The sequence below is a fragment of the Streptomyces sp. NPDC048416 genome (assembly GCF_043200435.1).
Classification (GTDB): domain Bacteria; phylum Actinomycetota; class Actinomycetes; order Streptomycetales; family Streptomycetaceae; genus Streptomyces.
Map to the genome: position 1 here is coordinate 168,307 of NZ_JBICXU010000007.1, position 56,657 is coordinate 224,963.

Below are 56,657 nucleotides of genomic sequence, written 5' to 3' on the forward strand. Positions count from 1 at the left end.
CGTCCACGTCGGAGGCCTTGACGAAGGCGGTCCGGTGGCCGATCTGCACCGTCACGTAGCGGGTGCTGCCGGCGAAGTACGTGTGGTCGTAGGGGTAGGACGAGTCGATGGTCGGGGCGTAGTAGTAGCCCGTGGGCGCCTGGCCGCCGCCCGGGTAGGACTGGCCGGCCTTGATGGTGTAGGCGAGCGGCGCGCTCACCCGGGGCGCGGTGAAGTCCGCGGGATAGTCGCCGGCCGCCGGGTAGGCCGTTCCGTAGACCGGCACGTCGGCCAGGCCCGGCTTGGGGCGGACGACGTATCCGGCGGTCGGGGTGGTGACGCGGGTGTGCCGCGGGGTCGGGAACCACGCCTCCTGGCCGTACCACCAGATCGCGGTCCAGCCGGGCTTGCGCTCGGCGACCACGGCCTGCTGGGTGGCGCTGATCTTGCTGCCCCAGTCGCTCGCGCAGGTGGTGCCGCTCTGGCCGGGCGGGTGGAGAGCGGGGTCGGCGAACAGCGGTGCGTCGGTGGAGGGCTGGGTGTACAGCGGGACCGCGCTGCTGGGCTGTTCGGGCAGGTCGATGTTCTTCTCGCAGTCCCGGAAGGCCTGCACATTGTCCTTGAACACCGGGTTGATCGTGACCAGTTGGCCGTCGGGGCGGCCGGTGGGCTCGGTGGGCCTGCCGAGCAGGGACATGAAGTGGTTCCAGTCCCAGTACGGTCCCGGGTCCCAGTGCATGGCCGCCGTGCCGCCAGCCGTGGTGGGCGGGACGTTGTCGTGGCCGAGGATGTGCTGCCGGTCCAGCGGGATGTCGTACTTGGCGGCCAGATAGCGCACGAGCGCCGCCGTCGAGCGGTACATGGCGGGGGTGAACCAGGTGCCGCCCTCGGTGGCGTAGCCCTCCTGCTCGATGCCGATGGAGTCGGAGTTGATGTACCAGTTGCCGGCCTGCCAGGCGACGTCCTTGGTCTTCACCATCTGGGTGACGTGGCCGTCGCTGGACCGCACGACGTAGTGCGCGGAGGCGGCCCGCTTCGGGTCCTGGAAGATCTTCAGGGTGGTGGCGAAGGTTTCCTCGGTGTCGTGCAGGACGATGTACTTGATCTTGTTGGTGGCCGGCCGGTCGGAGAGGTCGTAGTTGCCGTACGTCTCCTTGTCGGCCGGGTCGCCGGTCTGCTGGTAGGCCGCCGGGACCCAGTCGCATCTCAGGACACGGGGGCATTCGGCGGCCGGTTGGGCGGCGCTCGCCGGTGACGCGGGCGCCAGGGCGAGGCCCAGGACTCCGGCCGTCGCCGCCGCGAGCGCGAGTGTGGTCCTCTGCTTGAACGTCATGGACAACCCTTCCAGCCGAAAGGTGCGGGGGCTCTTTCGCCGTGCGACGCGTGGGTACGCGCGGGACACAGTGTGACGCGCGATGACGCCTCGTCAAGTACCCCTCGCTCAGCCCGACTTGTACCAGTGGCCCAGACCTCTGACAGCGGCTTCGGCCTGCTGTTGGCGGCGGGCCCAACGGGGCGTCTCCCGGGGCCGGTTCACGGACCGGGACATGAAGCGGCCCGGCACCTCGGACGGAAGGTGCCGGGCCTGCGGGTGAACGCGCCGGGTGTGTCGCTCAGTCCTGCTGGAAGAGCTCGGCGGGCAGCGGCTTCAACAGGGCGTACAGGTCGTCGGTGATCGGCCGGTCCCAACTGGCGATCGTGACGAGGACGTTGTCGCTGCGGTCGAACTGCACGCAGGAGATGCGGCTTTCGGAGAGCTTGAGGCGGCGCACGATGAGCAGGTTGTCGCCCTGCATGACCGGCATGTCCTCGGTGCTCACGACCTCGATCGGCTCGTCGTTCTCCAGCGCCACGAGCAGCTGGGCGACCTCGAAGGGGACCTGTCCCTCCGCCATCTCGCGGGCCGGGGAGCCCTCCGGCAGATTGCCGATGATCATCGCGGGGCCGCGGCCGCCGAACAGGTCGTAGCGCAGGAAGACGCCCTGGCAGCTGCCGTCGGGAGCGGGCAACAGACCGGCGCCCAGGTTGCCGGGCCAGTCACCCGGGTCCATGGCCAGGACATCGAAGTCCGGGCCCGCGGGAGTGGCGGCGCTGCGGCGGCGGAGGAAGGACATGCCGTCAATGGTACGTGCCGCCGGGCGCCGGGCGGAGCCGGGCCCGGGGCTTCGGGCGGGTCGGCGCCCGCCGCGAGCGGGTACGGCCGCGGCTCGGCCCGGACCGGCGCGACCTGCCTTCGGTGGCGCCGTCGTCGCGGTCGACCACGGGCCGAACGGCTCCGGGGAGATTTTGGGCCGTGCTCTCCGGCGCGGGGCCGGCGGCGGCCGCGCAGGAGGGCCCGCCCCCGGCCGTGGGACGGCTCGGGGGCGGGCCCTTCGGCGGGGTTTCAGCGGCCGGGCACGCCTCGGGCGCCGGAGCCGCGGGTCTGGAGGGGGAGCAGTCCCGCCAGGCCGCCGCGATCGGTGCCGAGCTTGCGGAAGGCACCGGACAGCAGGAGCTCGACCGTGCGTTCCTTCGTGCCGAGCTCCTGCGCGATCCGCTGGTTCTCCCAGCCCTGGGCGGCCCGCTCGGCGACCGCCTTCTCCTGCGAGGTGAGCAGGTCGGAGTCGATGGCACGCAGTTGCAGCGGGCGAAGACCGGAGGCGGCGAGCTCCTCGCGGGCCCGCGCCGCCAGCGCGTCGGCCCCGCAGAGCGCGGCGCTCTCCAGGCCGCGCATCAGGAGGTCGGCCGCGTCCTGGGGCAGCCCGGCGCGGCTGAGCATCGCTCCGTGGTCGACCAGGGCCTGGGCCAGCTCGTAGGCGGCCGGTGAGCGTTCGAGCTGGCGGACGGCCTCGGCCATCAGGGCCAGGCTGTCGGCTCCTGAGGTGACCTTGGCGGCCGCGTGCAGGGCGCGGCCGACGGCGCCGGGGGTGCCGAAGCGCCGGGCGACCTCCACGGCTTCCTGCGCGACGGCGGCCGCTTCCGCCGGGTCGGTGTGGGCGATGGTCTGGGCGAGCAGCGGCCGCCACGGGCACCACATGAGGTTGCGCATGCCGCGGGGTTCGAGCCTGCGGCCCACCGCCCGCAGCCGTTCCTCCGCGTCGGTGCGCAGCCCCCGGGCGATCAGCAGTTCGCTGTATACGGTCTCGGAGTCGGGATAGACCACGGCGTTGGGCACGACCTGGCCGTAGTTGTAGGAGTCGGAGAGCTCCTGGGCCTCCTGGACGCGGCCCCGCGCGAGCAGGATCTCGATGAGGATGCCGAGCGCGAACCACTGGGCGGGGATCTGGTGTCCGACCCGGTCGGCGATCCGCAGCCCGCTGTGCACCAGGTTCTCGGCCTCGGCGAGCCGGCCGCGGTGGAACTTGATGTAGCCGAGCAGGGTCAGCCCGAAGGACAGATGGGCGCCGCGCCAGCCCTTGCGTTCGCAGTCGGCGATGCCCTCGTTGAACAGCTCGTCCGCGCGGCCGGGCTGGTCGCAGTACATGAAGGTGAGCGCGACCAGGACGGGGACCTCGAAGCCCCAGTTGTCGTCGGTCCAGGACAGCCCGCCCTCAAGGGCCTCCTCGGCGTAGCGCAGGGCCGTCTCCGCGGGCTCGCCGCGCACCATGGCGTCCCAGGCGCGCAGCCCGAGGATGTACCGCTCGGCCTTGCCGCGGCCGGTCAGGTGGTCGGCGAGCCGGGCCAGACTGCGCGAGCGGGCCGGGGAGTCCTCCTCGTCGGCGCGGAACGCGTTCCACTGGAACGTCTCGGCCTGCATCCGCAGCCGGGTGCGGGCGCTGGTGGAGTGCTTGGCTTCGGCGGCGACGACGTCCGCGGCCTCGGCCGCGCGGTCGGTGTGCGCGAGTGCCTGGGCGAGCCGGTAGGTGACGGCTTCGCGCAGTTCCGGGGCGAGGTCGGGCTCTTCGAGTGCCGCCTTGAGGTGGTTGACGGTGGTCGCGGGCTCGTTCAGGAGCGCCGAACAGCCCAGTTCGAACAGCACCTCGGCGCGTTCTTCCGAAGCGGGAGGCTCGCGCAGGGCGCGGGCCAGGCAGCGGCGGGCCGCGTCCGGGGCTCCGGCGCGCAGGTAGTCGCGGGCGGCGGCGCGCAGCTGGCGCACGGCCCACCGGTCGTTGTCGGGGTGCATCTCCAGGATGTGCCGGGCCGCGGATGTCGCACCGAGGCCGGCCTCGCTCACCGCGAAGGCGGCCTGTCCGTGCATCGCGACCCGCATGGCCGACGGGATGGACCGGTAGACGGCGGTGCCGACGAGCGGATGGAAGAAGTCGAGGCGGCCCGGGTGGTCGTGCGCCGCGGCGAGGATACGGGCGTCGCGCAGCCGCTCGATGGCGTCGGACATCTCTTCGGCGCCCAGTCCCGCCACGCCGGTCGCCATGTCCCGTCCCGCGTCCGTGCCGAGCACGGCGACGGCCCAGGTGAGCCGTACCGCGGAGGTTCCGAGCCGTTCGATGCGTTCGATGAGTCCGCCGCCGCTCACGGCGGAGGCCAGTTCGCGCAGTTCGCCCGCGTTGACGTGGCGCGGCTTGATGCCGCGGTCGCGGATCCGCGCGACGAGTTCGACGGCTTCGTAGGGGTTGCCCGCGGTCAGTTTCCAGCACTCGTGCGCGAACTGGTCGTCGGCGTCGTCGCCGAGCACGTCACGCACCAGGTCGCCGACGGCGGTCGAGGTGAACGGCGACAGGTCGAGCGGGCGTGAGCCGTGCCGCATGGCGAGCCGACGGAACTCGGCGGCGTGCCGCGGCAGTTCCTCGGGCCGGTAGGCGACGACGATCAGCAGCGGCAGGTCGCAGGCGCGCAGCGCGAACGACGTCAGCCAGGCCAGTGTCTCCTCGTCCGCCCAGTGCGCGTCGTCCACGACGAGCACCACGGGCGCGTACTGGACGGCGAAGCGGGTGATCAGCCAGTCGAGGCCGTCCCTGACGCCCTGCGGGTCGGGTGCGACACCGCTCTGGCCCGCGACCAGACCGACCGCGGGCGCGACGATGTCGTACCAACTCCCCAGTATCTTGCGGTGTTCGTCCTCGCTCGTCGCGGCCAGCATCGGCTGGACGAGTTGGCGCACGACATGGAAGGCCACGCCCTCCTCCAGCTCGCTGCCGCGGGCGGCCATCAGTGTGCAGCCACGTGCCGCGGCCTTGCGGCGGACCTCGGCCACCAGCGTGGTCTTGCCCAGACCTCCCGCGCCGGCGATGGCGAGCAGGCCGCCGTTGGGCGCGCTCCCTCCGCCCGCCCGGTCGCACAGGTCGTCCAACATGCTGTCGAACAACAGCAGTTCTTCGTCGCGCTCAAAGAGCGTCCGGCGCGGAACTCCGCCCCGGCCCCTCGTCTCCGCCACAGCGGTCCCCTTCTGGCAGTAGCACCGAGCCTACGCCCCGGACACGTACCGTGACATGAATATCCAACTCCCGTCCTCTCCTTGACCCATTAAGTTGGCTGAATCCATGGGTGATCGGGATCGGATGGCCGAGGAGGGGCGCCAGACCGTGTGGTGTACGCCCCCTTCGCGCTGTCGGGCTCCGGCGTCATGCGACTTCACCGAGGCACCCGTCCCGTTGATGATGGAAAAACGTATGGAGTTCTAAGGAGGCGGTGCCGCATGGCCAGCACTGGCAGAGTCCGGTCGGCCCGGACGCGGACCGGGCTCGTCGACATACCTTTCCCCGCCCGCCGGCATCCCCGGCACGAGCTCGCGGGGCGGCACACCCTTGACTGGCTCCATCAGTTCGGCATGCTGGCCGGCGAGCAGGCGACGGCCGAGTACGACGCGATGGGTCTTGAGCGGCTGATGGCGTACTTCTATCCGGACGCCTCGGACGCGCATCTGGCGCTGGCGACCGATCTCAACGCCTGGTTCTTCGTCTTCGACGACCAGTTCGACGGCCCGCTCGGCAAGCGGCCCGACGTCGTGCTGCGCCAGATCGACACGGTGCTGCGCACCATGAGCGACGAGCCCGCGGTGCTCGGGGAGGCGACCAACCGGCTGGCCGAAAGTTTCCGTGATCTGTGGCAGCGGGTGACCGCGGGCACTCCGCTGCTGTGGCAGGACCGCTTCCGTACGCACTGGCGCGATTACTTGACGGCGTATCACTGGGAGGCGCTGAACCGGACCCGCAACGGCACCCTGTCGCTGCCCGGGTTCCTGCGCGGCCGGCGCGACTCCATAGGCGTGCAGCCCTGCCTTGACCTGGTGGAGCGCTGCGGCGGCTACACCCTGCCCAAGGAGCTGCACGAGGGCGAGCCGCTTGCGGAGATGCGGGAGATCACCGCCGATGTGGTGATCTTCGTCAACGACATGGTGTCCGTGGACAAGGAGCTCGCAGCGGGCGATGTCAACAACAGCGTGATCATTCTGCTCCGCCAGGAGATGTGCACCGTCGAACAGGCGCTGCGCCGGGTGGCCGGCCTGGCCAACGCGCGCATCGCCCGCTTCCATGAGCTGACCGCCCAGCTCGAAGATCAGCTCGCCAAGACCGCGCTGCCCGAGCAGGTGCGCGCGCAGGTGAACGACTACGTGGACGGCATGCGCGCCCTGATGAGCGGCAATCTGGCCTGGTCCCTGGAGACCGCGCGATACGGCGAGGCGGGCATCGCGGCCGTCAGCGAGGGCCGCCAGCGGCCCTGGGCCCAGCTGTTCCCCGAGCAGGCGGCCGAGGGCTGAGCGGGCGGGGTCCGGGTCGGTCAAGGGGCCCGCGCGGCACGGGCGTTGTGGCCGAACGGACCCCTCGCGGCGTCTGCTCCTCAACGGCCGGGATGCCGTCCCCGGCGCCGCGCGCCCCGCCCGGAGTCGCCGCGCCCCGCCCGGCGCCATAGAGGCGACGGGCGGGGCGCGGCGGGGCGCCGCCGTGCCTCGGTCGGCGCGGGCTCAGGTGAGGTCGAACTCACCGTCCCGGGCGTTGATCACGAAGGCCCGCCACTCCGCCGGGCTGAAGATCAGCGGCGAACTGCCCGGGCTGCCGCTGTTGCGCAGGGCGATGAAGCCCTCGACGAAGGCGATCTGGACGTCCCCCGCCCCCCGACTGCTCGACTGCCATTCGGCCTCGCTGAGATCGAGCTCCGGCTTGTCCCAGCCGGAACGGGTGTGCCCCGCAAGGGTCTGCAAGGTGTGCTGGGTGGTGGTGTCGGCCACGTCCGTGCTCCTCCCCGGTTCTTCTCGTCCGGGCCACCCTAGCGATCGTCCGGCGCGGCCGACAGGCCGCCGAGGGAGCACCGGGCGGGCCGCCGGCCCTCAACACCCCTCAGCGGCTGGGCGGTTCGGATCCGACGAGCCACATCGAGAAGAACTGGGATCCGCCGCCGTAGGCGTGGCCCAATGCCCTGCGGGCGCCCTCCACCTGGTGCTCGCCCGCCTCGCCGCGCACCTGGAGTGCGGCCTCCGCGAAGCGGATCATGCCGGACGCGCCGATGGGGTTGGTGGACAGGACGCCGCCCGACGGGTTCACGGGCAGGTCGCCGTCGAGCTCCGTGACGCCCGCCTCGGTGAGTTTCCAGCCCTCGCCCTCGGCGGCGAAGCCCAGGTTCTCCAGCCACATCGGCTCGTACCAGGAGAACGGCACGTACATCTCGACGGCGTCGATCTCGCGGCGTGGGTCGGCGATGCCCGCCTGGCGGTACACATCGGCCGCGCAGTCCTTGCCGGCCTGGGGCGACACGAAGTCCTTGCCGGCGAACAGAGTGGGCTCGCTGCGCATGGCGCCGCCGTGCACCCAGGCCGCCGGCCGGGGCGCGCGGGCGGCGCCCGCCCGGTCGGTGAGCACCATCGCGCAGGCGCCGTCGGACGAGGGACAGGTCTCGGAGTAGCGGACCGGGTCCCACAGCATGGGCGAGGCCTGGACCTTTTCCAGGGTGATGTCGTGCTCGTGGAGGTGGGCGTACGGGTTCTTCAGGGCGTTGCGCCGGTCCTTGTACGCGACGAGGGAGCCCACCGTGTCAGGGGCCCCGGTACGCCGCATGTAGGCCCGTATGTGGGGGGCGAAGAAGCCGCCGGCTCCGGCGAGCAGCGGCTGGGTGAAGGGCACCGGCAGCGAGAGGCCCCACATGGCGTTGGACTCGGACTGCTTCTCGAAGGCGAGGGTCAGCACCGTGGTGTGGACACGGGCGGCGACCAGGTTGGCGGCGACGAGCGCGGTCGAGCCGCCGACCGAGCCCGCGGTGTGCACCCGCAGCATCGGCTTGCCCACCGCGCCGAGCGCGTCGGCGAGGTAGAGCTCGGGCATCATGACGCCCTCGAAGAAGTCGGGCGCCTTGCCGATGACCACGGCGTCGATGTCGGACCAGGTCAACGCGGCGTCTTCGAGGGCGCGTCGGGCCGCCTCGCGGACGAGTCCTGCGATGGACACGTCGTGCCGGGCGGCCACGTGCTTGGTCTGGCCGACACCGACGACGGCCACGGGTTCCTTGCTCATGACTCCCCCTCCAGGACGGCCACCAGGTTCTGCTGGAGGCAGGGGCCCGACGTGGCGTGCGCGAGGGCCCGGTCGGACTCTCCGCGGTGGATGCGGGCGGCGGCCTCACCGAGCCTGATCAGGCCGGCGGCCATCACGGGGTTGGCGGCGAGCGCTCCTCCCGACGGGTTGAGCGTGACCTCGTCGCCGAGTCTGAGCGCCGTGCGCAGGACGACCTCCTGCGAGCTGAACGGGGCGTGCAACTCGGCGGTGTCGACGGGCCGTTCGAAGGCGCCGGCCCGTTCGGCCGCGAGGCGTGCGGAGGGCGAGTCGGTGAGGTCGCGGACACCGAGGGCGTGCGCCTCGATGCGGTGGTCCATGCCGCGGATCCAGGCGGGCCGCGCACACAGGTCGCGGGCCCGCTCCCCCGCGGCGAGGATCACCGCGGCCGCGCCGTCACCGACCGGCGGGCAGTCGCCGGTGCGCAGCGGGCGCACCAGGTAGTCGCCCTGGGGCCGCGAACCGCGCACCTGGGCATGCGGGTTGGAGTCTGCGGAGTCCCTGCTGCGGGTGGCGATGGCGGCGAGCGCGGGCTCGTCCGTGACGCCCGCGTCGATGAGGGACTGCGCCTGGAGGGCGGCGAGCGCGACGGAGTCGGGCCAGAGCGGCGCCACGTAGTAGGGATCGAGCTGCCGGGTCAGTACGTCGCGCAGCCGGCCGGGCGAGGACTTGCCGTATCCGTAGACGAGCGCGGTGTCCGCCTCGCCGGTGAGGATCTTCACCCAGGCCTCGTAGAGCGCCCAGGCACCGTCCATCTCCACATGGGACTCGGAGATCGGCGGCCACGCGCCGACTCCGTCGAGCGCCATGGTGAACGAGAAGGCGCGCCCGGCGAGGTAGTCGCTCGATCCCGAGCAGGTGAAGCCGATGTCGCTGGTCTTCAGGCCGGTCGCGCCCAGGACCTGGTGCAGCACCGGCATCAGGAGTTCGACTTCGGACAGCTCATCCGTGCGGCGCCGGTGGTCGCTCTGCGCGAAGGCGACGATCGCCACGTCCCGTGCGGGAGGGGTGGGCGCCATCAGATCAGCTCCTTGTACGTCTCGTAGTCGGCGTCGGGTTGGCCGGTGGGCCGGTAGTGGTCGGGGTAGCGGCCGCCCTCGCTCCACACGGGTTCGACCCGCAGCCCCATCCGGACCTGGTCGTAGGGGATGCCCCCGATCCGGCCGTGCAGGGCCAGGCCCGCGCCGTCCAGGGCGATGTGCGCGTAGACGTACGGGACTTCGATGTCGAGGTTCTTGGCCTTGATGTTGACGATGCAGAACGTGGTGACGGTGCCGGCGGGCCCGACCTCCACCCGTTCCTGTGTGGCGACACCACAGGTGGGGCAGGCACCGCGCGGTGGCACGTACACCTTCCGGCAGGAGGGGCAGCGTTCGCCGACGGTCGTGCGGGCGGACAGGCCGCTGATGTACGCGGACTGGGCGCGGCCGGGACTGTAGGTGTAGTCAAGGCGGGCGGGCGCGACGATGCCGGTGACCGGGTCGGTGAACTCGCCGCTGTGCGGGGCCGGTTCGTGTGCGTCGGCCCCGCCCTCTGCTCCGTCCGGTTCGAAGCAGGCGATGTCGGTGATGGCGCCCGTACGGTCCTCGGCCCAGCGGATCCGGACGCGCATGCCGCTGTGCACCGCGTCGGGGCCGGGCGCGTCCAGGACGTGCAGGAGCGAGGTGGCGGCGCCGTCGAGGCGCACGAGCACCCAGGCGAAGGGGCGGTCGAGGGGCTGGTCGCGGCGGGGGGTTGGGTTCCAGGCCCAGGTGGTGACGGTGCCGGTGGGGGCGACCTCGACGAGTTCGCGGATCTCCTCGGCGGTGACGGGGTCGTACTCGACGGGCGGTACGAGCACCGTCCCGTCCCCGGTCCGCACGCCGAGCACGGTGCGTTCGCGCAGCCCGGTGAGGAAGGCGCTCTGGACCGGCCCGAGGGAGCGGGTGAACGGAAACTCGACGACAAGGGGCGCGCGCAGCACGTCGGGAGAGGGGGCGGCAGTCATGAACGGGCTCCTTCGGTAGACCTGACAAGCCGGACAGCGGGCCGGTCCCCCACGAGGCCGAGCGCCTCGCAGCCGAGCGGAATACAGCCCGTAGCGGGCCCCCTGCCCCTGAGACCTGGGGGAGCTTGAGAACAACGCCCTCACGGCGCGAACGGGGTGCGGGGCGGAGCCCCGTGCCCACCGGCCCGCGAACACCCCCGTTTCTCAGGGGGTTTCGGCAGGGGGTTTCGGCACGGGGCGGGGCCTCAGGCCCGTCGAAAAACGGCGTCCCGTTTCTCGGCGAAGGCCTCGGCGCCCTCCTTCGCATCCGCCGTGGCGAAGATCGGCCACCCCCGCTCAAGCTCCGCCGCGAGCCCATCGGCCTCGCTCATGGACGCCGTGTCGTACACGGACGCCTTGACCGCCTCGACGGCCAGGGGCCCGCAGGCGTTGATCCGCGAGGCGACCTCAAGGGCCGCGTCGAGCGCGCCGCCGTCCGGCACGACACGCCCGATCAGCCCGATGCGGGCCGCCTCGTCCGCGCTGTAGGCCCGACCCGTGAGCAGCATTTCCAGCGCGTGTGTGCGGGGAATCTGTCGTTGGAGGCGGACGGTGGATCCCCCGATGGGAAAGAGGCCGCGCCTCACCTCGAAGAGCCCGAAGGTGGCGCTCTGCCCCGCGACGCGGATGTCCGTGCCCTGAAGGATCTCGGTGCCGCCCGCCACGCAGTGGCCCTCGACCGCCGCGATCACGGGTTTACGGGGGCGGTGATGGCGGAGCATCGCCTTCCAGTGCAGGTCGGGGTCGGCCGTGAGCCGGTCCCGGTACGGGTCCCCCGCCATGCCCCGGCCCGCGAGGGCCTTGAGGTCCATGCCCGCGCAGAAGTCGCCGCCCGCGCCGGTGAGGACGACCGAGCGGATCGAGTCGTCCGCGTCGGCTTCCAGCCAGCCGTCGTACAGCCCCACCAGCAGGGGCAGCGAGAGCGCGTTCTTCGCCTCGGGTCTGTTCAAGGTGAGCACCAGGGTGGCGCCTTCGCGCCGCACCGTGAGGTGTTCCGTACCACCCATTGCCGTCCTCCCGTCTCACGACCTAGAACAGGTTGCAGGAATGGCGGTGGCAGTTCAATAGTTTTCTGACAGACAGTCAGATTTTGTCGTCGCCGCCCCTTCCCAGTTGTGCACGGCTTTGCTCTGATGACCCCCGAGTCCGTACGGGGCCGGTGTCAGGAGGAATGGTGGAGTACAACCTTGCCGACCTGTTCGAGTCCGTCGTCGACGTGGTGCCGGACCGCGAAGCGCTCGTGTACATCGATCACCCCGGGACGGGCGCCGAGCGCCGCTTGACGTACCGCGGTCTGGACCGCGCGGCGAACCGGATCGCCCACCATCTGATCGACGCGGGCCTCAAGCCCGGCGAACACCTGGGGCTGCACCTCTACAACGGCGTCGAATACCTCCAGACGGTGCTCGCCGCACTCAAGGCACGCCTGGTCCCGGTCAACGTCAACTACCGCTATGTCGAAGAGGAGTTGGCCTATCTCTACCGGGACGCCGATCTGGCGGCGCTGGTCTTCGAGGCGGAGTTCACCGAGCGGGTGGCGGGCGCGCTGCCCCGGGCCGGCACGCTGCGCCATCTGCTCCGTGTGGGGCAGGTCCCGGACGGCGCGCCGCCTCTCGCCGTCACGCCGTTCACCAAGGCCGAGGCCATGGGCTCTCCCGAGCGGGGGTTCGCACCGCGTTCACCCGACGACCTGTTCATCATCTACACCGGCGGCACCACCGGCATGCCCAAGGGTGTGATGTGGCGTCAGGAGGACCTGTTCTTCGCCGGGCTGTTCGGCGGCGAGCCCGCGGGGGAGCCGGTGAAACGGCCGCAGGAACTTGCGGAGCGGGTCGCCGAGGGCGGCGCGGGGCTGACCTTCTTCCCGGCTCCCCCACTGATGCACGGGACCTCGACGCTGACCTCGTTCATCGCCTTCAACTACGGCCAACGCGTGGTCATCCACCGCAAGTACGTGCCCGAGGAAGTGCTGCGCACCATCGAGAAGGAGAAGGTCTCCAGTGTGTCCCTGGTGGGCGACGCCATGCTGCGGCCGCTCATCGACGCCCTGCACGGGCCGCTCAAGGGCACCGACCTGTCCTCGCTGTTCAGCGTCTCCTCGTCCGGAGCGATCATGTCGGAGACGGTGCGCGCCCAGTTCCAGGCGCTCGTGCCGCATGTGCTGCTCCTGAACAACTTCGGTTCGTCCGAATCCGGTTCCAACGGTAAGGCGACGGACGATTCGGGCCCGGAGAAGGGCTTCCGCCTGGAGGTCAACGAGCGTACGCAGGTGGTCGATCCGGCCACGCACGAGCCGGTGGCGGTCGGCGAACCCGGGCGGCTCGCCCAGCGCGGACACGTTCCGCTCGGCTACTACAACGACCCCGTGAAGACCGCGGAGACGTTCTTCCAGAAGGGCGATGAGCGGTGGGTGCTCCTCGGTGACATGGCGACCGTGGACGAGAACGGCATCGTCACGGTCCTCGGGCGCGGCTCGCAGTGCATCAACACCGGCGGCGAGAAGGTCTACCCGGAGGAGGTCGAGCAGGCCCTCAAGTCGCATCCGGACGTGTACGACGCGCTGGTGGCCGGGGTCCCCGATGTGAGGTGGGGCAGCCATGTGGCGGCGGTGGTGCAGCTCCGCGCCGGCGCGGACGCGCCCACGCTCGACGACATCCAGACGCACTGCCGCACCCGGATCGCGGGCTACAAGGTGCCGCGCCAGCTGGTGATCGCGCCCAGCATCCAGCGCTCGCCCAGCGGCAAGGCGGACTACCGCTGGGCGCGGACGGTGGCGGCGGACGCCGACGCGGGCTGAGGAGGCCGGCCCGAGCTGATGAGGCCGGCCCGGCGGCCCGGGCGTCAGATGCCGAACCCCCTGAGCGCCGCGAGAAATCCGGCGGGGTCCGTGCTGTGCACGAGGTGACCCGTGTCGAAACGCGCCAGGCGGGCGTCCGGGATGAGGCCGGCGAGTGCGGTGAGCGCCGTCTGGTCGACATGGCTGCTCGGGCCGCCCGCGATGAGCAGGGCCGGCGTGCTGAGCGTGCCGAAGCGCCGGTGCCAGGCCGGGTCGGGGTCGTTGAGCTGGGCGTTGATCGCGGGGACGACCGGCCAGTCGAAGTCGAGCCGGCCTTCCGGGCGTTCGACAGGACCGCGCCGCGGATTCAGCGGGAGCAGCGGCGGTACTTCCTCAAGGACGAGCCGCCCGACGAGGTGGGGCGCCTCCTGGGCGAGCAGCGCGGCCGCCGCGCCACCCATCGAGTGCGCGACCACATCGGTCCCGGCCAGGCCCAGTTCGGTGATGAACCCGGACAGGTCGTCGCGGAACGCCTCGAAGGAGTAGCCGCCCGGCCAGTCGCTCAGGCCGTGGCCCCGCAGGTCGAGGGCGTACACGCGGCGGGTGGCCGCGAGTTGTCCGGCGATCTCGTCCCAGTCGCGGCTGTCGCCGCCGCGGCCGTGCACGAGGACGACGGGCGGCGCGGACCGCGGGCCCCTGACGCGGTAGGCGAGCCGGACACCGTGGCCGTCCTCGGTGTTGACGGTGTGCCGGACGGTGGCGACATCGGGATCGAGGAAGGCGACAACCGTACGCACGAAGGCTTGCGGATCGTCGAGCCAGGGGTGGCCTCCCCTACCGCGCAGGACGGCGAGCTCGGCGTTCGGGAGAAGGTCGGCCAGGGCCGCGGCGCGGGCCGGGGGCGGGCCGCCGTCGTATGCGCCGGCGAGGATCAGCACGGGGGCACTCACCTGGGCGAGCGCGTCCTTGGCCGCCGCAGGGCCGAAGGCGCCGTCCGCGTCGTCCCCGGCTGCGTCGTCCCCGGCCGCTTCTGTCACCTCGGGGTCCGTGTCGCGGACGCCGGGGGCGATCAGGGCGAGCGAGCCGACGCGGTCCGGGTGGCGGGCGGCGTGGAGCAGTGCCGGTTTTCCGGACGCGAAGTGGGCGAGCACGTCAAGACGGTCGAGGCCGAGGTGCACGCGCAGCGCCTCGATGTCGGCCACCTGGTGGTCGTGGCGGCAGGTGGCCGGGTCGGCAGGCGCCGCCGTATCCTCCGCCCCGCGTGGATCGAGCAGCACCAGGGTGCGGTGCGCCGCCAGGCCGCCGCCCTGGTCGCTCAGGTCGCCCAGGCAGGCGGAGGCACCCGTCGGGCCGCCCGGCAGGCAGACGAGAAGCGGGCCCTTTCCCGCACGGCGGTAGGCGCGTTCGGTTCCGTCGTGGCTGGTGAATGTCGGCATGCGGACGATCTTCACAGGGGCCCCGGGGCTCGGGCAATGGCTTTCGCCGTGGGCGCGAAGACCGGGCGACGCCGGTTGTCCACAGGCCTTGACGTGCCCCTCGGGTGGCTGAATTACTGATCCGACACAGATCGACCGAATGATCGGTCGTCCGATTTCGTCGCCCTCCGGGGCGGGGCGAGGACGGGAGCGCACCCATGGCACCCCTGCTGGACGAGGCGGAGCGGCTGAGCCGGCCGGAGCTCGAAGCCCTACAGCTGGAGCGGCTGCGCGCCTCACTGCGCCATGCGTACGACAACGTCGGGTTCTACCGTGAGGCCTTCGACAAGGCGGGGGTCCGGCCCGAGGACTGCGTCTCGCTCGCCGACCTGGCCCGCTTCCCCTTCACCGCCAAATCCGATCTTCGCGACCACTATCCGTTCGGCATGTTCGCGGTCCCGGAGTCCGACATCCGCAGGATCCACGCCTCCAGTGGTACGACGGGCCGCCCCACCGTCGTCGGCTACACCCAGCGGGACCTGGACACCTGGGCGGACGTGGTGGCCCGCTCGATCCGCGCGGCGGGCGGGCGGCCCGGCCACAAGGTCCATGTGGCGTACGGATACGGCCTGTTCACCGGCGGCCTCGGCGCGCACTACGGAGCCGAACGGCTCGGCTGCACGGTGATTCCCGCCTCCGGAGGGATGACGGCGCGCCAGGTCCAGCTGATCCAGGACTTCCGCCCCGCGATCATCATGGTGACGCCCTCGTACATGCTGACGCTGCTCGACGAGTTCGAGCGCCAGGGTGTGGACCCTCGTACGACCTCGCTGAAGGTTGGCATCTTCGGCGCGGAACCGTGGACCGAGGAGATGCGGCGCGAGATCGAGGAGCGGTTCGCGATCGACGCGGTCGACATCTACGGCCTGTCGGAGGTCATGGGTCCGGGCGTGGCACAGGAGTGCGTGGAGACCAAGGACGGGCTGCACATCTGGGAGGACCACTTCTATCCGGAGGTGGTGGACCCGGTCACCGGGGATGTGCTGCCGGACGGGGAGCGCGGTGAGCTCGTCTTCACCTCGCTCACCAAGGAGGCGATGCCGGTGATCCGCTACCGGTCACGGGACCTGACGCGGCTACTGCCCGGCACCGCCCGGGTCTTCAGGCGGATGGAGAAGGTGACCGGGCGCAGCGACGACCTGGTCATTGTGCGCGGCGTCAATCTCTTCCCCACCCAGGTCGAGGAGATCGTGCTGCGCACGCCCGGGCTCGCCCCGCACTTCCAGCTGCGGCTGACCCGCCGGGGCCGCCTTGACGCGCTGACCGTCCGGGTGGAGGCGCGGGCGGACACGGCGCCCGAGCAGCGCGACGCAGCCGCCCGCTCGATCGTCGCGGCCGTCAAGGACGGGATCGGTGTCTCCGTCGACGTGGAGGTGGTCGACCCCGAGACCATCGAGCGTTCGGTCGGCAAGTTCAAACGCATCGTCGACCTGCGCGAGAAGGGCAGGTGAATCCGGGCCTGCCCTCGGCGCAGGCCTCCGCAGGAGCTGGGCCCAACTGCCCTGACCGTGCCGGAACTTCAGGCGAACCGGTCGCGCAGTTCCCGCTTGAGGATCTTGCCGCTCGCGTTGCGCGGCAGCTCGTCCACGAACAGCACCCGCTTGGGGGCCTTGAACGCGGCGAGCGAGCCGCGGGCGTGCTCGATGAGCTGAGCCTCCGTCACCTCCGCGGCGCGGACGACGACGGCGGTGACCGCCTCGATCCAGCGCTCGTCGGGCAGGCCGACGACGGCGGCCTCGGCGACCGCCGGGTGGGTGTAGAGCGCGTCCTCCACCTGGCGCGAGGCGATCAGCACACCACCGGAGTTGATGACGTCCTTCACGCGGTCCACGACGGTGAAGCAGCCCTCGCGGTCGCGCACCGCGAGGTCGCCGGAGTGGAACCAGCCGTCGCGGAAAGCCTCTTCGGTCTCGGCCGGTTTGTCCCAGTAGCCCTCGCACAACTGCGGTGAGCGGTAGACCACTTCGCCCGCCGTGCCGTCGGGCACCTGCTCGCCCCTCTCGTCGACGACCTTCGCCTCGACGAACAGCACCGGACGCCCGCACGAGTCCATTCTGCCCTCGTGCTCCTCGGGCCGCAGCACGGTGGCGAGCGGTCCGATCTCGCTCTGTCCGAAGCAGTTGTAGAAGCCGAGTTCCGGCAGCCGCTCGCGCAGCCGCTCCAGGACCGGCACGGGCATGACCGAGGCCCCGTAGTACGCCTTGCGCAGAGCCCCGAGGTCGCGCTGGGTGAACTCGGGGTGGGCAGCGAGGGCGATCCACACGGTGGGCGGCGCGAAGAACGAGTCGGCGAGGCCCGCCTCCACCAGGTCGAGGATCCTGCCCGGGTCCGGCGCGTCCAGGAGCGTGTTGTCGGCGCCCACCGCGAGATAGGGCAGCAGAAAGACATGCGTCTGCGCCGAGTGGTAGAGCGGCAGCGCGTGCACGGGCCGGTCTCCGGCGCGCAGGTCGAGCGCGGTGATGGCGGAGACATACGCGTGGACGAGGGCGCGGTGCGTCATCATCGCGCCCTTGGGCAGGGCGGTGGTGCCGGAGGTGTAGAGCAGCTGAACGAGGTCACCGGCCTCGCCCCGGCCCTCGTACGCGACCGGCTCGGCCGTCGCCGCGAGGAGCGAGCCCGCGCCGTCGCGCAGCGCGACCACGGGCAGGCCGGCGGGCACCTGTTGCGCGAGCGCGGGGTCGGCGAGGACGAGAGCCGCGCCGGACTGCTCCAGGATGTACGACAGATCGCCGCCGGTGAGGTGCTGGTTGACGGGCACATGGATGAGCCCGGCCCGGGCGCAGCCGAGGAATGCGATGAGGTACGCGTCGGAGTTGTGCCCGTAGGCGGCGACCCGGTCGCCCTTGGTCAGGCCTTGGGCGGTGAGGAAGGCGGCGGCGGTGGAGACGGCCGCGTCCAGTTCGGCATAGCTCCAGATGCGGTCCGCGTACCGCAGGGCGGTGCGGTCGGGGGTGCGGCGGGCGCTGCGGCGCACGATGCCGTCGACGGTGCTGCTGCGTACCTCGTCCATGGCTGGATCCTGGGTGGCGCGGTCGCCGGGGTCAAGGCGCGGGCGCCACGACCCGCCGGACGGCGGGACGCGGCTCCCGACCCGGCCAGGTGTGCCGACGTCGGCCGGGGACGGCCGCCCTGGACAGCCGGGCCTCCTGGACAGCCGGGCCCCGTAGGCACCCAGACCGTCGCGGGCACCCAGCCTCTGCACCGCCGGACCCCATGGGCACCCAGACCGTCCCGGGCACCCAGCCTCCTGGACAGCCCGCGCCCGGCGGCGAGTTACGCCTCGATGTATGCCTCGATTTACGCCTCGGTGGGCAGATGAGTGAGCTTGTCCGGGTTGCGCACCGTGTAGATGGTCTCGATCCGCCCCTCGCGGAAGGCGAGGACGCCGATCTGGCGCTGCCCGCCGGCGGTGATGTCGAGAGCTGGGCCGCCGTTGATGTCGACGACGCCGAAGGCCTCCACCTCGTACCGGTTGAGCAGGCCGGTGAGGAAGGCGAGCACCTTCGTACGCCCGATGACCGGGCGCCGCGCGGCGCTGACCTTGCCCCCGCCGTCGCTCCACGCCACGACGTCCTCGGCGAGCAGTTCGGTGAGCGCGCCGAGGTCGCCGCCCTGCGCGGCTTCGAGGAAACGCGTGAGCAGCTTGGCGTGCTCGTCGTCGGACGGCGCGAAGCGGTCGCGGCCGGCGGCCAGGTGGCGTCCTGCCCTGCTGTACATCTGGCGGCAGTTGGCCACGCTCGCCTCGATGATGGACGCGATCTCCTCGTAGGGGAGCTGGAAGGCCTCGCGCAGGACGAACACGGCGCGTTCCGGCGGGGAGAGCCGTTCCATGAGGTGGACCGTGGCGTAGGAGACGGTGTCGCGCAGTTCGGCGGTGTCCAGCGGGCCGAGCGTGTCGGTGGCGACGGGTTCGGGCAGCCACGGTCCGACGTAGGCCTCGCGGGTCACCCGCGCCGAGCGCAGCTGGTCGATGGCGAGGCGGGAGGTGACGGTGATGAGGAAACCGCGGGGGTCCCTGATCGCGTCGCGCTCGACCCGGCTCCAGCGCAGGTAGGCGTCCTGGACGACGTCCTCGGCGTCCCACACGGAGCCGAGCAGCCGGTAGGCGAGCCCGAGCAGCACCTGGCGGTGGGTCTCGAATTCCTCGGTGTGCTGCGTCATGGCGTGTGCCACCTCCCCGTGCGGCCCCATCGCCTCGTGCCCCGGCGGCTGCCACATCATTCAATCTCGGCGCGGCCCCGCGACGCCAGTGGGGACGGGGACGTGTCCGCCGTGTCACATCGCGCGCTCGAAGCCCTCCCAGTACGGCGCGCGCAGCCGCCGCTTGTAGAGCTTGCCGTTCGGGTCGCGCGGCATCGTCTCGATGAAGTCGACCGACTTGGGGCGCTTGTACGCGGCCAGCCGGCCCCCGCAGTGGTCGAGTATGTCCGCGGCGAGGGCGTCGTCCGCCTCGAAGCCGTCGGCCACTTCGACGACGGCCTTGACCTCCTCGCCCCAGTCGGCGTGCGGAATGCCGAAGGCGGCGGCGTCGGCGACGGCGGGGTGGGCCAGGAGTGCGGCCTCGATCTCGGCCGGGTAAATGTTGACCCCGCCCGAAATGATCATGTCGATCTTGCGGTCGCGCAGGAAGAGATAGCCGTCCTCGTCGAGGTAACCGAGATCACCGACGGTGAAGAAGTCGCCGATGCGGTTCTTCTTCGTCTTGCTCTCGTCCTTGTGGTAGCTGAAGCCGCCGGTCGACATCTTCAGATAGACCGTGCCGAGCTCGCCCGCGGGCAGCCGGTTTCCCTCGTCGTCGAAGACCGCCAACTCGCTGATGGGCCAGGCCTTCCCGACGGTGCCGGGCTTCTTGAGCCAGTCCTCGGCGGTGGCGAACGCGCCGCCGCCCTCGCTGGCCGCGTAGTACTCCTCCACGCAGCTCCCCCACCAGTCGATCATGGCGCGTTTGACGTGGTCGGGGCAGGGGGCGGCGCCGTGGATGGCGTGCCGCAGGGAGGACACGTCGTACCGCGCCTTCACCTCGTCGGGCAGCGAGAGCAGCCGGTGGAACTGGGTCGGCACCATATGGGTGTGGGTACAGGCGTGCTCGTCGATGAGGCGCAGCATGTCCTGGGGCGTCCACTTGTCCATGAGGACGATGCGGTGCCCGATGTGCAGCGACGCTCCGGCGAACTGGAGGACGGCCGTGTGGTAGAGCGGTGAGCACACCAGGTGGACGTTGTCGTCGAACGGCTTGATGCCGAAGATGGCCAGGAAGCCGCCGAGGTAGGTCTCCTCCGGGGCCTTGCCGGGCAGTGGGCGCCGGATGCCGCGCGGGCGCCCCGTGGTGCCGGAGGTGTAGTTCATGACCCAGCCCAGGGTGCGGTCGGTGGGCGCCGACTCCGGTTGCCCGTCCAGGAGTTGGGCGTACGGAGTGAAGCCGGGCACCGCGCCGACGCAGTAGCGGTGCGAGGCGGGCAGCTTCGCCTCGTCGGCGGCCTTGGTGGCCGCGTCGGCGAACCGCTCGTGGGCGATGAGCACCTTGGCGCCGGAGTCCGCGACGATCCAGGCGATCTCCGGCCCGACCAGGTGATGGTTGACCGGCACGAGGTAGAACCCCGCCTGGGACGCGGCGAGGTAGGCCGTGAAGAATTCGACGCCGTTGGGCAGCACGACGGCGAAGGCGTCACCGCGTTCGAGACCGGCGGCCCGCAGCCCGTGGACGAGCTGATTGACGGCGGCGTGCAGCCGGCCCGCGCTCCACTCCTCGCCGTCCGGGGCGATCAGGACACGGCGGTCGGGTTCGGCGTCGGCCTGGGCCCAGAAACCATTGGGCGGCTGGTTCATCGGGCGTCCCTCCCTGCGATGCGGTTCATACGGTCCACGGCGCGCTCGAAGCCGCGCGTGAGGTCGTCGAAGGTGTCCTGGACGCTGCGTTCGGCGGTCATCCTCCCCACGATCTGGCCGACGGGTGTGCCGAGCAGCGGTTCGGTCTCGTACTTCTGGATGCGCGAGACGGCCTCGGCCACGAGGAGCCCCTGGAGCGGCATGGGCAGGGTGCCGGGCCCCGCCGGGTCGTCCCAGGCGTCGGTCCACTCGGTACGCAGCTGGCGCGCGGGTTTGCCGGTGAGCGCGCGGGAGCGCACGGTGTCGCCCGAGCCGGCGGCCAGGAGCTTGCGGGTCAGGGCGCGCGAATGGAGGTCGGCCTCGGTGGTGGTGAGCCAGAGTGAGCCGAGCCAGACGCCCTGGGCGCCGAGCGCGAGACCGGCGGCGATCTGCTCGCCGCTGCCGATGCCGCCGGCCGCGAGCACCGGCAACGGGCCGACGGCGTCGACGACTTCGGGGACGAGCACCATGGTGGCGATCTCCCCGGTGTGACCGCCGGCCTCATACCCCTGGGCCACGACGATGTCGAGTCCTGCCTCGGCGTGGTGGCGGGCGTGCCGTGCGCTGCCGGCGAGCGCGGCGACCAGCACGCTCCGGTCGTGTGCGCGCCGTACCACGTCGGCGGGTGGTGAACCCAGCGCGTTGGCAAGGAGTTTGATCGGGTAGTCGAAGGCGACATCGAGCTGGTCGCGTGCCACCTGCTCCATCCAGCCGGTGATGCGCCAGCCCGACGCCTCACCCTCGGCGAGTTCGGGCACGCCGTGTTGGGCGAGGGTGTCCCGCACGAACTGACGGTGCCCTTCGGGAATCATGGCTTCGACCTCGGCCTCGCCGACGCCTTCGACCTTCTTGGCGGGCATCACGACGTCGAGGCCGTAGGGCAGCCCGTCGGTGTGTTCCTGCATCCAGTCGAGGTCGCGCGCGAGGTCGTCGGGCGCGGTGTAGCGGACCGCGCCGAGCACACCGAAGCCGCCGGCCCGGGTGATGGCCGCGGCCACCGCCGGGAACGGGGTGAAGCCGAAGACGGCGTGCTCGACTCCCAGTTTGTTGCTCAGCTCCGTCTGCATGGGGCGCAGGATGCCGTAGCGGGGGCGACGAGGGAAGAGATTTTCTGATGCTGCGTCAGTTTCTTTGCCGCGTCGTGCTATGCGTGTCGCGTCGTGCGTGCTGCGTCGCATCATGCGTGCCGCGTCCGTCGTGCGGGTCACGTCACGTCGCCTTCAAGGTCATGTACGGGTGGGGCAGCCGGTGCACGGAGACGTCAGCCCCGCGCCCGGCCTCTGCCGCAGACTCGTTGTGACCCGGGCAGTTAGGGGGTGTCTGGTGGATCATGGCCGGGGGTGCGGCGCCTGGCACGGCACCTCGCGGCGTTGCCGAAACGCCCCGATAGCTCCGCTATCACGACGTTCCGGCGCCTTGCGATGCACCGCACCAGGCGCCGCACCCTGACCGACCCTGATCCACCAGACACCCCCTAGGCCGCTACGGGAGTCAGCTCCAAGTTGTTGTCCCCGGCATCCGCCTCATACGTCGGTGTGCAGGAACTGTTCCGGAGCCAGGTACCGGCTTTGATCGGTCCCCGTCGCTCGTAGACGTTTACGCAGTCCGGATTGTTCCACGAGGAGCGGCCGTTGGGACTCGTCGCCAACCAGGGGAGCGGCTCGCCGAGTCCGCCCTTACCGTCGGAATAGCGCGGCCCATAGACGAACATCTGGGACTCACCGCCATCGCAGCCCTTGGTGGACAGCCGCCAATCCCCGTTGCGGGGCCCGTGCGTCAGGCACTCGTTATTGGCGACGTTACGCAGCCTGAGATACCGCCCCCATTCCTCGCTTGCTCCCTTCTCGACGATCTCCCACTGGGCCAAAAGCTGACGACTCCCTCGCTCCGAGCCGCCGGCTGCTCCCCGGCTCCCCGGCTTCCCGGCAGGGTGGTCGATGGAGCCGGTCAGTCTGTCGCCCGCAGACTCAAGGCGCTCCGGCCGCGACCCACGCGAAACGCCTCTACAGAAGGCAAATGACCAGACAAACGCCCAGATGAAGAACGCCCAGATGAAGAACGCCTGGCCGCAGAGCGCAAGGGAACGTCGCCCGGCCGTGGATCAGGGTGCCCTTACGCATGTGAGGAACTGCTGTCGCTACGGGTGAACAGAGCCAGGCGCGGCATTCCTCACCTTGCAACATCCCGCTGTGCCAGCATTGTTCGAAGTGATCACAGAGGGCGGCTCGGCCGCGCCGCCGGGAAGGGCCGGGTGCCGATATGACCGAGGACGCACGGGGCTTCGCCAGACGACGGCTCGCCGGGGCGGCCATGGGGCTTGGAGGTGCGCTGGTGGTGAGCTCGTTGCCGGCCGGGGCGGGGGCCACGGAACATGGGCGGACCCTGCGGCGCGGCTCCGCCGAGCAGGCGGGACTGCTGCCCGAGCACATGGACCGCCTGGTCGACGAGGCGCGGACGTTCCTCGGCCCCTCCCCCGAACGCCCCGCCCCCGAACGCCCCGCCCACGAATATCCCGCCCCCGAGCACCCCTTCCGCGCACACCCCTGGTACGCGGGCGTCGTGCTGCTCGCGGGGCGCGGTTCCACGGTGGCGCTGCACCGTGCGCTCGGCAGCGCGGTGCGCTACGCGGCGTACGACGAGAAGAGCGACACCGGCGTCGCGTTGCCGCCCGAGCGTCGGATCGCGACATCCCGGGACACGGTGTTCGACCTCGCCTCGCTCTCCAAGCTGTTCACCTCGCTGCTGGCGGTCCAGCAGATCGAGCGCGGCGCCCTGGGCCTCGACCGCAGGGTCGCCGAGTACCTGCCGGCCTTCCGGGCGGCGGGCAAACAGGGCGTCACGGTGCGGCAGTTGCTCACCCACACCTCGGGGTTCCGGGCCTGGATCCCGCTGTACGGGGCGCCGACCCATGAGGAGAAGCTGAAGCTCATCTGGAACGAGGAACCGGCGAGCCCGCCCGGCAGCGTCTACCGCTATTCCGATCTGAACCTGATCTCCCTCCACCTGGTCCTTGAGCAGATCACCGGGCGACCATTGGACGCACTGCTCCACGACGAGATCACCGCTCCGCTCGGCATGGACCGCACCCGGTACAACCCGCCCGCCTCCTGGAAGCCGGTGATCGCCGCCACCGAGGACGCCCGCAGGCCGTGGTCCGGGCTCGACCGGGGCCTGGTGTGGGGCGAGGTCCACGACGAGAACGCGTACTGCCTGGGCGGAGTCGCCGGCCACGCGGGGGTCTTCTCCTGCGCCTGGGACCTCGCCGTCCTCGCCCGTACGCTCCTCAACGGCGGCGCCTACGGCCGGGCCCGGATCCTGAGTTCCGCGTCCGTTGACCTGCTCTTCACCAACTTCACCACGGCCTTCCCGGGGCATGAACACGGCCTGGGCTTCGAGCTCTACCAGCACTGGTACATGGGCGCGCTCGCCACGCCACGCAGCGCGGGGCACACCGGCTTCACGGGCACCAGCATCGTCCTCGATCCGAGCACCGACACGTTTCTCGTCATGCTGGCCAACTCCGTGCACCCGGCGCGCAGTTGGCGCTCCGGGTCCGCGCCACGGGTGGCCGCGGGCGACGCCCTGGCACGCGCCGTCCCGGTGCGCGCCGCGCACGGCGGAACATCCTGGTTCGGGGGCATGGCACGCGCGACGAGCGCGACGCTCACGCTGCCCGAGCTGGCCGCCGGGAGGCGCGGGGCGCGGCTGGACTGCGCCTTGTGGTGGGACACCGAACCGGGCGTGGGCGTCGTCGCCCTGGAGGCGTCGGCGGACGCGGGGGCCACCTGGCGACCCGTCCCGTTCACAACCACGGACCCGGGGCTGGGGCAGGGGCCCGTCGAGCATCCTGCCGGGTCGGTGACCGGCTGGTCCGGCCGGGTCTGGCACCGGGTGGCGGCGGACCTCGCGGCGTGGCACGGCCGACCGGTGCGGCTGCGCCTGCGGTACACGACGGGACCCCTGTACGTCGGCCGCGGGGTGTACGCCGACGGACTGCGGGTGGTCGACGAGCACCGGGTGGTGTTCGACGAAAACCGGCCGGTCGACGCCGCCGGGATCATCGCATCGGGCTGGACCCGATCACCCGACTGACCTGGTCCGGAGGGGAAGTTGAAGTGAAAGAGGGCTGCCCTCTCCGGCCCACCCGTGTCAGTGGCCCGGCTCAGTGGCCGAGTACCGCCATGGCCGCGTTGTGGCCGGGGATGCCGCTGACCCCTCCGCCCCGCACGGCGCCCGCCCCGCACAGCAGTACGTTGGCGCGGCTCGTCTCGACGCCCCAGCGGCCCGTCGATCCGTCGCCGTAGGGGAAGGACAGGGCGCGGTGGAAGATGTTGCCGCCGGGCAGTCCCAGGTCGCGCTCCAGGTCGAGCGGGGTCTTCGCCTCGATGCAGGGGCGGCCCTGTGCGTCCAGGGCCAGGCAGCCGGCCAGCGGCTCCTCCAGGTGGGCGTCCAGCTGGGCGAGGGTCGCGGCGAGCAGGTGGTCGCGCGCCTTGTCGTTGTCGTCGGCGAACAGGCGGGCCGGGGTGTGCAGACCGAACAGGGTGAGGGTCTGGTAGCCGCGTGCCGCGAGGTCGGGTCCCAGGATGGAGGGGTCGCTCAGCGAGTGGCAGTAGATCTCCGACGGCGGGGCTGCGGGCAGTTCTCCGCGCGCGGCCTGGGCGTACGCGGTCGCCAGTTCGCCGTACCCCTCGCCGATGTGGAAGGTTCCCGCGAAGGCCTCGCTGGGGTCGACCGCGCTGTCGCGCAGCCGCGGCAGGCGCTTGAGCAGCATGTTGACTTTCAGCTGGGCGCCTTCGGCGGGCTCGGGCGCCGGGTCGCCGAGCAGGTCCGCCAGGGCCTTCGGCGAGGCGTTCACCAGGACGTGGCGGGCGGCGACCGTGCCGGGCGTCTCCCGGGTGACGTAATGGACCTCGGCCTCCGTGCCGTCGGTGTGGATCGCGCTCACCTCGTGTTCGGTGACGATCTCCGCTCCGGCCGCCCTCGCGGCGGCGGCAAGCGCGTCGGTGAGGGCGCCCATGCCGCCCACCGGGACGTCCCAGTCGCCGCTGCCCCGGCCGATCACGTGGTAGAGGAAGCAGCGGTTCTGGGCCAGCGAGGGATCGTGGGCGTCGGCGAAGGTGCCGATCAGGGCGTCGGTCAGAACGATGCCCCGCACGAGGTCGTCGGCGAAGCGCTCCTCCACGGCGACGCCGATGGGCTCCTCGAAGAGCATCCGCCAGGCCGCCTCGTCCGCGATCCGCTCGCGCAGCGCGCTCGCGGTCGGCAGCGGCTCGGTCAGGGTGGGAAAGACCCGCTCGGCGACCCGGCGCGTCAGGTCGTAGAAGGCCTGCCACGCGGTGAACTCGGCGTCGGATCCTGTGAGTTGACGGAACGAGGCGGCGGTACGGTCCGGGCCGCCGCCGACCAGGAGGCCGCGGGGGCGGCCGCCGCGCCGGGTCGGCGTGTACGAGGACACCGTCCGCTTGCGGACCGCGAAGTCGAGTCCCAGGTCGTCGACGATCTTCTGCGGCAGCAGCGACACCAGATAGGAGTAGCGCGACAGCCGCGCGTCCACGCCCGCGAAGGGGCGGGTGGAGACGGCCGCGCCGCCGGTGTGGCCGAGCCGTTCCAGGACCAGGACGGACCGGCCGGCGCGGGCCAGGTACGCGGCGGCGACCAGACCGTTGTGGCCGCCTCCCACGATGACGACGTCGTACAGGTCACGGGTGAACGCGGTGCGTGCGGTCATGCTCCTTGGTAACACGGGACGATCCGCCAGGGAACCCGTCCCGGCGCACCTCCGGCGCCGCGAGCCGGCGGCCCGGCCGGCCGAGGCACCCGGCGGCGTTGTGACGCCCGGTCAGCGTCTCGTCGCCCCTTCACCGGTCGAGCCGGTGCGGGGGGTCGCGTGCGGCGTCGTCCCGTCCCCGGTCGAGTCGGTCCGCGGGCTCGCGTGCGGCGTCGCTCCCTCCCCCGTCGAGCCGGCCCGCGGGCCCGCGTGCGGCTTCGTCCATTCGCCGGTCAGGCCTGCGGTGGGGTCGGGCGGGGTGTCCGTGGCGTGGGTGCGCGTCGCCTTGAGGCCGGTGGTCATCCCTTCGGTCCAGGACGGAAGCCGGGGCGCGCGCCGCGCGAACACCGGCGCGGGCGCGGCGGGGCCGAAGGCCCGGCCCTCGGACAGCTGGCGCCCCAGCTCCGTCGCGTCGTCCGGGCGCTGACCCGGCTCCTTGGCCAGCAGGCCGAGCACGGCCCGTTCGAAGAACTCGGGGAGTTCGTCGCGGTGTTCGCGCAGCGGGCGGGGCGGGGTGTCCCGGTGGCCGACCAGCACCGACCACGCGTCGTCCTGGTCGAACGGCGGCGCCCCGGTGGAGATCTCGTACAGCACGCAGCCCAGCGAGTAGAGGTCGCTGCGGTGGTCGACCTCGACGCCGCCGATCTGCTCGGGCGACATGTAGCTCGGGGTGCCCATGGCGATTCCGGTGCCGGTGAGACGGCTGGTGAAACCGGCGTCGGCGCCGAGCCGGGCGATGCCGAAGTCGCAGATCTTCACGGTGCCGTCGTCGAGCCGCATGATGTTCGCCGGCTTCAGGTCGCGGTGCACGATTCCCTGGCGATGCGTGTAGGCGAGGGCCGCCGCGACCTGTTCGGCGATGTCCATGACGTCGGCCACCGGCAGCGGGCGCCGGTCGTTCTCCTCCAGGAGCTGGCTCAGATCGCGCCCTTCGAGCAGTTCCATGACCAGATGGAGCCCGCTCTCGTCCTCGCCGAAGTCGTGCACGACGGTGACGCCGCGGTGCTGGAGCGCGGCGGCGACCCGGGCCTCGCGCCGGAAGCGCTCCCGCAGGACGTGGGTCAACGACGCCTCGTGGCCGGGCGCCGGCGGTTTGAGCAGTTTGACCGCCACGTGCCGGCCCAGCGACTCGTCCCGCGCCCGCCACACCTCGCCCATGCCGCCGCGCCCGACCACGTCGAGCAGCCGGTAGCGGCCGTGGATCAGCCTGGTGTCCGCCATCTCGTGCCGCCGCCCCCGTCACTGACCATGCGCCCTCCTCGGCCCCTCCAGTATGGCTGCCTGTCTGCGCAGTGTGTACGGGGCGGGGCGCGTGGCGGGGCCGAGCCTGGCGACCGCGCGCAGGATGTGCCGTGGCGGGAGCTGCCATCGCACCGTCGCGGGGATGACGCGCAGTGCCGTTCCCGTGCGGGTCAGCCTGCGGTTCACGGTGCGCTCGGCGGGCGCGGGGCGGCCGTAGAGCTCGTGCGCGTACGGGGGCAGTGAGGCGTAGGCGAGGCCGGCCACGCGCCGCCACACCAGTGCGCGCGCGGGGACCAGGAGGGCGGGCGTGGGAGGCCGCCGCAGGAAGTCGTCCACGGCCCTCGCGTCGTCGGTGGCCGCGAGCTGCGGCCGTACGGAGTCGAAGTAGGCGGCGAGCTCCGCGACACTCCCCGGCACGCGGCTCTCGTCCAGGCCCACCAGGCGTGCGTCCACGCGGTGTTCGGCGACGTAACGGTCGGCCTGGGCATCGCTCAGCCACAACCCCGAGCGCCGGACCACCGTGAGGTAGCTGTCGATCTCGGCGCAGTGCACCCACGTCAGCAGCTCGGGGTCGTCGATCCCGAACCGTTCGCCCGTGCGCGGATCGTCCGCCTTGAGCTGGGCGTGGATGCGCCGGACCCGGGCGCCCGCCCGGTCGGCCGCCTCCTTGGTGCCGTAGGTGAGCGTGCCCACGAAGTCGGCGGTCCGCATGAGCCGGCCCCACGCGTCCTTGCGGAAGTCGGAGTTCTGCATGACGCCGCGCACGGCGCGCGGGTGGAGCGCCTGGAAGTACAGCGCCCTGATGCCCGCGATCCACATCATGGGGTCACTGTGCACCTGCCAGGTGACCGATTCGGGGCCGAAATGGCCCGGGTCGAGGTCGTGCGTCATCCGCCACCTCCGATGGGTGTGCCCTGGGTGCCAGGCTATCGGCGGACCCTCGGCATCCCCAGACCGATCCAGGCGATGATTTCGCGCTGGATCTCGTTGTTGCCGCCGCCGAAGGTGAAGATCACCGCGGACCGGTAGCCGCGTTCGAGTTCGCCGTGCAGCACCGCACCGGCCGAGGTCTCCTTCATGGGCCCCGCGGCCGCCACGACCTCCATCAGCGAGGCATAGGCGTCCCGGCGCGCCTCGGACCCGTACACCTTGACGGCGGAGGCGTCCTGGGGGGTGAGGGTGTCCTCCTGGACGGCGTTGACCATCTGCCAGTTGAGCAGCTTCATCGCCTCAAGGCGGGTGTGGGTGCGGGCGAGGTTCCTGCGGACCCAGCCGAGGTCGATGACACGACGGCCGTCGGCCAGTTTGGTGTCGGCCGCCCAGCGCTGGACGTCGTGCAGGGCCCGGATCGCCATGGTGCCGTGCGCGGCCAGGGTGACCCGTTCGTGGTTGAGCTGGTTGGTGATCAGCCGCCAGCCCTTGTTCTCCTCGCCGACCCGGCGCGTGGCCGGTACCCGGATGTTCTCGTAGTAGCTGGCGGTCGTGTCGTGCGAGGCGAGCGTGTTGATGACGGTGCAGCTGTAGCCGGGGTCGGAGGTCGGCACCAGGAGCATGGTGATGCCCTTGTGCGCGGGGGCCTCGGGGTCCGTGCGTACGGCGAGCCAGACCCAGTCGGCGGTGTCGCCGTTGGTGGTCCAGATCTTCTGCCCGTTCACGGTGTAGGTGCCGGTGGTCTCGTCGCCCTCGCGCACCGCGCGGGTCTTGAGCGCGGCGAGGTCGGTCCCGGCGTCGGGTTCGCTGTATCCGATGGCGAAGTCGATCTCGCCGGAGAGGATCTTCGGCAGGAAGTACGCCTTCTGCTCGTCCGTGCCGAACCGCATGATCGTGGGGCCCACGGTGTTCAGCGCCATCAGCGGCAGCGGGACCCCGGCCTGTGCCGCCTCGTCGAAGAAGATGAACTGCTCCATCGCGGACAGGCCGCGGCCGCCGTACTCCTCCGGCCACCCGACCCCCAGCCAACCGTCCGCGCCGAGTCTGCGTACGGTCTCGCGGTAGAACCGCTTCTGCGCCGCCGGGTCGGCGTACCGGGCGTGGACGTTGTCCGGGACGAGCCCGGCGAAGTAGGTCCGCAGCTCGGTGCGCAACTGCTGCTGCTCAGGCGTGTATTCGAGGTGCACGGCCCCTCCAGTACGGTCGCGGTACGGCGGCGCACACAGTAGAACGTGTTCCAAGAATGCGGAAGGGCGGCGGGCGGCAGGCCTTCCGTGTGCCGCCGGTACGGCCGCCCGTCGCAGGAGGCATCCCGGCGACGTCCCGGTCCCCCGAACGGCGCCGAGCGTTCGCCCGGGGTCCATGCGTGCGGCGAGCATGGCCGAGGTGTTGTGTTGCGCTCCGTATCCCTTCCCCCGACATCCGCTCCCTCGAACCCGGAGGCTCCCCGTGGCCACTGCCCGCGACCTGATGACCGCCGATGTGCGCTGTGTCCCGGCGTCCGAAACCCTCGACCGGGCCGCCCAGTTGATGCGCGACCACAAGATCGGTGCGTTGCCGGTCAAGGGCAGTGACGGCACTCTGACCGGCATCGTGACCGACCGCGACATCGTGGTGAAGGCGCTCGCCGCGGGCAAGGACGCCGCCGAAGTCACCGCGGGCGAACTCGCCGAGGGCGGTGTGCACACCGTCGACGCGGGCTCGGACGCCACGCTCGCGGTGAAGGCGATGAGCGAGGCGCGGATCCGGCGGATCGTGGTCGTCGAGGACGGCAACCCGGTCGGCATGATCACCGAGGCGGACCTGGCCCGCAAGCTCACCGCGGAGGCCTTCGCGACGTATGCGGGCCGGGTGTACGCGGCTTCCTGAGTCCGGGGGCGCGGGCCCCGGGATGGCGCAGATGCACGGCGCCGTCCGGCCACCGGGGCGCCGAGGCCCCTGGCCGATACCGGCCGATACCAGGCTGGCCCGTGCGGGGGGCCACCCGCAGCCACGCGATGCGAGGACCGCGACGGCCGTACGGGCGCTCCGGACGTGCGGGCGGCACGGAGGCCCTGGCCGGTACCGGCCGATACCGGCCCGGCCCGTGCGGGGGCCGCCCGCAGCCACACGATGCGGGGACCGCGACAGCCGTACGCGGCGCTCCGGACGTGCGGGCGGCGGCGCCGGTGGCGTGGCCGCGCCGGAGGGCCCCTCCATGGTGTCGACGGGGCGTGTGGGCCGGATGCGGACCGGGTAGGCGGGGGCCAGAATGGTGCATTACTGGACGAACGTAGGAGGCGGCATGAACGACCGGTCCGATTCCAGCTCGCAGCCCGACCCCGTGACCCCCGACGCGCTGCTGCACACGGGGGCCGGGGGCGAGGTCACCGCCGAGGACCTGGTGCTCGCATCCGGCCGGGACATCAATCCGCAGAACCTGGCCTGGGCCGAGCGCAAGCTGGCCGCGGAGGGTCCCGCCGCCCTGGACAAGCTGCTCCCCTGAGGGAGCGTGCCACCCGGACGTGCTCCCCGGTCGGCCCGGTCCGCCCGGGCCGCCCGGGCCCGCCGGGAGCACGTCGTGCCGACCGCGCCCTCCCCTCGCGGCGCCCGGCCCTTTTCTCTCAGCTCGCCGCGCGCTCCGCGAAGACCTCGCGGGCGGCGGTGATGCCGTTGAGCGCCGCGGGGAAACCGGCGTAGCCCGCCATCTGTGTGATGACCTCGACGACCTCCTCGCGGGTGCCGCCCACGTTGAGCAGCCCGTGGATGTGGACGCGCAGCTGCGGGGCCGCCGTGCCGAGCGCGGTGCACATGGCGACGGCGGCCAACTCGCGTGATTTCAGGTCGAGCCCGGGACGCGAGTAGACGTCTCCGAAGGCGAACTCGATGATGTAGCGCGCCAGATCGGGCGCGATGTTCCGCAGCGAGGCGACGACCTCGTCACCGGCGTGCCCGTCGACCTCGGCCAGCTTGGTGAGCCCGCGCTCGTACCGATCGCCCGGCAGCGGCGCGGTCTCGACCGGGGTGGCCGCGACGTCGGGGCGGGACTCGAAGACCTCGCGGGCGGCCGCGATGCCGTTCAGGGCGGCGGGGAAACCCGCGTACACGGCGGTGTGGACGAGGAGTTCCACCACCTCCGCCGGGCTGACCCCCACATTGAGGGCGCCGTCGATGTGGAAGCGCAGCTGCGGCGCCGCGTTGCCCATCGCGGCCAGCGCGCCCACGGTGGCGATCTGCCGCTGCCGCAGGGTGAGTCCGGGGCGGGACAGGACATCGCCGTAGCCGAAGGCGACGGTCATCCGGCCGAGGTCGGGCGCGATGTCGGCCAGGCTGTCCAGGACGGCCGGCCGCTGCTGCCCGCCGACGGTGCGCAGCAGCGCGAGCCCGCGCTCGAACCTTTCGTCGGTCGTCTCGGCGCCGTCCCCCGCGATCGCGTGGCCTGCCGTGTTCTTCGTGTTCTCCGCGCTGTTCATGGCTCAGACGCTACGAGTTGGAGTGTGCTCCAACGCAAACGGTCGGCATGTCGGGCGGTCGGCGCCTGTGCCACGGCGGCCCCGAGTGAGCGGCGAACGTACCCCGCTCGCTGCCGGTGGCGCCGGTCAGGATGTGCGGCCTGCCCGCACTCCATGCGGGGTGGCCGGGCCTCGGCGGACGGCGGCCTCAGGGCGTCGGCTTCGCACGGGCCGCGGTGGCACCCGCGGCGATGGCGGCCGTCGCGGTGCGGGCCCGCTGGGCGAGCTCGTCCTGGGCCTCGGCGGGGCTGTAGACGGTGAGCGCCCGGTCCTGCTTGTCGAGGACCAGACCGTCAGGCGCGGCCACCGTCTCCCCGTCGTACGCAAGGGAGTTGACGCTTTCCAGGCCGGTGATGCGGACCGACCGTACGCGTTCGGCCCGGTAGACGTGCGAGCGCCGCAGCGCGCCGGCCAGCGCGGAGACGGCCAGGCGCACCCGCGCCAGTGGCGCATCGGCGTCGACGGTACGCAGGTCGAGCAGGCCCTCGTCGAGACGGGGCCGGTGCGAGGGGGCGAGCCCTTCGGGCTGATAGTGGCCGTTGCCCGCGAACAGCAGCCACAGTGCGCGCGGCCGGCCGTCGATCCGCAGACGCAGGGGGGTGGCGGTGCGCAGCACCCGGACGAGCGCGATCGTGGCGGCAGGCCACTTGCCGAGCCGGCCCTCCAGACCCTCGCGCACGCGGACCAGGTCCGGGTAGAGGCCGATGCTGAACGTGTTGAGGAACGCGGCGACGTCCCGTCCCCCGCCGTCGCGTACCCGAGCCAGGTCGACCCGGATCGCCTCGCCGTGTTCGAGGGCGTACACGGTGTCCTCGAAGGCGGCGACGCCCACGTCGAGGGCGAAGTGGTTGAAGGTGCCGCCGGGGAAGACGGCGAGCGGGAGGCCGGCCCGGGCGGCGCGTTCACCGGCCGCGTTCACGGTGCCGTCGCCGCCGCACACGCCGAGCACCCCGGCGAGCCGGCCCGCCCGGGCGACTGCCGCGTCGAGGAGTTCACCCAGGTCGTCGTCGGGCCCGAGTTCCATGATCTCGGCCTCGGGCAGCAGCAGCCTCAGATGGTCCCGCGCGGGCAGGCGGCCCGGAACCCCTTTGCCTGAGCCGCCGTTGACGACCACCACGAGGCCCTGTCCGCGCCGCAGGACGGGCGCCGCGGCGCGCGTGTGCAGCGGGTGTACGGGCAGGGGCCTGGGCGGCCACCAGTAGCACGTGACGGCGGCCGCGGCCGCGCCGAGCACACAGCCTGCCAGCACGTCGCCCGGGTAGTGGACGCCGACGTAGACCCGGGAGAACGCCACGGCCGCGGCGGCGGGCGCGACCAGGGCGCCGTACCGGGTGGACTCAAGGGCCACGCCGGTGGCGAAGGCGGCGGCCGACGCGGAGTGTCCCGAGGGGAACGAGGAGGTGTGTGGCGCCCGCGCCAGGCGACGCACCAGCGGCACGGCGTCGGCCACCGGACGTCCGCGCCGGGCGGCGTACTTGGCGACGGTGTTGGTGGTGAGCGAGGCCAGCGCCAGGGCGCCCACTCCGCGCCGGGCGGCCCGGCGGGCCGTGGGGCCGCCGGCCGCGACGAGTACGGCCGCGGTCGCCAGCCACAGGCCGCCGTGGTTGGCTGCGCGGCTCAGGCGGGGCAGTACCTGGTCCGCGCCGGCCAGGCGTGCGGTGGCCACGCGCTCGAACCAGCGGCGGTCGATCGTGCCCATCCGTGACATCGCTCCCATGCCCCCTGCCTAACCGGGGCAGCGGCGGCCCGCCCGCCGGGTTCGCCCGTACGGATGCCTCGTCAGCAGGACCGGCCGCCCTGGAGCGCCGACAGGAGGGTCGGTAGGTGGCTGTGGTCGACGTCCTTCGCGGCGGTGACCAGGGTGAGGGTGTGCTCTTTCACCAGGTCCCGCAGCCGGTCGAGGGCGCGGCTCGGCTCGGGTCCGGCCAGTTCGGCCTCGTAGCGTTCCTGGAACTCCTCGAAGCGCGTGCGGTCCTCGTGGTACCAGCGGCGCAGTTCCGTCGAGGGGGTGAGGTCCTTGAGCCATTCGTCTACGGCGGCGTGTTCCTTGGACAGCCCCCTGGGCCAGAGGCGATCGACCAGGACCCGTACGCCGTCGGCCTTTTCGGGCGGGTCGTAGACCCGGCGGACCCGTGGTGTGCGGTGTGTCGTCATCGGTGCCTCCCAGGTGTCGCTTCCCGCGCCGCCGTCACCAGGCCCACAGTGTCAACAGCCACCGAATTCCGCGACCGGCACGGGCGGGGTGGCGAGGCGGCGAGGCGGCGGGGCGGCGGGGCGGCGGGGCGCGGCGCCCATCGGACACCGCCGCGCGAACACCGCCTCCTCAGACACCGTCTCCTCCGACACCGCCCCGTCAGACACCGGCCCCTCAGGTACCGCCCGTCAGACACCGCACCCTCAGGTACCGTCCGTCAGACACCGCACCCTCAGGTACCGTCCGTCAGACGTCGCCCCCCTCAGACGCCGACGGTCTCCTCGATCTCCTCTTCTTCCTGCGCGACTTCAGCGGCTTCGGCGGCATGGGCGGCATGGGCGGCTTCGGCCGCTTCGGCCGCTTCGGCCGCTTCGGCCGCTTCACCGGATTCCACGGCTTCAGCCGCGCCTCCCGACCGCCGCGCGACGGACGGCGTCACCGCGGTGGTGGTCGCCCCGGCGGGGGTTGCGGCCGTGGTCCTGCGGCGTTCGACGGTGCCCGCGACGGCCATCACGGCGAGGCCGAGGACCAGCCAGGCTGCGAGGACCCACACGTTGCGGGCCAGGTCGTGGCCGCCGAAGTAGACCAGGTCGCGGATGCCCTCGACGAGGCCGGCGCCGTTCCAGAAGGCGTGCAGGCCGCCGAAGAAGCCGTCCTGGAGTTCGGGGCGGAACAAACCGCCCGAACTCGTGAAGTTGAGCATCACGAAGAGCACCATCACGGCGAGCGTGGTCCAGCGCTTGAAGAAGGTGTGGAGTCCGGCGCCGAGGAAAAGGATGCCCGCCGAATACAGCCAGGACATCGCCCACACGCCCCACAGGCCGTGGTCCACCAGGTGGAACAGCGGTCCGGCGAAGGCGGCGCCGATCAGGGAGACCACGAAGGACACCCCGGCCACGAGGGCCGCACGCGTCCTGAGCGAAAGGCCCGCTCCTGCGGCGCCAAGGACGGCGACGGATGCGTAGGAGCCGATGCTCACCGCGATGAGCAGGAAGAAGATGCCCGAGCCCGTCGGGTCGCCGGAGACCGGCGGCACCACATCGGTGATCTTCAGGGGGACGCCCTGGGCAGTGGCCGCCGGCGTGAAGACCTTCTCGACGGCGGTGGCGCTCATGTCCGAACCGGCCGAGGCGACGATGACTTCGGGCGCCTTCGCGTCGAGGACGTAAGCACCGGAGATGTCACGGGACTTGAGCAGGTCGACGGCGGCGGCACGGTCGGCGACGGTACGGACGTCGAGCGCGTCGCCCGCCTTGCCCTTCACCGTCTGCGCGAACACCTTCGCCTCGGGCCCCGCTCCGACGACCGCGACCGGCAGGTGGTGCGGCTCGGGGGTGGCGAACGCGCCGAGGTAGGCGAGTCCCATGCCCAGGCACATCAGGAGCGGGGTGATCAGATGCGTGAGGACGTGCCGCAGCGCGGGGTTCGACGGCGTCCTGCGCACGTCGCCCGGTGCGCCGGGCCGTCCTGCCTTGTGACCTCCGGACATGAGCGGACCCTTCTGATCGGGTTCATGGATGCGGGACCGGCCGCTAACCCAATGGTTGGCTTTTACAACTTCTATGAGTTGTACTATACAAGCATCTTCACGGGCACGCCACCTCGGTGGCGACGGGGGCCCTGCCGCGTTGAGATGGGCCCATGAACCGCCAGGACGCGCCATGGTGGGCGGAGCTGCCTCCGGCCGCCGGTGGCGCCGTCATGGCCACCGCGATCATCTCCATCGGCCTGCACCTGACCGGCCACGCAACGCTCTCCGGGATGTGGCTCGCCCTCGCGGTGCTGCTGTGGCTGCTGCTCGCCGGTGACTTCGCCTGGCGGCTGGTCGCGAACCGGGCGCGCTGGTCCGGCGAGGCGGACACGCCGGCCGCGCTCACCGCCGTCGCCGCCACCACGGTGCTCGGCACCCGGCTCTGCGCGCTGGGCCGGCCGGAGGTGGCCGCGGCGCTGCTCGCGCTCGCCGCGGTGATCTGGCCCGGGCTGCTCATGGCGGTGGTACGCCACTGGCACCGCCGCATGCCGGGCGCGGCCTTCCTCGTCTGCGTCGCCACGCAGGGCCTCGCGGTACTCGCCGCGACGCTGTCCCTGGCCGGCGCGGGCGACTGGCTCGGCAGGGCCGCCCTCGCGGCGCTCGTGCTCGGCCTCTTCCTCTACGGGGAGGCACTGGTCCGGTTCGACTTCCGGGAGGTGAGCACCGGGGCGGGCGACCAGTGGATCGGCGGCGGCGCGCCGGCCATCTCGGCGCTCGCCGCGGCGAAACTCACCGGGTCCCCGCTGTGGACCGGCGCCGCACACACCGCCCTGCGCACGACCATGCTGGTCCTGCTCGCGGTCAATCTCGGCGCGTGCGCGGTACTCCTGGCCGCCGAGGTGCGAAGCCCGCGCCCCCGCTACGACATCCGGCGCTGGTCCACGGTCTTCCCGCTCGGCATGACCGCGGTCGCCGCGCTCTCCGCCTCCGCGGTCACCGGAAACGCCTGGCTGCACACGCTGGGCGTGGTCGTCCTGTGGGCCGCGCTCGCGGCCTGGCTGCTCGTGCTCGCCGGATTCGCCCGCGGACGCGCCCACCTGGCGGGCAGGTCGGGCTAGGGGGTGTCTGGTGGATCATGGCCGGGGGTGCGGCGCCTGGCACGGCACCCTGACCGACCCTGATCCACCAGACACCCCCTAGACGGCACTCCGACGCCGGGTGCGCACCCGCCGGACGAGGTCGGCGGCGGCCTTTGGCCACTCGGGGTGCTCGAAGGCGAAGCCCGCGTCCAGGAGACGGCCGGGCACCACCCGGCGGCTCTTGAGCAGCAGCTCGGTGTCCGAGCGCAGCGCGAACGCGCCGAGCTCCGCCATCCACCTGGTGGCGGGCAGGCCGAGCGGAACGCCCCAGGCTGCGCGCAGGGCCCGCATGAACGCGCGCTGCGGCAGCGGGGCGGGGGCGGCCAGGTTGACCGGGCCGGTGATGTCGTCGCGCCCGACAAGGAACTCGACGGCCCGGACGAAGTCGCGGTCATGGATCCAGGACACGTACTGCGCCCCGCCCGCGACGGGCCCGCCGAGCCCGAGCCGTGCCAGCTTCAGGAGCACGTCGAAGACACCTTCGCGGTCGGGGCTCATCACCATCGCGGAGCGCAGGGCGACCTTGCGGGTGTCCGGTGTCCTGGCCTCTTCCTGGGCCGCCTCCCACGCCTTGGCGATCTCCACGCTGAAGGCCCAGTGGCCGGGAACGTCCGGTTCGGCGCCGCCCACGAGCCCGCTCGCCTCGTCGTTGGCGGCGTCGAAGCGGTGGGCGTAGACGGTCGCGGTGCTCATCTGGAGCCAGAGCTTCGGTGGCCGTGCCGCGGCGCCGATCGCCTCGCCCACGACATGGGCGGACTGCACGCGCGAGTCCATCATGTCCCGCAGGTTCGCCTCGGTGTAGCGGCAGCTCACACTGCGGCCCGCCAGGTTGATGACGACATCGCTGCCGTCGACGGCGTCCGCCCACGCACCGAGTGTCCTGCCGTCCCAGCCCACCTCGCGCGGGCCCCGCGGCCGTCGCGTGAGGATCACGACGTCGTGGCCCGCGGCGGTCAGCGCCCGGTCAAGGACCGAACCGACCTGCCCGGTTCCGCCGGGAATCACTATCTTCATGGCCCACCCCCTCGATGTGCGACCGACCCTAGCGCACGAAGTTGAACGCGTTCAAAGTGGTCCAGGGCGCCCGGTGCGGTGCGCGTGCGGCCGGGAGCGGCCGTCCGGTGACCGCACGCGGTGGGCGCGTCACCCGGCCGGCTCGCGTGCGGTGGTCGGCGGGGCCGGGCGGGCCGAGACTGGAGACGCCTGCCGGGCCGGACCCCGCGGCGCGCGGACCGCTGGTCGCAGACCGAGGAGGTAGCCGTGGTCGACAGTGAGGCGTGGGGGGACGATGTCTACCAGCCCGACGGCTCCGAGGTGCAGGACGACGAGGGGATCCTGGGCACCGAGGACACCTTGGACGACGGGCCCGCCGACCCTCTCGACGAGGGCTACTCGCCGCCCGAACGCCCCCGCGCCGTGGAGCGCTCCGGGGTGACGGCCGCCGGCCGGCTGCGCGGCGAGAGCCTTGAGCGGCGCCTCGCGGACGAGATTCCCGAGGTGGCCACGGCCGAGGGCGACGGCCTGGGCGACACCTGGGACACCGACGGTGAGCCGCGCGACAACGAGGTCGGCGGCGCCCGCGCCGGACGGCTCGTCGCCCCCGACGAGGGCGCGCACCCCGACGAGGAGACCCGGCTGCTCGCCACGGACGTGGGCCTGGACGGCGCGGCCTCCTCCGCCGAGGAGGCGGCCATGCATGTCGTCGACGAGGACGACATCGAGCGCGCCGACGGCTTCGAGGCCCCCGGAACCGCCGAGCACCCCGAGACGCCAGCAGGTCCCCAGTGACCGTCCGTCCGGATCGGGCCCCCCGCGAGCCCGGCCGGTCCGGACCGGAGCCCCAGCCCCGCGGCGACACGCGCCGACCGAACACCCGGAGCCCCCATGCAGCGCGACAAGCAGCCCCCGTACCAGCCGGTCGTCTTCCGTGACCGCGCCGCCGGATTCGCCTTCCTGACCCGGTCGACGGCGTCGAGCGAGGAGACGATCGACTGGGACGACGGCAACACCTACCCGGTCATCGACGTGGAGATCTCCGCCGAGAGCCACCCCTTCTACACGGGCAGGGCGCGCACGGTCGACACGGAGGGCCGCATCGCCCGCTTCGAGCGCCGTTACGAGGGCAAGGAGTGACCCTGCCCGGCGACGAAGGACCGGCTGGGGCGAGGGGGCCGTTCAGGTACGCGCCCTTGGGCCTTCTGACCGAACCGAAGCCACCCTCACCGGGGAACGCGGCCGCGTTCTTGACCGCCGCCCCCCGGCGCGAGCGCTGACACGGGTGGTGGACTGGCACCCTCACGGACGTCGGTCCGAGCCGTTGTGAGGAATGCCCATGCGCCACCGCATCGCCGTACTGTCCACCGTCCTCGGCGCGCTCTGCGGGGTCCTCGCCCTCGCTCCGCCCGCCGATCGCACGCGACACGCCCCGGCGGGGCACGTCACCGTCTTCGGGCACCGCGGGGCCCCGGCCTACGCGCCGGAGAACACACTCCGTTCGGTGCGCCGGGCCGCCGGCCTCGGCATCGACTGGGTGGAGAACGACGTCCAGCGCACCCGCGACGGGGCGCTCGTCGTCATCCACGACACGACCCTGGCCCGCACCACCGATGTCGAGCAGCGCTACCCGGGGCGGTCCCCCTGGGCGGTGGGCTCGTTCTCCCTCGCCGAGATCAAGACGCTCGACGCGGGCGGCTGGTTCGCCCCCGGCTTCCGCGGCGAACGCGTCCCCACGCTCCAGGAGTATCTGGCCCTGCTCGACCGTACCGGGCAGAGTCTTCTGCTCGAACTGAAGCAGCCCGAGCTGTACCCGGGCATCGAAACCCAGACCCTGGACGCGCTCGGCCGGGCCGGCTGGCTGGACGGGCCGCACGTCGCCCGGCGTCTGATCGTCCAGAGTTTCAGCGCCCCCGCGCTGCGCACCACGCACCGTCTCCGTCCCGCGGTGCGCACCGGCTTCCTGGGCAGCCCTCCGGTCTCCCAACTCAAGCAGTACGCGGTCTTCGCCGACGAGATCAACTCCGAGCAGCGGGCGGTGACATCCACGTACGTCGAGGCGGTGCACCACCTCAAGGGACCGCACTGGCCCAGGATGCGCGTCAACGCCTGGACCGTGGACAGTCCGGCCGCCGCCACCGGCCTGGTGAAGCTGGGCGTCGACGGCATCATCACCAATCGCCCCGACGTCATCGAGAAGGCGACCCGCCGTCGCATGCTCCGGCCCCTGTGACCCAGGGTCTTTCGTCCGGATCGTGCCGGGCTCACCTGCCGGGAAGCTCGGCCGCGCGGAATACTGGGCCCCGCACACTCCGCACGCCTCGCCTGGAGGTCATGGTGAACATGCTCATCAACGTGCCCGAGAGCGTCGTCTCCGACGCACTGCGCGGGATCGCGGCCGCGCATCCCTCCCTAACCGTCGACGTCGAGAACCGGGTGGTGCTGCGGCGGGACGCACCCGTCGCGGGGCAGGTGGCCCTGGTCTCGGGCGGCGGGTCGGGCCACGAACCGTTGCACGCGGGCTTCGTGGGGCCGGGGATGCTGTCCGCCGCCTGCCCCGGTGAGGTGTTCACCTCGCCCGTGCCGGACCAGATGGTGCGGGCCGCGGCGGCCGTGGACGGCGGCGCCGGCGTTCTGTTCGTCGTCAAGAACTACACCGGCGATGTCCTCAACTTCGACATGGCGGCCGAGTTGGCCGAGGACGAGGGCGTGAGCGTCGCCAAGGTGCTGGTCGACGACGACGTCGCGGTCACCGACAGCCTCTACACCGCGGGCCGGCGCGGCACCGGCGCCACCCTGTTCGTCGAGAAGATCGCCGGGGCCGCCGCCGCGGCGGGCGCCCCCCTGGAGCGGGTCGAGGCGATCGCCCGTCAGGTCAACGCGAGCGCCCGTAGCTTCGGGGTGGCTTTGAGCGCCTGCGCGACCCCAGCCAAGGGCAGCCCGACCTTCGAACTTCCGCCGGGCGAGCTGGAGTTGGGGGTGGGCATCCATGGCGAGCCGGGGCGCGAGCGGCGGGCGATGATGACGTCGCGCGAGATCGCGGACTACGCCGTGCACGTCGTCCTGGAGGAGCTGCGGCCCACCAGCCCCGTCCTGCTCCTCGTCAACGGCATGGGGGCCACTCCCCTGCTGGAACTGTACGGATTCAACGCCGAGGTCCACCGGGTGCTCGCCGAGCGCGGTGTGCCGGTGGCCCGTACGCTCGTCGGGAACTACGTCACCTCGTTGGACATGGCCGGCTGCTCGGTGACGCTCTGTCAGATGGATGAGGAATTGCTGCGGTTGTGGGATGCGCCGGTCAACACGCCCGCACTGCGCTGGGGTTGCTGAACCGATGCCTGAGGGAGAGCCTGTGCTCGACGCCGCGTTCATGTGCCGCTGGATGTCCGCCACCGCCGCCGCGGTGGACCGCGAGGCGGCCCGGCTGACCGATCTCGACGCGGCGATCGGCGACGCCGACCACGGCGCCAATCTACGACGCGGCTTCACCGCCGTGACGGGCGTCCTCGACAAGGAGACCCCGGACACCCCGGGGGCCGTACTCGCCCTGGCAGGGCGGCAGTTGATCTCCACGGTCGGCGGCGCTTCAGGTCCTTTGTACGGGACGCTGCTGCGCCGTACGGGCAAGGCGCTCGGGGACGCGCGCGAGGTCACCCGGCAGGAGCTGGCCCAGGCGCTCGGCGCGGGGGTCGCCGCGGTCGCGCAGCTGGGCGGGGCCGCGGCCGGGGACAAGACGATGCTGGACGCGCTGCTGCCCGCCGCCGAAGCGCTCGGTGAGTCCTTCGGAGCGGCGGCCGACGCCGCCGACGCGGGGGCGCTCGCGACCGTACCGCTGCGCGCCCGCAAGGGCCGGGCCAGCTATCTCGGGGAGCGGTCGGTGGGGCATCAGGATCCGGGGGCGACATCGTCGGCGCTGCTCATCGGGGCGCTCGCGGAGGCCGCCGCGTGAGCGGGGCACGGCGGCCGGTCGGGGTGGTGCTCGTCTCGCACAGCGCGGCGGTCGCCGAAGCCGTCGCCGAGCTGGCCGCGGGCCTCGCGGGCGGCGGCGCCACCGCGCCCGTCGCAGCGGCGGGCGGGCTGCCCGACGGCGGCCTCGGCACCAGCGCCGAACTGATCGTCCGGGCGGCCGAGTCCGTGGACGCGGGCGCGGGTGTGGCCGTGCTGGTGGATCTCGGTAGCGCCGTCCTCACGGTCAAGGCGCTCCTCGCCGAGGGCGACGAACTCCCTTTGGGGACACGGCTGGTGGACGCCCCGTTCGTGGAGGGCGCGGTGGCAGCCGTCGTCAGCGCCTCGGCGGGCGCGGACCTGGACGCGGTGGAGTCGGCCGCGGCAGAGGCGTACGGCTACCGCAAGGTGTGAGCGGGGCTACCGCACGGTGTGGGCAGGGCTACCGCACGGTGTGGGCAGAGGGCCGGGGTGTGCGACCCCGGCCCCCTCGCGCCCGCCCCCGGCGTACAACCACCACAGGCGTACGGCTACCGCATTGGCGTGAGCAGAGAGACAGGGCGTGCGACCTCCGCCCCTCGCGGCCGCCCGCGGCGTACAACCACCTCAGACGTACGGCTACCGCATTGGCGTAAGCAGAGGGCCAGGGCGGGCGACCGCCCCTCGCGCCCGCCCGCGGCGTACAACCACCACAGGCGTACGGCTACCGCATTCGCGTGAGCAGAGGGCCAGGGCGTGCGACCGACCTCGCGGCCGCCCCGGCGCGCAGCCCCCTCCCGTGCAGCCCCTCCGGCGCCGCTGCTCCGGCTCGCTGGGCCAGGACTCGGGAGCCGTCCTCTCCCGGTCGCTGGGGCCCAGGCCCCGTCCGCTCCCGAGCGCGGCCCCGGTGGGGGGAGCCGGGCGCCGACGACAGCGGGGCGGGGCCCGGCTCCCCGCTGTCGTCGGGCGCGGCGCGGAGCCATCATGAAGGCATGAGTGCCTTCACCGAGCAGGGTGGCACCGGCGGGCCGCCGCTTTCCCCGCTGCCGGAGGACTGGTCCCGCGCGCTGGCCGTCGTGGCGCACCCGGACGACATCGAGTACGGCACGGCGTCCGCGGTCGCCCGCTGGACGACGCAGGGCAAACAGGTCGGCTACCTCCTGGCGACGCGCGGTGAGGCAGGCATCGACGGCATGGCGCCGGACCGGGCCGCGCCGCTGCGCGAGGCGGAGGAACTGGCCGGGGCGCGCGAGGTCGGCGTCAACGACGTGGAGTTCCTCGGATACCGGGACGGCGTCGTGGCGTACGGGCCGCGGCTGCGCCGCGACATCGTGCGGGCCATCCGCCGGTGCCGGCCGGAGGTGGTCCTCTCCGGCGCGTACACGGTGCGGATGATCGGCGGGCTCGTCAACCAGGCCGACCACCGGGCCGTCGGGCTCGCGGCGCTGGACGCGGCGCGGGACGCCGGGAACCGCTGGATCTTCCCCGAGCTCGGCGACGAGGGCCTTGAGCCGTGGTCCGGGGTGCGTTTCCTCGCGTTCGCCGGCGCCGAGCGGCCCACCCACGGCGTGGACGTGACCGGGGAGCCCCTGGAGCGGGGCATCGCCTCGCTCGCGGCGCACGCCGCGTACACCCAGGGACTGGGTGCGGACGCCGCCGCGCACGCCCCGCGCCCCTTCCTGACCTGGATCGCACGGGCGGCGGGTCCGGCCATCGGCGTGGAGTCCGCGGTGCTCTTCGACGTGCACCAGCTCATCCCCGAGGGCCCACCGCCCTGGGTGTGAGTGCCACCTCAGTGTTATGCAACTTGTTGCATAAGCGGGTCCGGCTGGTCTACAACGGGAGGCGACGACACCGCACCCGGAGGCGCCCCCATGACCGCGTACCCCCACCTGCTGAGCCCCTTGGACCTCGGGTTCACCACGCTGCCCAACCGGGTGCTGATGGGCTCGATGCACATCGGGCTCGAAGAGGCCGAGAACGGGTTCGAGCGGATGGCCGCGTTCTACGCCGAGCGGGCCCGCGGCGGGGTCGGCCTCATCGTCACCGGCGGCATCGCCCCGAACGACGCGGGCCGCCCCTATCCGGGCGGTGCCCGGCTGACCACCGAGGCGGAGGCAGCCCAGCACCGCACCGTCACCGACGCGGTGCACCGCGAGGGCGGCAGGATCGCGATGCAGATCCTGCACTTCGGCCGGTACGCCTACCACGAGGACCTGGTCGCACCGAGCGCGCTCCAGGCGCCGATCAGCCCGTACGTGCCGAACGAGCTGAGCGACGACGCGGTGGAGCGGACCGTCGAGGACTTCGTGCGGGCGGCCGAGCTGGCGAAGTCCGCGGGGTACGACGGCGTCGAGATCATGGGCTCCGAGGGCTACCTGATCAACGAGTTCGTCGCCGGCGCCACCAACCGGCGCACCGACCGCTGGGGCGGCTCCTACGAGAACCGGATGCGCTTCCCGGTCGAGATCGTGCGCCGCACACGCGAGCGCGTCGGCGCCGACTTCATCCTCATCTACCGGCTCTCCATGCTGGACCTGGTGCCCGGCGGCTCCACGCTGGAGGAGGTCGTCACCCTCGCCCGCGCCATCGAGGCGGCCGGTGCCACGATCATCAACACCGGCGTCGGCTGGCACGAGGCGCGCATCCCGACGATCGCGACCTCGGTGCCCCGGGGCGCGTACACCTGGGTCACCAAGAAGCTCATGGGGTCGGTGTCCATCCCGCTGATCATGAGCAACCGCATCAACACCCCCGAGGTGGCAGAGCAGTTGCTCGCCGATGGCCGCGCGGACATGGTGTCGATGGCGCGCCCCTTCCTCGCCGACCCGGAGTTCGTCGCCAAGGCGAGCGCCGGCCGCGCCGAGACCATCAACACCTGCATCGGCTGCAACCAGGCCTGCCTCGACCACACGTTCAGCGGGAAGATCACCTCCTGTCTGGTCAACCCGCGCGCCTGCCACGAGACGGAGCTCGTGCTCTCCCCCACCAAGCTGCGCAAGCGTCTTGCCGTGGTCGGCGCGGGCCCGGCCGGGCTCGCCTTCGCGGTCTCGGCGGCCGGGCGCGGCCACACGGTCACGCTGTTCGACGCGGCCGACCGCATCGGCGGCCAGCTGAACATCGCCAAGCGGGTGCCCGGCAAGGAGGAGTTCGACGAAACGCTGCGCTACTACCGTACGCAGCTCGAACTCCTCGGCGTGGACGTCAAGTTGAACACGAAGGCGACTGCCGCCGACCTCGCCGACGGCTCGTACGACGAGATCGTCGTCGCGACCGGCGTCACCCCGCGCACCCCCGAGATCCCCGGCTCCGACCACCCGAGCGTGGTCAGCTATCTCGACGTCCTGCGTGATGCGGCGCCGGTCGGCGAGCGGGTCGCGGTCGTCGGCGCGGGCGGCATCGGGTTCGACGTCGCCGAGTTCCTCACCGACGGGGGCGACGCGGCGAGCCTGGACGCGGAGACCTATTTCCGTCAGTGGGGCGTCGACACCACGTACGCCGAGCGCGGCGGACTGCGCCGGGCCGAGCGGCCCAAGCCGCCGCGCCAGGTGCACCTGCTCCAGCGCAAGACGACGAAGGTCGGCGCGGGGCTCGGCAAGACGACGGGCTGGATCCACCGCACCGAGCTCAAGCACCGCGGCGTGACCATGGTCCCGGGCGTGCGCTACGACCGGATCGACGACGAGGGCCTGCACATCACCGTGGACGGCGAGTCCTCCGTACTGGCCGTCGACACGGTCGTGCTGTGCGCGGGCCAGGAGTCGCGGCGCGGCCTGTACGAGGAGCTGAGCGAGGCGGGCGCGACGGTGCATCTGATCGGCGGCGCCGACGTGGCCGCCGAGCTGGACGCCAAGCGCGCCATCGACCAGGGCACCCGGCTGGCCGCGACGCTCTGACGGGCCGAGGCACGGTGAGGGGCATGGCCGAACCTAGGATGCGGTCATGTCCCTGCCGCACGCGATCCTGACCGCGCTGCTCGAAAAGCCCTCGTCGGGGCTTGAGCTGACGCGCCGCTTCGACAGGTCGATCGGCTACTTCTGGTCGGCCACGCACCAGCAGATCTACCGCGAGCTGGGCAAACTGGAGCAGTCGGGCTTCATCGCCGTACTGCCGTCCGCGGCCCCGGCCCGGGGGCAGAAGAAGGAGTACGAGGTGCTGGGGGCGGGCCGCTCGGAGCTCGCCCGGTGGGCGGCGGCCGGGCAGGACCCCAAACCCGTGCGGGACCCGCTGCTGCTGCGCGTGCGCGCGGCGGCAGTGCTCGGCACCGGCGGCCTGCGGGCCGAGCTGGAGCGCCATCTCGCCCTGCACCGCGCGCAGTTGGCGACGTACCGCGGGATCGAGGAGCGGGACTTTCCGCCGGAGCGGGACAGCGAGCAGGACCGGCTTCGGCATCTGGTGCTGCGCGGCGGCATCGAGCTTGAGACGTTCTGGACGGGCTGGCTCGCCGAAGCGCTCGACACCCTCGGCGAAGTCCCGCCGCCGGAGTGAGGCGGCCACGGCCCCACGGGAGGAGCGCGACCGCCGTCGGCCTCACGGGAGGAGCGCGGGGACCGTCGGCCCACGGGAGGAGCGCGACCGTCGTCGGCCCGCGGCGGGCCGCCCGGCGCGGCGCCGTCCTCACCCCCTCAATGACGTTGTATTATACAACTGATCCATGGAGAGGAAGGTGATCAGTCGTGCTCAGCCGAGACCAGTCGGTCGTCACCATTCAGCGTGAGCTGACCGCGTTCGCCCGCCGCGCCCGGGCCGCCGCCGCCCGCATGCACCCGGAGCTCTCGCTCGTCTCGTTCACCCTGCTCTCCCACATGGAGGACCAGCAGGGCTGCCGGGCGACCGACCTGGCCGCCTACTACATGCTCGACAAGTCGACGATCAGCCGGCAGCTCGCGGGCCTGGAGAAACTTGGATTCATCGAGCGCGTCAGCGACCCGGACGACCACCGCATCCAGCTGCTGCGGCTGACGCCCGCGGGCACCGCCAAGCTCGCGGAGGCCGCGGTCCTGCGCCGCCAGGCCTTCCACGACCGGCTGGCCGACTGGGCCCCGGAAGACCTGGACCGGTTCGCGGAGTATCTGCTGCGGTACAACGACCATGCCGAGAGCGGCAATTGAACACTCGCTGAACGCCGCTCCCCGCGGGTCGGCCCGTCGACGCCGGGACCCTGGATGGGGCAAGGTCTGACCTGTGCCTTCACTTCCTCCTCAGCCCCTCGTGCCCCAGCAATGGCCGGGGCCGCCCGCCGGCCACATGATCGTCAGCGGGGACGACGCCCTCGCCCACCGGCTCGCCGGCGAACTGCGGGAGGTGTACGGGGAGCGCGTGGTCCTCGTCGTACCGCCGGAGACCGGGGCGGCGGCCCAGTTGCCTGCCGGGCGCGCCAGGGCCTCGGGGCTGTTCGGGCGGGTGTCGTCGGTGATGCTGCGCGCCGCGGTGCCCGGGCCCGAAGCGCCGGACGACACCCGGCTCGTGGAGGCGCAGGAGCCCGCCGAGGCCGCGCTCCTGGAGGCCGGCGTCGAGCGGGCGGCGGCGCTCGCCCTGGTCCACCGTGACGACGAGACCAACATCCGGGCGGCCCTCGTGGCCCGCCGGCTCAACCCGCGTGTCCGCCTCGTCATCCGCCTCTACAACCGCAAACTCGGCCAGTATCTCCAGGAGTTGCTGGACCAGGCCGCGGCTCTCACGGCGCCCGATCCGGGCCAGGCGGGCGCCGAGACCTCCACCACCGTCCTGTCCGACGCCGACACCGCCGCGCCCGCGCTGGCGGCCACCGCGCTCGCCGGCACCAGCAAGGTCGTACGCGCCGACGGCGTGCTGTTGCGGGCGGGGCAGCGCCCGCCGGCTCGCGACGGCGAGAGCGTCGACCCCGGTCTGTGCACCCTCGCCCTGCTGTCGTCGACCACCAACGACCCGGCGGGCGCCGAGGGTTCGGACCGCAGCGGCGCGGAGGGGCCGCGGCTGCTTCCGGACGAGCGGACGCTGCACGAGGCGTCCCATCGGGGCCGGGTCGTGCTGGAGACCGTCACCTACACCGGGCCCGTCCAGTCGTCGGGTCGCCTCACCGACCTGGGCGCGCCGCTCGGCAGGCTGTTCTCACGGAGGCTTCGCTGGTCGCTCGCCGGGATCGTCGCGTCGGTGTTCGCCCTCGCCGTCGCGACCTGGCTCACCACCGGTGACGACCCGCTGCACGCCGCCTATCTGACCCTGCTCGACATCTTCGCCATCGACGATCCCGCCATCGACCAGCCGGTGAGCCGCCAGATCCTCCAACTCCTGTCCGGGCTCACGGGGTTGCTGCTCCTTCCCGTCCTGATCGCCGCGGTACTCGAAGGTCTCGGCACCTTCCGCAACGCCTCCGCGCTGCCCCGTCCCCCGCGCGGGCTCTCCGCCCACGTGGTGCTGCTCGGGATGGGAAAGATCGGCGCCCGCGTCCTGGTGCGGCTGCGCGAGCTGAACATCCCCGTCGTGTGCGTGGAGTCCGACCCGCAGGCCCGCGGCATCGCGCTCGCCCGGCGGTTGCGGGTGCCCACCGTCATCGGCGACGTCACCCAGGAGGGCATCCTGGAATCCGCCCGGGTGCACCGGGCCCACGCCCTGCTCGCGGTGACCAGTTCCGACACCACGAACCTGGAGGCGGCGCTGTACGCCCGCTCGGTCAAACCCGACCTGCGGGTCGTGATGCGGCTCTACGACGACGACTTCGCGAGCGCCGTCCACCGCACCTTGCGCGCCGCCCACCCGCAGGCTCTCACACGCAGCCGCAGCGTCTCGCACCTGGCGGCGCCCGCCTTCGCCGGAGCCATGATGGGCCGTCAGATCCTGGGCGCCATACCGGTGGAGCGCAAGGTGCTGCTCTTCGCCGCCGTCGATGTGGCGGGCCACCCCCAACTGGTGGGCCGCACCGTGGAGGAGGCGTTCCGTGAGGGCGCGTGGCGGATCCTGGCACTCGACACCTCCTCCCCCGCGGACCGCGTGCCCGATCTCGGCGCCACCCGACGCCCCGGCGACCTGGTGTGGCGGCTGCCGCCCGGGTACGTCCTGCGAGCCGAGGACCGAGTCGTACTGGCCGCGACGCGGCGGGGGCTGGCCGAACTGCTGGGCCGCCGCCCCTCCTCGCGCGTGGGCCGGTGACGGCTCCTGGCCGCGCCGCCGGGGCGCGTTAGGCGGGGCCCCCGAGCGGGCACTCGCCCGGTATGAGTGTTTCCAAGACCAGCATCCTCGTCCTGGACTGTGCCGAGCCCGTCGAACTCGCCCAGTTCTACGCCAAGTTGCTAGGCGCCGAGATCGAGACCGCCTGCGACCCGGACTTCGTCGAGATCGTCGGCGGGCACGGCGTCCATCTGGCGATCCGCCGCGACCACGGGTACGCGCCGCCGAGCTGGCCACGCCCCGACGACTCCCAGCAGGCGCATCTGCGGATCGTCGTCGCGTACGGCGACATGGACGCCGCGGAGCGCGAGGCGATCACGCTGGGCGCGACGCCCGTAGACACCAAGGACAACAACGGGCCCCGCGACGAACGTGTCTACGCCGACCCGGCCGGGCACTCCTTCACGCTCGCCGTCTCCGCCAAGCAGTCGGAGCAGTCCGGCATGTAACTCCCGGGCCGTCGGCGCGTGGCGGTGCCCACGGGCCGGGCGGGGCTGCCGCGGCGGGCCCGATCACGAAGGGGCTGCTGGTGGCGAGCAGTCGGCTGTCCCGGGAGACCTGGATCCAGTAGGTGCCCCGGGGTACGTGGGGCACGCTGACGGTCATGCCACCCCAGCACGGATCGACGTCGGAGGCCAACTGGATGACGGCGCCCCGCCATTGCCGGGCGGTGACCAGCTTCAGGCTGACGGGACGCGCGTCCCGCCGGGGAAGGTGGAGGCGCCACCGCACCTGTCGCTCGGTGCCACAGGCCCATGCCGCCGAGCGGTGCGGCGCGTACACGTGCAGGAGCTCCGGCTCGGGTCCCCATTCAGGCACCTCACTCGCACACGTGGCCAACTCCCAGGCCCGGTCCAGCTCATGACGTGCGGGTGCCATGCTGCTTCTCTCCTTCCGACTGCTGAGTCCGACTGCTGAGTCCGACCGTTGAGTGGCGGCCACCCACCGGATGGCGACTCGGCGCGGGTGGATCACCTGGCGGCTCAGTACCGCCGCATGAGCGGTTCGGCGCGCGCCGACGCGTCGGTCGGACGCGGTCAGGGCGCGCCTCAGGCGGCCACCGCGTCCCAGGCCTGCTGCCGGCTGGCGCGGTGCGGTCGCCGGGGGGCCCGCTCGGCCAGCACCGTCATCCAGGCGCCGATCTCCCGCAGCTCCTTGCGCGGCACGGCCGTCCGCACATGCGGGAACCACCTGGTGTCCTCGGTGTCCATGTGCCGTTCCACAATGCCCATCAACAGGCGCGCCTTGGCGTCGAAGGAGATCTCCTCGGGACGCATGTCGTGCAACTCGGCGGCCAGCACCTCGGCGATGTGGTGTTCCTCCCGGAGATCCAGGATGGTCAGTTCGGTCTCGGGGGCCAGGACGGACACCCGTGGGTACATTCCCTCGCACTCGATGTACGTGTACACGGCCAGCGCGCTCAGGAACCGCTCCACCGCACCGGGATCCCCGGTGGCACGGTACGAACGGATCAGGCGCCTGATTTCCTTGTGGCCTTCCCGCAGCATCACGATCGCGTCGCTGGTGGGCATGCACGGCTCCCCGGGGGCTCAGGACTCACTTACGTAACAGCCCGATACCCGGCAAACCGGACAACCACACACGCCCCGCACCGGCACTACCCTCCGCCGCCACCCCGGTACGGAGCGTCGCGCTGCCTGGGCCCGGTGGGAATTCGTGCTCGACGGGGAGGACGTGTGATCCCGGGTTCATGGCGGGGGTGGCGCCACCCGCGCGGGGGACCATCGGGCGGCCACTAGAATCCTCTGTCATGTCGAAGCCTGACGAACTGCTCGTTGACATCGCCGCCCAGGTGGAGTCCGGGCACAGCAATCAGATGTCTCTGACCGTGGTCGCCGGTGGCGCCGTCCTCACGGGACGGCTCGCCCCCGAATCGGTCTGGAGGCAGCGAGTGTCGGAAGTCCTCGCGGACTCGGAGCGCCTGCGCGGTTTCTCGGCCGTCTTCACCGCCGTACCGCGCGAAGAGGGACCGCCCAGGTATCTGCACTTCCATGTGGCCCGGATTCTGCAAGGCACCGTGGGGATCCCGGAGACGGGCGGGATGTACCGCGTGGCGATCGAGGACGTCAGCGCCTGGAGCATGGGCGACTTCAGCTACTCCGAGCCCTAGGGGGTGTCTGGTGGATCATGGCCGGGGGTGCGGCGCCTGGCACGGCACCTCGCGGCGTTACCGAAACGCCCCGATAGCTCCGCTATCACGACGTTCCGGCGCCTTGCGATGCACCGCACCAGACGCCGCACCCTGACCGACCCTGATCCACCAGACACCCCCTAGGACCCCTCGTCCGAGCTCTGGGACCCCTCGTCCGAGCCGTCGCGGTCGCGGTAGCGCCTGCGCGCGAGGGCCGGCAGCACGAACCAGCAGCAGACGAACCAGCAGACCACCGCGGCCACCAGCCAGGGGGCGAGGGCGCTGTGCAGCGCGACGCGCAGGATGAGGAGCAGCGAACTCGCCACCGTGCACAGGAGGAGCACCAGGCCGACCACGGTGAGGCGGGACGCCCAGGTGACCGTCTGCGGCTTGAGCCGCTGCCCGGCCAGCATGCGGTGGAAGGAGACCGGCCCGATCAGCGCCCCGGTGGTGGCCGCGCCGAGGACCACCGTCACTACGTAGATGGTGCGGTCGGTGGTGCTCAGCGAGGTGAACCGCTGCTGGAACACGACCGCGAGCAGGAAGCCGAAGAGGATCTGCACGCCGGTCTGGGCGACCCTCAGCTCCTGGAGCAGATCGCCCCACCTGCGGTCGGCGCGCTCCTCGGCCGTCTCCTGACGTCCGGGGTCCCTCACCTGCACCACCTCCTGCCTTCGCTCTCAGCGTGCGACTACCCATACATATCAACCAGAACCCCGTCCCCCTCCCCGCCCCGTGGCGCCGCGCCCGCCGGGCCCTCAGACTGGCGCCATGGGCGGAAAGCGCAGCGCCGGGCTCCTGCTGTACCGCGCGGCGGGGGACGGGATCGAGGTGTTGGTGGGGCACATGGGCGGCCCGTTCTTCGCGGGGCGTGACACGGGCGCCTGGTCCATCCCCAAGGGCGAGTACGGTCCCGAGGAGCGACCCGAGGCGGCGGCGCGGCGCGAGTTCCAGGAGGAGCTGGGGCTGCCGTCGCCCCAGGGCGTGCTCGTGCCGCTGGGCGACATCGTGCAGCGCGGCGGCAAGACTGTGACGGCGTGGGCCGTCGAGGGCGATCTCGACCCGGCCGAGGCGGTGCCCGGCACGTTCACCATGGAGTGGCCGCGCGGATCGGGCACGATGCGCGAGTTCCCCGAGATGGACCGGTTCGCCTGGCTGCCTCCCGAGGCCGCGGCCGTGCTGCTCGTCCAGGGCCAGCAGGCGTTCCTCGATCGCCTCGTCCAGTATGTGACCGGCGCGTCACCGGGCGCGGCGGCCCCGACGCCCTGTGACGAGAAGGCAGTTGACTGAACAGCTCACAAGAGTGTGACCCTGGCGGCCTGCCATGCCGGCCGCCGACGCGTCGCGTGCGGGCGCGTGATGCTCCCGGCAGCGGGGCACCTGCGGCCCGGTGGCGACCGCCCCATGACTTCATGCCTTAATTTAGAACGTGAGTTAAGAGGCGGGACACGGCACGCCGAGGGCTCGCGCACCGGTATGTTGCACGCAGGGAGGGCGCCACATGACCACGCCGAACAGAAGGACCGTCCGCGACCTGCGGCGCGACAACCGCAGCGCGGTGCTGCGGCGGCTGTATTTCGACGGTCCCATGAGCCGGCAGGCGCTCGGCCCCGCCACCGGGCTGAGTTCGGGCTCCATCAGCAACGTCGTCGCGGAGCTCGCTGCCGACGGCCTCGTCGAGGATGCCGGAGTGGTGGACTCCGACGGCGGAAGGCCGCGCACCCTCCTCCGGGTCGCCCCCGACAGCGGATACCTCATCGGTGTGGACGTCGGAGAGACCCGGGTCAGGGTCGAGCTGTTCGACCTCGTCCTGCGCGAACTCGCGCGTGTGGAGCTGTCGTTGGACGTGGGCGGCTACGACGTGGGGCACATCGTGGCCCATATCCGCGAGGGCGTGGCCGCCGTGCTGAGCGAGAGCGGGCTCGACCCCGCCCGGCTGCTCGGCGTCGGTATCGGCGTGCCCGGCATCGTCGACCGCAGCTCACCCCAGGGTGCGGTGGTCCACGGCCAGACCATCGGCTGGGAGGCGGTCCCCCTGGAGTCGCTGCTGCGCGAATCCCTCCAACTGCCCCCGGGTACCCGCTACTTCATCGAGAACGGCGCCAAGACGCTCGGCCAGGCCGAGATGTGGTTCGGCGGCGGGCGCGGAGCGTCCGATGCGGTGATCGTCCTGTTCGGCTCCGGTGTCGGCGCCTGCATCGTCTCGGACGGCGCGATCTACGGCGGCGCGCACAGCAGCGCCGCCGAGTGGGGCCACACCACCGTGCATGTGCGGGGACGGCGCTGCCGGTGCGGCGCGCTGGGCTGTCTTGAGGCGTACGCGGGCGCCGAGGCCCTCATCCAGCGCTGGCGCGAGGCGGGCGCCGAACTGCCGCCCCGGATCGCCGAGGAGACGGCCGTGACGGCACTGCTCGACGCCGCGTACCCACGCGAGAAGGACGGCGCCGCCGGGCCGGTGGCCCGCGCGGTGCTGGAGGAGACCGCCGAGTACCTGGGCGCCGGGCTCTCCGACCTGATCAACCTGTACAACCCTGAGCGCATCCTCATCGGCGGCTGGGCGGGGCTCCAACTCGGCCCGTACATCCTGGAGTCGGTCCGCCGCCATGCGACCGCCTACGCCCTGCGCCACCCGGCGGAGCGCGTCACCATCGAGCTCGGCCGGCTCGGCCCGGACGCCGTCACCGTGGGCGCCGCCACTCTCCCCCTTGCCGGGTTCTTCACCCGCGGCGGTCACCGCGCCCCCGAGGCCGGACAGGAGACGCCTGCGGAAAGGGCGGGCTGGCGCACGTCCGTGGAGGAGCGGGCGGCCCGCTGAACCTTCGCGCCGTGCACCAGGCCCAGTTGAGGCCGGACCTGGTCATGACGTCGCAGCCCCGCGCGGGCCGCCCCCCTCACCCGAGCCGGGTGGCCACCACGAGACGTGCGCGCGGGCTCCCGTCCAGGCGCCGCCCGCACTCCTCCAGGGCGTACAGCTCGACGTGGAAGCCGGCGGCGGTGAGTTCCCTGCGGACGTCGGCGAGTCCGAATCCGCGGTAGTACATGACGAACGGGGGGCGCCACAGTGCGTTGCGCACCCGCATCACCGCGTCGAACCCCAGCAGGGCCAGATGCCTGCGGGTGCCGGGCCGGGCCGGCGCCACCACCGGGAACGCGAATCGGCCGCCCGGCCGCAGCGCGGCGTGCACCTGCGCGAACAGGCCGGGGTGCTCCTCGGGCAGGAAGTGCCCGAACGCCCCGAAGCTGACGGCCAGGTCGAACCCGGAGCGCAGGGGCAGCGCCCGCGCGTCGGCCCGGATCAGCTGCGCTCCAGGATGCGCGCGGGCGGCGACGGCCAGCATTCCGGCGCTGATGTCGACCCCGGTGACCGGCTCCCGGCACACCTCGCGCAGCACGTCGAGGCCCGCGCCGGTGCCGCAGCACAGGTCGAGCCCCCGGCCGAAGGGGCCGAGCCGGCGGAGTACGGACGCCACGGGGGCGAGGATCACGTCAGGAGTTCGGAAGGGGGTGTGGTCGAACTTGGGGGCCAGGAGGTCGTAGCCGTGCTCGACGGACGACAGTGCCTGGACGGCGAGTTCCCGGACGGTGGGGCCCTGCGGAGCGAACATGGCTGCTCAGCTTAGGGCCCGTACGCGCCGCGCGTGGCGCCCCGAGGTCGCGCGCCCGCAGACGTGGGGTGCCGCCACGACCGATTCATGACCCTTGCGTAACAGCCGCACCCGGGCAGCGCCGCCTCGTACGGCTGTGACCTGCCGCGATAGGCGAACCGCTATGGCCGGTACTGCCGTGACGCTCTTGGACAGCGAGGTGCCGGGCCTGTTCTGCTGATCGCCAGTTGTCCGGTTCAACCCGGTTCGGCATGTCTTTGGGAGTGTGATGAACAAGCCGCTGCGGCACATGGCCGTCCTCTGCGGGGTGATGGTGCTCGCTCTGCTGGCCAGGGCGACCTGGGTCCAGTTCGTGAAGGGCGACACCCTCGCCCAGGACCCGCACAATCGGCGCGTGCAGATCGACGCCTTCTCGCGGCCACGTGGCGACATCGTGGTAGGAGGCCGGCCGATCACGGGGTCGGTGGTGACGCCGGGCTCGGACTTCGCGTACAAGCGTACCTACACCGACGGCCCGCTCTATGCGCCGGTCACCGGCTACCTCTCGCAGGCACAGGGCGCGACCTTCCTGGAGGGGGTGCATGCGAAGGTGATGAACGGCAAGGACGACCGGCTGTTCCTCGGCCACGCCAAGTCCCTTTTCACGCAAGGGAGTCCGCGCGGTGGTGATGTGATCACCACGATTGATCCGGCCGCCCAGAAGGCCGCCTACAAGGGGCTGACGGACCTCGGCGCGAAGGGCGCGGCGGTCGCCCTCGACCCCCGCTCCGGCAAGATCCTCGCGATGGTGAGCACACCGTCCTACGACCCTTCGGCCTTCGCCGGGATGTCGGAACGGGAGGGCGAGGAATTCCTCGGGCTCGACACGGCCAAGGACAAGCCGCTCGCCAACCGGGCGCTGCGCGAGGTGTATCCGCCGGGGTCGACCTTCAAGATACTCACCGCGGCCGCCGCCATCGAGCACGGAGTCGTGACCGATGTCGACGCCCCCATGCCGGATGCCCCCGCCCCCTTCACCCTGCCGCTCAGCACCACCCGGGTCGGCAACGACGTCGACGACTCGCTGTGCGACAAGGTCTCCTTGAAGACCGGCATGCAGTGGTCCTGCAACAACGTGTTCCTGCGGACCGCGCTGAAGACCGGCGGGGACAGGATGCGTGAGACGGCGGAGAAGTTCGGCTTCAACCAGGAGCAGTTCACTCCGGTCCGCTCGGCGAAGAGCGGCTACCCCGGCGGCCTGGACGCACCGCAGACCGCGCTGACCGGCATGGGCCAGGGCAGCCTGACCAGCACTCCGCTCCAGATGGCCATGGTGACCGCGGGGATCGCCAACAACGGCACGGTGATGAAGCCGTACATGGTCGAGGAGTTGCGCGGCCCGGACCTGGAGACGCTGGAGAAGGCCGCCCCCGAAGTGCTCAGCCGGGCGGTCTCGCAGAGGACCGCGCAGAAGGTGCAGGAGCTGATGGAGTTCACCGCGAGTGAGGGCACCGCGAAGAAGGTGCGGATCGACGGGGTCACGGTGGGCGGCAAGACGGGCACCGCCCAGCACGGCAGCGACGTGCGCGAGGAACGCCCCTACGCGTGGTTCGTCTCGTACGCCAAGTCGAGCGACGGCACCTCGCCGGTGGCGGTGGCGGTGTTCGTCGACCCCGAGGACATGGACATCAAGCGGTCCGAGATCGCCGGCGGCAAGCTGGGCGCGCCGATCGCCAAGGCGGTCATGGAGGCCGTCCTCAAGAAGTGACGGCGGCGGGCCGGTGACGAGGCAGTGGGCGCCAAGCCCTGCCGTGGCGGGTTTTCGCCATGTACGGTTCAATCGAGCGCCGCACGGATGTCCGTCCAACGACGTTCTACGCGCGCAGACTTGGTGTCCCCACCACCTCTCCCCCACCCCCGATGGAGGTACGCAGGATGCTCGGAGCCATACGTTCCGGCCACTCGCGCCGCCGTACCGCCGGCGCGCTGACCGCGCTCGGCGCGCTGGTCGTCGCCGGTGGCGCCGTCGCCGAGGCCGCCACCCCGCCCGCCCCGACGGCCCGTACCGCAGCCGCCACCCAGCACC

48 protein-coding genes and 1 pseudogene (2 of these 49 only partly in view) are annotated in these 56,657 nt (G+C 72.2%); 24 read left to right on the forward strand and 25 right to left on the reverse strand.

Going from position 1 to position 56,657, the window contains the following annotated elements; translation table 11 throughout:
• From ACGFW5_RS12280 to ACGFW5_RS12290, 3 genes are all read right to left on the reverse strand, one after another.
• Positions 1-1,312 carry the 5' portion of an N-acetylmuramoyl-L-alanine amidase gene (locus tag ACGFW5_RS12280; protein ID WP_393834114.1) on the reverse strand. It extends 17 nt beyond the left edge of the window, so the window shows 1,312 of its 1,329 coding nt (coding positions 1-1,312); the start codon lies at positions 1,310-1,312; its stop codon lies off the left edge, out of view.
• 280 nt (positions 1,313-1,592) lie between these two features.
• Complete coding sequence (locus tag ACGFW5_RS12285; protein WP_393834115.1) at positions 1,593-2,093, reverse strand: hypothetical protein; 501 nt, start codon at positions 2,091-2,093, stop codon at positions 1,593-1,595.
• Between the two features lie 269 nt (positions 2,094-2,362).
• Complete coding sequence (locus ACGFW5_RS12290; protein WP_393834116.1) at positions 2,363-5,290, reverse strand: ATP-binding protein; 2,928 nt, start codon at positions 5,288-5,290, stop codon at positions 2,363-2,365.
• A gap of 261 nt (positions 5,291-5,551) precedes the next feature.
• On the opposite strand from ACGFW5_RS12290, the gene ACGFW5_RS12295 reads away from it, so the two are divergent.
• Complete coding sequence (locus ACGFW5_RS12295) at positions 5,552-6,613, forward strand: isoafricanol synthase (RefSeq protein ID WP_393834117.1); 1,062 nt, start codon at positions 5,552-5,554, stop codon at positions 6,611-6,613.
• 204 nt (positions 6,614-6,817) lie between these two features.
• On the opposite strand, the gene ACGFW5_RS12300 is transcribed toward ACGFW5_RS12295, so the two are convergent.
• The 5 genes from ACGFW5_RS12300 to ACGFW5_RS12320 form a co-directional block, all read right to left on the reverse strand.
• On the reverse strand, positions 6,818-7,081 hold the full coding sequence (locus ACGFW5_RS12300; protein ID WP_393834118.1) for a DUF397 domain-containing protein: 264 nt from the start codon (positions 7,079-7,081) through the stop codon (positions 6,818-6,820).
• Between the two features lie 109 nt (positions 7,082-7,190).
• A complete protein-coding gene (locus tag ACGFW5_RS12305; protein ID WP_393834119.1) occupies positions 7,191-8,357 on the reverse strand; it encodes a thiolase domain-containing protein in 1,167 nt (388 codons plus the stop codon).
• Positions 8,354-9,415 carry a thiolase domain-containing protein gene (locus tag ACGFW5_RS12310; protein ID WP_393834120.1) on the reverse strand — a complete coding sequence of 354 codons (1,062 nt, stop codon included), beginning with the start codon at positions 9,413-9,415 and terminating at the stop codon, positions 8,354-8,356. Before ACGFW5_RS12310 ends, ACGFW5_RS12305 begins: the two co-directional genes overlap by 4 nt.
• Positions 9,415-10,383 carry a Zn-ribbon domain-containing OB-fold protein gene (locus ACGFW5_RS12315; protein ID WP_393834121.1) on the reverse strand — a complete coding sequence of 323 codons (969 nt, stop codon included), beginning with the start codon at positions 10,381-10,383 and terminating at the stop codon, positions 9,415-9,417. Before ACGFW5_RS12315 ends, ACGFW5_RS12310 begins: the two co-directional genes overlap by 1 nt.
• A 245-nt stretch (positions 10,384-10,628) precedes the next feature.
• Positions 10,629-11,429 (reverse strand): crotonase/enoyl-CoA hydratase family protein, encoded by an 801-nt coding sequence (locus tag ACGFW5_RS12320; RefSeq protein ID WP_393834122.1) that lies wholly within the window; start codon positions 11,427-11,429, stop codon positions 10,629-10,631.
• Between the two features lie 167 nt (positions 11,430-11,596).
• Between ACGFW5_RS12320 and ACGFW5_RS12325 the strand changes: the two genes are divergently transcribed.
• Positions 11,597-13,219 (forward strand): acyl-CoA synthetase, encoded by a 1,623-nt coding sequence (locus ACGFW5_RS12325; protein ID WP_393834240.1) that lies wholly within the window; start codon positions 11,597-11,599, stop codon positions 13,217-13,219.
• 44 nt (positions 13,220-13,263) lie between these two features.
• Here the strand turns inward: ACGFW5_RS12325 and ACGFW5_RS12330 are convergent, their stop codons facing one another.
• Positions 13,264-14,634: an alpha/beta fold hydrolase gene (locus tag ACGFW5_RS12330; RefSeq protein ID WP_393834123.1), complete on the reverse strand. Its 1,371-nt coding sequence runs from the start codon at positions 14,632-14,634 to the stop codon at positions 13,264-13,266.
• 197 nt (positions 14,635-14,831) lie between these two features.
• On the opposite strand from ACGFW5_RS12330, the gene paaK reads away from it, so the two are divergent.
• The gene (paaK, locus tag ACGFW5_RS12335; protein WP_393834124.1) at positions 14,832-16,124 is read left to right on the forward strand and encodes a phenylacetate--CoA ligase PaaK; all 1,293 of its coding nucleotides are present in this window, start codon (positions 14,832-14,834) and stop codon (positions 16,122-16,124) included.
• A gap of 68 nt (positions 16,125-16,192) precedes the next feature.
• Here paaK and ACGFW5_RS12340 read toward each other — a convergent pair whose 3' ends face one another.
• From ACGFW5_RS12340 to ACGFW5_RS12355, 4 genes are all read right to left on the reverse strand, one after another.
• On the reverse strand, positions 16,193-17,683 hold the full coding sequence (locus ACGFW5_RS12340; protein WP_393834125.1) for a fatty acyl-CoA synthetase: 1,491 nt from the start codon (positions 17,681-17,683) through the stop codon (positions 16,193-16,195).
• A 287-nt stretch (positions 17,684-17,970) separates the two neighbouring features.
• Complete coding sequence (locus ACGFW5_RS12345) at positions 17,971-18,834, reverse strand: RNA polymerase sigma-70 factor (RefSeq protein ID WP_393834126.1); 864 nt, start codon at positions 18,832-18,834, stop codon at positions 17,971-17,973.
• Positions 18,835-18,948: 114 nt separating this feature from the next.
• Positions 18,949-20,499 carry an acyl-CoA synthetase gene (locus ACGFW5_RS12350; RefSeq protein ID WP_393834127.1) on the reverse strand — a complete coding sequence of 517 codons (1,551 nt, stop codon included), beginning with the start codon at positions 20,497-20,499 and terminating at the stop codon, positions 18,949-18,951.
• Positions 20,496-21,605, reverse strand: a complete 1,110-nt coding sequence (locus tag ACGFW5_RS12355; RefSeq protein ID WP_393834128.1) for a nitronate monooxygenase — start codon at positions 21,603-21,605, stop codon at positions 20,496-20,498. Before ACGFW5_RS12355 ends, ACGFW5_RS12350 begins: the two co-directional genes overlap by 4 nt.
• Positions 21,606-22,797: 1,192 nt before the next feature.
• Between ACGFW5_RS12355 and ACGFW5_RS12360 the strand changes: the two genes are divergently transcribed.
• On the forward strand, positions 22,798-24,630 hold the full coding sequence (locus tag ACGFW5_RS12360; RefSeq protein WP_393834129.1) for a serine hydrolase: 1,833 nt from the start codon (positions 22,798-22,800) through the stop codon (positions 24,628-24,630).
• A 70-nt stretch (positions 24,631-24,700) separates the two neighbouring features.
• On the opposite strand, the gene ACGFW5_RS12365 is transcribed toward ACGFW5_RS12360, so the two are convergent.
• From ACGFW5_RS12365 to ACGFW5_RS12380, 4 genes and pseudogenes are all read right to left on the reverse strand, one after another.
• Positions 24,701-26,266 carry a phytoene desaturase family protein gene (locus ACGFW5_RS12365; RefSeq protein ID WP_393834130.1) on the reverse strand — a complete coding sequence of 522 codons (1,566 nt, stop codon included), beginning with the start codon at positions 26,264-26,266 and terminating at the stop codon, positions 24,701-24,703.
• Between the two features lie 40 nt (positions 26,267-26,306).
• Positions 26,307-27,526: pseudogene (locus ACGFW5_RS12370) on the reverse strand (protein kinase); the annotation flags it as partial.
• An 18-nt stretch (positions 27,527-27,544) separates the two neighbouring features.
• On the reverse strand, positions 27,545-28,438 hold the full coding sequence (locus ACGFW5_RS12375) for an oxygenase MpaB family protein (RefSeq protein ID WP_393834131.1): 894 nt from the start codon (positions 28,436-28,438) through the stop codon (positions 27,545-27,547).
• A gap of 35 nt (positions 28,439-28,473) precedes the next feature.
• Positions 28,474-29,664 carry an acyl-CoA dehydrogenase family protein gene (locus ACGFW5_RS12380; protein WP_393834132.1) on the reverse strand — a complete coding sequence of 397 codons (1,191 nt, stop codon included), beginning with the start codon at positions 29,662-29,664 and terminating at the stop codon, positions 28,474-28,476.
• A 262-nt stretch (positions 29,665-29,926) separates the two neighbouring features.
• On the opposite strand from ACGFW5_RS12380, the gene ACGFW5_RS12385 reads away from it, so the two are divergent.
• Both ACGFW5_RS12385 and ACGFW5_RS12390 read left to right on the forward strand, forming a co-directional pair.
• The gene (locus ACGFW5_RS12385; RefSeq protein ID WP_393834133.1) at positions 29,927-30,346 is read left to right on the forward strand and encodes a CBS domain-containing protein; all 420 of its coding nucleotides are present in this window, start codon (positions 29,927-29,929) and stop codon (positions 30,344-30,346) included.
• 415 nt (positions 30,347-30,761) lie between these two features.
• Positions 30,762-30,962 carry a hypothetical protein gene (locus tag ACGFW5_RS12390; protein ID WP_393834134.1) on the forward strand — a complete coding sequence of 67 codons (201 nt, stop codon included), beginning with the start codon at positions 30,762-30,764 and terminating at the stop codon, positions 30,960-30,962.
• Between the two features lie 118 nt (positions 30,963-31,080).
• On the opposite strand, the gene ACGFW5_RS12395 is transcribed toward ACGFW5_RS12390, so the two are convergent.
• The 4 genes from ACGFW5_RS12395 to ACGFW5_RS12410 form a co-directional block, all read right to left on the reverse strand.
• Positions 31,081-31,929 (reverse strand): carboxymuconolactone decarboxylase family protein, encoded by an 849-nt coding sequence (locus ACGFW5_RS12395; RefSeq protein WP_393834135.1) that lies wholly within the window; start codon positions 31,927-31,929, stop codon positions 31,081-31,083.
• A 187-nt stretch (positions 31,930-32,116) separates the two neighbouring features.
• A complete protein-coding gene (locus ACGFW5_RS12400; protein WP_393834241.1) occupies positions 32,117-33,676 on the reverse strand; it encodes a bifunctional phosphatase PAP2/diacylglycerol kinase family protein in 1,560 nt (519 codons plus the stop codon).
• Between the two features lie 71 nt (positions 33,677-33,747).
• Entirely contained in the window at positions 33,748-34,122 is a 375-nt protein-coding gene (locus ACGFW5_RS12405; protein ID WP_393834136.1) for a DUF488 domain-containing protein, read from the reverse strand.
• Between the two features lie 302 nt (positions 34,123-34,424).
• The gene (locus ACGFW5_RS12410) at positions 34,425-35,540 is read right to left on the reverse strand and encodes a hypothetical protein (protein WP_393834242.1); all 1,116 of its coding nucleotides are present in this window, start codon (positions 35,538-35,540) and stop codon (positions 34,425-34,427) included.
• Between the two features lie 263 nt (positions 35,541-35,803).
• On the opposite strand from ACGFW5_RS12410, the gene ACGFW5_RS12415 reads away from it, so the two are divergent.
• Complete coding sequence (locus tag ACGFW5_RS12415; RefSeq protein ID WP_393834137.1) at positions 35,804-36,751, forward strand: hypothetical protein; 948 nt, start codon at positions 35,804-35,806, stop codon at positions 36,749-36,751.
• A gap of 78 nt (positions 36,752-36,829) precedes the next feature.
• On the opposite strand, the gene ACGFW5_RS12420 is transcribed toward ACGFW5_RS12415, so the two are convergent.
• On the reverse strand, positions 36,830-37,786 hold the full coding sequence (locus ACGFW5_RS12420; RefSeq protein WP_393834138.1) for an epimerase: 957 nt from the start codon (positions 37,784-37,786) through the stop codon (positions 36,830-36,832).
• Between the two features lie 246 nt (positions 37,787-38,032).
• Here ACGFW5_RS12420 and ACGFW5_RS12425 point away from each other — a divergent pair, with 246 nt between their 5' ends.
• From ACGFW5_RS12425 to ACGFW5_RS12480, 12 genes are all read left to right on the forward strand, one after another.
• Entirely contained in the window at positions 38,033-38,560 is a 528-nt protein-coding gene (locus ACGFW5_RS12425) for a DUF5709 domain-containing protein (RefSeq protein ID WP_393834139.1), read from the forward strand.
• A 96-nt stretch (positions 38,561-38,656) separates the two neighbouring features.
• On the forward strand, positions 38,657-38,905 hold the full coding sequence (locus ACGFW5_RS12430) for a type B 50S ribosomal protein L31 (RefSeq protein ID WP_393834140.1): 249 nt from the start codon (positions 38,657-38,659) through the stop codon (positions 38,903-38,905).
• Positions 38,906-39,104: 199 nt separating this feature from the next.
• Complete coding sequence (locus tag ACGFW5_RS12435) at positions 39,105-39,998, forward strand: glycerophosphodiester phosphodiesterase (RefSeq protein WP_393834141.1); 894 nt, start codon at positions 39,105-39,107, stop codon at positions 39,996-39,998.
• Between the two features lie 104 nt (positions 39,999-40,102).
• Positions 40,103-41,095 carry a dihydroxyacetone kinase subunit DhaK gene (gene dhaK, locus ACGFW5_RS12440; RefSeq protein WP_393834243.1) on the forward strand — a complete coding sequence of 331 codons (993 nt, stop codon included), beginning with the start codon at positions 40,103-40,105 and terminating at the stop codon, positions 41,093-41,095.
• A 22-nt stretch (positions 41,096-41,117) separates the two neighbouring features.
• On the forward strand, positions 41,118-41,714 hold the full coding sequence (dhaL, locus tag ACGFW5_RS12445) for a dihydroxyacetone kinase subunit DhaL (RefSeq protein WP_393834244.1): 597 nt from the start codon (positions 41,118-41,120) through the stop codon (positions 41,712-41,714).
• Positions 41,711-42,124 carry a PTS-dependent dihydroxyacetone kinase phosphotransferase subunit DhaM gene (locus ACGFW5_RS12450; RefSeq protein WP_393834142.1) on the forward strand — a complete coding sequence of 138 codons (414 nt, stop codon included), beginning with the start codon at positions 41,711-41,713 and terminating at the stop codon, positions 42,122-42,124. The genes dhaL and ACGFW5_RS12450 overlap by 4 nt, the downstream gene beginning before the upstream one ends.
• Positions 42,125-42,681: 557 nt before the next feature.
• A complete protein-coding gene (locus tag ACGFW5_RS12455; RefSeq protein ID WP_393834143.1) occupies positions 42,682-43,473 on the forward strand; it encodes a PIG-L deacetylase family protein in 792 nt (263 codons plus the stop codon).
• Positions 43,474-43,563: 90 nt separating this feature from the next.
• The gene (locus ACGFW5_RS12460; protein ID WP_393834144.1) at positions 43,564-45,585 is read left to right on the forward strand and encodes an FAD-dependent oxidoreductase; all 2,022 of its coding nucleotides are present in this window, start codon (positions 43,564-43,566) and stop codon (positions 45,583-45,585) included.
• A 46-nt stretch (positions 45,586-45,631) separates the two neighbouring features.
• Complete coding sequence (locus ACGFW5_RS12465) at positions 45,632-46,177, forward strand: PadR family transcriptional regulator (protein ID WP_393834145.1); 546 nt, start codon at positions 45,632-45,634, stop codon at positions 46,175-46,177.
• A 188-nt stretch (positions 46,178-46,365) separates the two neighbouring features.
• A complete protein-coding gene (locus tag ACGFW5_RS12470) occupies positions 46,366-46,800 on the forward strand; it encodes a MarR family winged helix-turn-helix transcriptional regulator (RefSeq protein ID WP_393834146.1) in 435 nt (144 codons plus the stop codon).
• A 136-nt stretch (positions 46,801-46,936) separates the two neighbouring features.
• Positions 46,937-48,817: an NAD-binding protein gene (locus ACGFW5_RS12475; RefSeq protein ID WP_393834245.1), complete on the forward strand. Its 1,881-nt coding sequence runs from the start codon at positions 46,937-46,939 to the stop codon at positions 48,815-48,817.
• 62 nt (positions 48,818-48,879) lie between these two features.
• On the forward strand, positions 48,880-49,284 hold the full coding sequence (locus ACGFW5_RS12480; protein WP_393834147.1) for a VOC family protein: 405 nt from the start codon (positions 48,880-48,882) through the stop codon (positions 49,282-49,284).
• Positions 49,285-49,884: 600 nt separating this feature from the next.
• Here the strand turns inward: ACGFW5_RS12480 and ACGFW5_RS12485 are convergent.
• Positions 49,885-50,367: a hemerythrin domain-containing protein gene (locus tag ACGFW5_RS12485; RefSeq protein ID WP_393834148.1), complete on the reverse strand. Its 483-nt coding sequence runs from the start codon at positions 50,365-50,367 to the stop codon at positions 49,885-49,887.
• A gap of 239 nt (positions 50,368-50,606) precedes the next feature.
• Between ACGFW5_RS12485 and ACGFW5_RS12490 the strand changes: the two genes are divergently transcribed.
• The gene (locus ACGFW5_RS12490; protein WP_393834149.1) at positions 50,607-50,966 is read left to right on the forward strand and encodes a hypothetical protein; all 360 of its coding nucleotides are present in this window, start codon (positions 50,607-50,609) and stop codon (positions 50,964-50,966) included.
• Between the two features lie 161 nt (positions 50,967-51,127).
• On the opposite strand, the gene ACGFW5_RS12495 is transcribed toward ACGFW5_RS12490, so the two are convergent.
• A complete protein-coding gene (locus ACGFW5_RS12495; RefSeq protein WP_393834150.1) occupies positions 51,128-51,652 on the reverse strand; it encodes a DUF6328 family protein in 525 nt (174 codons plus the stop codon).
• Positions 51,653-51,758: 106 nt separating this feature from the next.
• Here ACGFW5_RS12495 and ACGFW5_RS12500 point away from each other — a divergent pair, with 106 nt between their 5' ends.
• Positions 51,759-52,277, forward strand: coding sequence for an NUDIX domain-containing protein (locus ACGFW5_RS12500; RefSeq protein WP_393834151.1), 519 nt, complete (start codon positions 51,759-51,761; stop codon positions 52,275-52,277).
• 211 nt (positions 52,278-52,488) lie between these two features.
• Positions 52,489-53,802, forward strand: a complete 1,314-nt coding sequence (locus ACGFW5_RS12505) for an ROK family protein (RefSeq protein WP_393834152.1) — start codon at positions 52,489-52,491, stop codon at positions 53,800-53,802.
• A gap of 76 nt (positions 53,803-53,878) precedes the next feature.
• On the opposite strand, the gene ACGFW5_RS12510 is transcribed toward ACGFW5_RS12505, so the two are convergent.
• Positions 53,879-54,592 (reverse strand): class I SAM-dependent DNA methyltransferase, encoded by a 714-nt coding sequence (locus ACGFW5_RS12510; protein WP_393834153.1) that lies wholly within the window; start codon positions 54,590-54,592, stop codon positions 53,879-53,881.
• A gap of 268 nt (positions 54,593-54,860) precedes the next feature.
• Here ACGFW5_RS12510 and ACGFW5_RS12515 point away from each other — a divergent pair, with 268 nt between their 5' ends.
• Positions 54,861-56,339 (forward strand): peptidoglycan D,D-transpeptidase FtsI family protein, encoded by a 1,479-nt coding sequence (locus ACGFW5_RS12515; protein WP_393834154.1) that lies wholly within the window; start codon positions 54,861-54,863, stop codon positions 56,337-56,339.
• A gap of 167 nt (positions 56,340-56,506) precedes the next feature.
• Positions 56,507-56,657 carry the 5' end (the start) of a hydrolase gene (locus ACGFW5_RS12520; protein WP_393834155.1) on the forward strand. The gene runs 1,310 nt beyond the window's last position, so 151 of the gene's 1,461 nt are visible here — the first part of the coding sequence; its start codon is at positions 56,507-56,509; its stop codon lies off the right edge, out of view.

Bases quoted from the DNA above. Each gene is read 5' to 3' on its own strand.
- ACGFW5_RS12285 (WP_393834115.1), bottom strand. From the start codon at position 2,093: ATGTCCTTCCTCCGCCGCCGCAGCGCCGCCACTCCCGCGGGCCCGGAC.
- ACGFW5_RS12295 (WP_393834117.1), top strand. From the start codon at position 5,552: ATGGCCAGCACTGGCAGAGTCCGGTCGGCCCGGACGCGGACCGGGCTC.
- ACGFW5_RS12305 (WP_393834119.1), bottom strand. From the start codon at position 8,357: ATGAGCAAGGAACCCGTGGCCGTCGTCGGTGTCGGCCAGACCAAGCAC.
- ACGFW5_RS12310 (WP_393834120.1), bottom strand. From the start codon at position 9,415: ATGGCGCCCACCCCTCCCGCACGGGACGTGGCGATCGTCGCCTTCGCG.
- ACGFW5_RS12315 (WP_393834121.1), bottom strand. From the start codon at position 10,383: ATGACTGCCGCCCCCTCTCCCGACGTGCTGCGCGCGCCCCTTGTCGTC.
- ACGFW5_RS12320 (WP_393834122.1), bottom strand. From the start codon at position 11,429: ATGGGTGGTACGGAACACCTCACGGTGCGGCGCGAAGGCGCCACCCTG.
- ACGFW5_RS12330 (WP_393834123.1), bottom strand. From the start codon at position 14,634: ATGCCGACATTCACCAGCCACGACGGAACCGAACGCGCCTACCGCCGT.
- paaK (WP_393834124.1), top strand. From the start codon at position 14,832: ATGGCACCCCTGCTGGACGAGGCGGAGCGGCTGAGCCGGCCGGAGCTC.
- ACGFW5_RS12340 (WP_393834125.1), bottom strand. From the start codon at position 17,683: ATGGACGAGGTACGCAGCAGCACCGTCGACGGCATCGTGCGCCGCAGC.
- ACGFW5_RS12345 (WP_393834126.1), bottom strand. From the start codon at position 18,834: ATGACGCAGCACACCGAGGAATTCGAGACCCACCGCCAGGTGCTGCTC.
- ACGFW5_RS12350 (WP_393834127.1), bottom strand. From the start codon at position 20,499: ATGAACCAGCCGCCCAATGGTTTCTGGGCCCAGGCCGACGCCGAACCC.
- ACGFW5_RS12355 (WP_393834128.1), bottom strand. From the start codon at position 21,605: ATGCAGACGGAGCTGAGCAACAAACTGGGAGTCGAGCACGCCGTCTTC.
- ACGFW5_RS12360 (WP_393834129.1), top strand. From the start codon at position 22,798: ATGACCGAGGACGCACGGGGCTTCGCCAGACGACGGCTCGCCGGGGCG.
- ACGFW5_RS12365 (WP_393834130.1), bottom strand. From the start codon at position 26,266: ATGACCGCACGCACCGCGTTCACCCGTGACCTGTACGACGTCGTCATC.
- ACGFW5_RS12375 (WP_393834131.1), bottom strand. From the start codon at position 28,438: ATGACGCACGACCTCGACCCGGGCCATTTCGGCCCCGAATCGGTCACC.
- ACGFW5_RS12390 (WP_393834134.1), top strand. From the start codon at position 30,762: ATGAACGACCGGTCCGATTCCAGCTCGCAGCCCGACCCCGTGACCCCC.
- ACGFW5_RS12395 (WP_393834135.1), bottom strand. From the start codon at position 31,929: ATGAACAGCGCGGAGAACACGAAGAACACGGCAGGCCACGCGATCGCG.
- ACGFW5_RS12400 (WP_393834241.1), bottom strand. From the start codon at position 33,676: ATGTCACGGATGGGCACGATCGACCGCCGCTGGTTCGAGCGCGTGGCC.
- ACGFW5_RS12405 (WP_393834136.1), bottom strand. From the start codon at position 34,122: ATGACGACACACCGCACACCACGGGTCCGCCGGGTCTACGACCCGCCC.
- ACGFW5_RS12410 (WP_393834242.1), bottom strand. From the start codon at position 35,540: ATGTGCCTGGGCATGGGACTCGCCTACCTCGGCGCGTTCGCCACCCCC.
- ACGFW5_RS12415 (WP_393834137.1), top strand. From the start codon at position 35,804: ATGAACCGCCAGGACGCGCCATGGTGGGCGGAGCTGCCTCCGGCCGCC.
- ACGFW5_RS12420 (WP_393834138.1), bottom strand. From the start codon at position 37,786: ATGAAGATAGTGATTCCCGGCGGAACCGGGCAGGTCGGTTCGGTCCTT.
- ACGFW5_RS12430 (WP_393834140.1), top strand. From the start codon at position 38,657: ATGCAGCGCGACAAGCAGCCCCCGTACCAGCCGGTCGTCTTCCGTGAC.
- ACGFW5_RS12435 (WP_393834141.1), top strand. From the start codon at position 39,105: ATGCGCCACCGCATCGCCGTACTGTCCACCGTCCTCGGCGCGCTCTGC.
- ACGFW5_RS12455 (WP_393834143.1), top strand. From the start codon at position 42,682: ATGAGTGCCTTCACCGAGCAGGGTGGCACCGGCGGGCCGCCGCTTTCC.
- ACGFW5_RS12460 (WP_393834144.1), top strand. From the start codon at position 43,564: ATGACCGCGTACCCCCACCTGCTGAGCCCCTTGGACCTCGGGTTCACC.
- ACGFW5_RS12465 (WP_393834145.1), top strand. From the start codon at position 45,632: ATGTCCCTGCCGCACGCGATCCTGACCGCGCTGCTCGAAAAGCCCTCG.
- ACGFW5_RS12475 (WP_393834245.1), top strand. From the start codon at position 46,937: ATGATCGTCAGCGGGGACGACGCCCTCGCCCACCGGCTCGCCGGCGAA.
- ACGFW5_RS12480 (WP_393834147.1), top strand. From the start codon at position 48,880: ATGAGTGTTTCCAAGACCAGCATCCTCGTCCTGGACTGTGCCGAGCCC.
- ACGFW5_RS12485 (WP_393834148.1), bottom strand. From the start codon at position 50,367: ATGCCCACCAGCGACGCGATCGTGATGCTGCGGGAAGGCCACAAGGAA.
- ACGFW5_RS12490 (WP_393834149.1), top strand. From the start codon at position 50,607: ATGTCGAAGCCTGACGAACTGCTCGTTGACATCGCCGCCCAGGTGGAG.
- ACGFW5_RS12500 (WP_393834151.1), top strand. From the start codon at position 51,759: ATGGGCGGAAAGCGCAGCGCCGGGCTCCTGCTGTACCGCGCGGCGGGG.
- ACGFW5_RS12505 (WP_393834152.1), top strand. From the start codon at position 52,489: ATGACCACGCCGAACAGAAGGACCGTCCGCGACCTGCGGCGCGACAAC.
- ACGFW5_RS12510 (WP_393834153.1), bottom strand. From the start codon at position 54,592: ATGTTCGCTCCGCAGGGCCCCACCGTCCGGGAACTCGCCGTCCAGGCA.
- ACGFW5_RS12515 (WP_393834154.1), top strand. From the start codon at position 54,861: ATGAACAAGCCGCTGCGGCACATGGCCGTCCTCTGCGGGGTGATGGTG.